Genomic DNA, 54,374 nt, shown 5'->3' with positions numbered 1-54,374 from the left:
GAAGTCGGCGACCGGTTCGTCGGAGAACCGGATCAACCCGAGCCGGGCCAGGTTCACCAGGTAGTGGTGATCGCGGTCGGGCAGCGCGCACCCGGCCATGGCCGCGATCAAGTTGATGCCCTCGGCCAGCAGCTGCGAGCCGATGCCGAACGGGGCGCGGGTACGGATGTCGATGGCGGGCTGCTCCCCCGCCACCGCCAGGAACCGCAGGATCCGCGCCTCGTCGGGAGTCAGGTCGCGCAGGATGGCCACGAACGCCGGATGCAGTTCCCTGGGCTGCTGGGCGGTGTCCCAGCCCTCGGTGATCATCGCCTCGCCCAGCGACTTCAGGTCCGCGGCGCCGATGCTGAGGTCCGCGGGCAGCATCAGCCCGGCCGCCGAGGGCGCGATCCCCAGCGCCGACAGGGCCGCCCGGCGCACCGCGTCGACGCGCTCGTCGAGGATCTGGGACACCGGCTCGCCCGCGCGCAGGTCCTCGGCGAGGTCGAGGGCGGTGTGCAGGGCGCCGCGGGTCAGCGCGGAGGTGATGTGGCGGACCGAGAGGCCGGCCAGGCGGGCGATGCCGATCAGGTCGGTCGGCGAGAGGTCGTGGTGCGGCTCGGGTTCGGGCCGGGCGGGCAGCTTGTCGTCGTCGTTCACGCTCACACTCCGAACACCAGAAGATGGACCGCGCCGACGACCAGCCCGAGGACCCCGCCGTGCGCGTACAGCAGCCAGGCGTCCTGTTCGATGGCGGTGTAGAGCATCTCGACGAATTCCTCCGGCGGTAGTTCGCGCAGTTTCTCCGTCGCCAGGCGGTCGACGCTGGCCGCGGTCGACTGCGAGAATTCGACGTCCTCGACCAGCCAGGGTTTCATCTCCGTGGCGATCGAGACGCCCGCGGTGGCCTGGATGGCGTCGAATTCGCGTGCGCCGACGGCCAATCGGGTCACCGAACGCAACGGGCCGAGCACCCGGTCGATCTCGACCTTGAGGAAATGCGCGATCACCGCGCGGGTCTTGTCGCCGCTGGGGCCGTCGAGCAGCTGTTCGGCGACGACGTCGAGGGTGACGATCTGATAGCCGATGGCGTGCCCGAGATCGGCGGCGGCCTGATACTGGCGTTTGGCGAATTTCGCCACACCCCACGGGTATTTCCAGCGCGGCTGCGGCGAGGCCGGTTCGAACACGACCTTGATGGCGATGATGTTGACCAGGATGCCGACCACCGCGCCGCCGACCAGCACCACCGCCCAGCCCGGGATCAGGTGGACCAGGGTGTAGAGCCAGCCGGGCAGGTCGAGCACGGCGGGCTCGCCGTCGTGCGGCTCGCTGTAGTGCAGCAGCGACAGCCACAGCGCCACGATCACGCCGAACGGGAATCCGATCACCCCGCTGCGGACCATGAACCGCAATTCCGGCGCGCCCAGGCCGTAGATGACGTCCTTGAGCAGTTCCGGGCGCCTGCGCAGGTAGCCGACGACCATGAGCTTGACGTCGAGGAGCTGATCGATGTTGGCGCCGATGAATTCGAAGGCCCGGTCGGTGATACGGGGCAGTTCGGCCTCGACGCGGCTGTAGATCGCCTCCCGCGCCCGCGGTGGCATGTCGGCCCACAATTGCGGGTGTTCCTTCTCCATGATCGTGTCGACCATGGCGCGGGCGTTGGGCAGCGCGGCGGCGGCGACCTGGGCCGAGATCTGCTGCGGATTCATCTGATCGAAGAAATCCTTGGCCGAGCCGATCTTGGCGACGGCGTTGTCGACCATGAGGCTGGCCATCTTCTCCGCGCGGGCGGGAATGAAACCCTGGAATCCGAGGACGCCGCCGGGGGCGAACGTCGGCAGGATCTGCACCTTGCGCGGCAGCAGCGGGAACAGCATCTTCAGGCCCGGCACGTAGAAACCGGTGAAACGCACGGGCGCGAACAGCATGATCACGCCCGTCCAGTTGGTGATCAATCCGGCCATCGCGCTGAAGATCGGGATGGAGATCATGTCGAGCCAGAAACGGTTGAGTCCCGTCATGGCTTCCCAGTCGAGGAGCCCGAAGAATCCGGCGGCTTCGATCCCAGCATTCATCCGGCGTCCACTCCGTCGTGTTCGTCACCACCGCGTTCGTGGACGTCATGATAAGCGAATCCGTGCACCGAATCGGGCAGGTCGGACCGGATCGTTGCGCACGGGGCAACCCGGGGGCAATCAGGCGGTGTCGACCAGCAGCAGGTTGGTGTCGATGTCGTGGGTGACCTTGTTGGCCACCGAACCGAGCAATCGCGCGGGACCGCTCATCCCCCGGTTGCCGATCACGAGCAGATCGTATTTCCAGGCGGCGTTGCACAGCGCCTCGGCGGCCGGCACCCCGGTCAGGACGTCGGTGCCGAAGTACTCGGGGTCCTCGACGTCGGCGGTGCCCTGCACGGTGAGCAGGGTGGCGGCGCCGTCGGCCTCGGTCTTGGCGGCGGTCACCAGGAACGGCCGCGCGCCGAGGGTGATGGCCAGGTCGTAGCCGCGGCGCACCGCGCGCAGGGAACTGGGCGAGCCGTCGGTGGCCAGGCCGACGGTCGTCCAGCGTTTGGGCACCTTGTGCACGAACAGCGCGTCGGAGGTGAGGTGGTGGGAGACGGTGTTGGCGGTGGAGCCGGTCCAGCGGGCCTTGGAGCGGCCCAGCCCGCGCGCGCGCCGAGCACCAGCACGGTGTCGGGCTGCTGGCCCGCGACGTCGAGCAGCATCGGCGCGGCGGCACCGGGCAGCTCCAGGCGGTCGACGGCGGTGACGTTCTCCGCGGCCAGGCGGGCCGCCGCCTGCAGGGTGGTCTCGAGGGCCCAGTCGCCGTCGTGGCCGGCGCGCAGGCTCGATTCCTTCCACGTGGTGACGACGGTGAGCGGGGCGAGGAGCCGGGTCGCGACCATCCCGGCGACGGTCACCGCGTCCTGGGCGGCCTCGGACCCGTCGGTACCGACCACGACACGCTGGTACTCGCCCATCCGGGCCCTCCGATCAGATCGGCAGCGACTGTGTCCGCACTGCGGGCAAGTATAGGACCCGAGCGCGGGCGGACCGTCCCGGCGGGTCAGGAGGCGGGGGTGCCCAGGTGCCGGTCGAAGAAGGTGAAGATGCGGACCCAGGCGTCCTCGGTGGCCTCGGCGTCGTGGCCGAGGCCGATGCGCTGCAGCACCGGATCGCCGGGGAAGACGTTGGCGAAGCCGTGGGTGGCGCCGGGATAGGTGCGCACGTCGTGGGGGACGTCGAGCGCGGTGAGGGTGCGCGCGAGCTTGTCGCCGCGGCCGCGCAGGCTCGGGTCGCGGGAGCCGAAGCTGGCCACGATCGGGCACGCGCCGGTGAGGATCTCGCGGTAGTCCAGCCACAGGCTCGGATAGAACGGCGCGGCCGCGTCGAAGCCGCGCGGCGCGGTCAGCAGGGCGAAGCCGCCGCCCAGGCAGAACCCGAGGACCGCGATCCGCCCCGAGCAGGCGGCGTCGGCGGCCAGATGGTCGCGCGCGGTCAGGATCTCGGTGATGCCGGGGCCCTCGCCGGTGAAGACCACGGCCCGGAACAGCTCGCGCAGGCAGCGGGCGCGGCCGCGGCTGAACAGGTCCGGCGCCAGCACCAGATAGCCGGCCGCGGTGAGCCGGTCGATCTGGTGGCGCAGGTCCTCGGTGATGCCGAGCGCGTCGTGGACGACGACCACGCCCGGCCAGGGGCCCGCGCCGTCGGGCCGGGCGAGGATCGCGTGCAACGGGCCTTCGGGCGAGTCGAGTTCGATGGTGTGCACCCGGTCACTGTAATGCGTAACAGGTATCACCGGCGGGCGCCGCGTCGAATCCGCGGTGCCCGCCGGGGCTCAGACGTCGATGCCGAGCAGCGCGGTGACCGCGGTGCGCAGCAGGGCGGGCGCGGTCGTGTCCGCGCCGCCGTAGGTGCGGGCCTGATGGACCCAGTTGTCCACGGCGTCGAGGGCCTTGGGGGTGTCCAGGTCGTCGGCCAGGTGCTGACGCAGCCGGGCCACGGTCGACTCGGCGTCGGGACCCGCGTCCAGGGTGAGCGCCTCGCGCCAGCGGGCCAGGCGCTGCTGGGCGTCGGCGAGCCCCTCGCCGGTCCACATGCGGTCGCTGCGGTAGTGGCCGGCGAGCAGGCCGAGCCGGATCGCCGCGGGATCGACGCCGTCGCGGCGCAGCTGGGAGACCTTGACCAGGTTGCCCTTGGACTTCGACATCTTCTCCCCGTCCAGGCCGATGAGCCCGGCGTGGACGTAGTGGCGGGCGAAGCGGCGGCTGCCGGTGACGGCCTCGGCGTGGGCCGCGGAGTACTCGTGGTGGGGGTAGATCAGGTCCGAGCCGCCGCCCTGGACGTCGAACTCGGTGCCGACGCGGTTGAGGGCGATCGCCGCGCACTCGATGTGCCAGCCGGGGCGTCCCGCGCCGAAGGGGGCGGGCCACGACGGTTCGCCCGGGCGCGCGGCGCGCCACAGCAGCGCGTCGATGGTGTCCTGCTTGCCGGGGCGGTCCGGGTCGCCGCCGCGCTCGGCGAAGAGGCGCTCCATGGTGGCGCGGTCGTAGCCGGATTCGTAACCGAACTGCTCGGTGGCGTCGGCGCGGAAGTAGATGTCGGGGAACTCGGCGTCCTCGACGGTGTAGGCGGCGCCGGAGGTGAGCAGCTTCTGCACCAGCTCGACGACCTCCTCGACCGACTCGATGGCGCCGACGTAGTCGCGCGGGGGCAGCACCCGCAGCGCGGTCATGTCCTCGCGGAACAGCTCGATCTCGCCGGTGCCCAGGTCCTGCCAGTCCACGCCGTCGCGGGCGGCGCGCTCGAAGAGCGGGTCGTCGACGTCGGTGACGTTCTGCACGTAGTGCACCTCGTGGCCCGCGTCGCGCCACAGGCGGTTGACCAGGTCGAAGGTCAGGTAGGTCGCGGCGTGCCCGAGGTGGGTGGCGTCGTAGGGGGTGATGCCGCAGACGTACATCTTCGCGGTCGCGCCGGGGGTCACCGGGCGCACCTGCCCGTCGGCAGTGTCGAACAACCGCAACGGCGGTCCGGTCCCGGGGACGGTCGGAAGGGCGATATCGGACCACGACTGCATGGTTTTCAGGGTAGTGGTGTGGCACACGTCATCGGCTCGCGGGCCGGGCTCGCGCCGGTGCGCGCAGGTGGGGGCGGTGCCGAAGACCTGGGCACGGACGACCGCGCCCACCGCGGTCAAGGGTTGCGTTCAGGCAGAACGCGCGGGACCGGGTGGGCGCGGTGGTGTGCGATCAGGCCGCGATCAGGGCTGCTCGTAGCACTTCACGTCGAGGCCGTTGACCTGCGGGCCGAACTCGGGCAGGGCGTAGGCCGAGGCGCCGACGGGATCGACGGCGCGCACGGTGACATCGGGCAGCGGGGCGCCGGAGTCCTTGTCGAAGGCCTTGCAGACGTAGGTCTTCTCGGTCCAGCCGCTGAACGGGAAGGCCTGCGCGGGGCCGGCGACGGTGGCACACACACCGGCGGCCAGCAGGGACGCGGCAACGATCGAACGTGTCGACAAGATGAAACCTCGTGATTCTCACTGCGGTGATGACGGATGGGTCTGCGGCAGACTAGCACCGACCTTCGCGGCGCAGAAGTAGCCTGTCGCCGTGGACAATTGAGGTGAACGTGTTTCAGAAAGCGGGCCAGGGGATGGGCCGCGAACTCACCGGCAACGGCATGACCGGGTCGTCGAGCAGGGCCTTGGTCCGCGCCAGCAGCGCGTCGATCTCGGCGTCGGTGATGTGGCCGGCCAGCGCGTCGGCGACCGGCCCCGGTAGCTTCGCCGCGAAGCCGGCGATGTCGGCCAGCAGGCCCGGCTGCACCGGCGTGCCCGCCCAGCCCCACAGCACCGTGCGCAGTTTGGGCTCGCTGTGCAGGCAGATGCCGTGGTCGACGCCGTAGACGTGCCCGTCGGTGCCCTCGAGCGCGTGCCCGCCCTTGCGGTCGGCGTTGTTGAGCAGCACGTCGAGCACCGCCATGCGCTGCAGCCGCGGGTCGTCGGCGTGGATCAGGCTGACCTCGTTGCCCTCGGGATCGTGGGCGCGCAGCACCTCGCAGAAGCCGTCGGGCACCGCCTGCGGCGGGCACAGGTCGACCAGGTCGAGCCGCTCCCCCGGCCCCTGATGGTCGACCGAGGTGATCCAGCGCTGCACCATGCCCGGACCCAGCGGTCCCTCGCGCAGCACGGTCTCGGGGATCACGCCCCAGCCCAGTTCCTCCGAGATCAGATAGGAGGCCACCTCGCGTCCGGCCAGCGTGCCGTCGGGGAAGTCCCACAGCGGGCGCTCCCCGCGCACCGGCTTGTACACCACACGCAGCGGCGCGCCGTCGGGGCCGGGCGGGGCGATCTCACAGACCAGGGTCAGATTCGATGCCACCCCGACCCGTCCGACGAGCTCGAGCTCGCCCGAGACCAGCGACGCGTCCTCGGCCACCGTGGCTCATTCCTCCAGATCGGTCGCGCCGAAGATCTCGCCGCGACGGTAACCATTGGTGCGCACGCACATGTGCCCGCGCGCGGACAGCGGTTCCCCGCACAGCGGACACGGCGGTCGCCCGGCCGCGATCACCCGCGCCGAGCGCAGCGCGAACTCGCGCGCCTGCACCGGGGTCAGGAACACCCGGACCGCGTCCGGGCCCTCCTCGGTGTCGTCGAGCACCACCGACTCGTCGACCTCGGTCTCGGTGATGGCCAGCAGCTCGACCACCACCGCGTTCGCGTCGGCGTCCCAGCCCAGACCCATGGTCCCGACCCGGAACTCGGCGTCGACGGGGGTCTGCAGGGGCGCGACGTCGGCCACGTTCTCGCTCTGCGGGGGCACCTCGGCGCCGAATCGGCGCGCCACCTCGTCCAGCAGCAGGCCCATCCGGTCGGCCAGCACCTTGACCTGCTGCTTCTCCAGCAGCACGCTGATCACCCTCGGCTCCTGCACCGCCTGCAGATAGAACGCGCGGTCACCCGGTTCGCCGACCGTCCCGGCGACGAACCGATCGGGGGTGCGGAATACATGGATTGCGCGTGACACGTGCACCTCCTGCTACATGACCCTGAGCGAACTTCACGACCCGCGGCGGCATCCCGGCCGCCCTCGTTCTCATCAAGGGGAATCGCGGCGTGCCGCATTCCCATTATCCGCGATCGCGCCCGGTCCGACCTCCCCGCCGGGAGTGGGCCGCTCGGGTCGGCCGGCCGCCAGACCGGACAGGTCCGCGCCCGTGTCGTTGTAGCGCCACACCGTGGGACCGTGCGTGCCGTAGCGCACGACGCTGATCGAGGCGGGCTCCACCGCGAGGCGCTGGAAATTGTCCAGGTGCATGCCGAACGCGTCGGCCAGCAGCGACTTGATGACGTCGCCGTGCGCGCACGCCACCCACAGCACGTCACGGGAGGCCCCGGCCGCCAGGCGGGCGTCGATCTCGCGGACGGCGGCCACCGCGCGCTGCTGCACCTGGGCAAGGCCCTCGCCGCCGGGGAAGACCGCGCCCGAGGCGTGGCGCTGCACCACCTGCCACAGCGGTTCGGTGAGCAGCTCGGCCAGCGGGCGCCCGGTCCAGTCGCCGTAGTCGACCTCGATGAGCCGTTCGTCGCACTCGGGCTCGAGGCCCAGCTTGTCGGCCAGGGGCGCGACGGTGCGCTGGCAGCGCAGCAGCGGCGAGGAGGCGATGTGCTCGATCGGCAGCACCGCGAGGCGGTCGGCGACGGCGGCGGCCTGTTCGGCGCCGCGTTCGGTGAGCTCGACACCGGGGCTGCGCCCGGCCAGGGTGCGCGCGGTGTTGGACGTCGACACACCGTGCCGCAGCAGGATCACGGTCATGGGATCAGCGTAGCGAGGCGCGCCGCGGCGGTCAGGTCGCCGAGATGGCGCCGGTGGCCAGCAGGCCCATCACGGCGAGGCCGAGGACGATCCGGTAGCCGACGAACCAGTTCAGCGAGTGCTTGCCGACGAACTTGAGCAGCCAGGCCACCGAGGCGTAGCCGACGACGAACGACACGAGCGTGGCGACCAGCAGCTGCGCGCCGCTGGCGGTGAGACCCTCCCCGGCCGGTTCGAAGGCGTCGGGGATGCTGAACAGGCCCGACGCGGTGACCGCGGGGATCGCCAGCAGGAACGAGAACCGCACCGCGGCCTCGCGCTGCAGGCCGAGGAACAGGCCCGCCGTCGAGGTTGCGCCCGAGCGCGACACGCCCGGGATCAGCGCCAGGCACTGGGCGAAGCCCATCACCAGGCCGTCGCGGGTGGTCAGCTGCTCGATCGGGCGGGTCTTGCTGCCGTAGTGCTCACCGGCGGCGATGACCAGCGCGAAGGCGATCAGCATGAACGACACCAGCCACAGGTTGCGCGCGCCGGTGCGGATCTCGTCCTTGAACAGGAAGCCGAGCACGCCGATCGGGATGGTGGCGATGATCACGTACCAGCCGATGCGGTAGTCCAGTTCGCGCTGGGCGTCGGTGTGCACCAGGGTGCCGACCCCGCCGCCGCCCACGGGCAGCTTGGTGGTGACCTGATCGGTGAGCGGCACCGCGGTCCCGCGACGTTCCCGCAACCGGATACCCAGGGTGGTGAACCAGGCGACGAGGATCCGCCAGATGTCCTTGGCGAAGTACACCAGCACCGCGGCCTCGGTCCCGAGCTGGGTCACCGCGGTGAAGGAGGCACCCGCGTCGTCGCCGAAGAAGACCTCCGACACGATGCGCATATGCGCCGAGGAGGAGACCGGCAGGAACTCCGTGAGACCTTGCACGAGCCCGAGTACCAATGCCTGGATCCAGGTCATCGACTCGCCCAACACATCCTCCTGCTGCTTCGTGCCCGAAAGAGCGCCTGGCGCCGGGCTTTTGACAACGTTCTCGCGGCAGCGCCGCCGCGATCCCGCAGCGACCCTACTCCTGCGGCCCGGCGCGCGCCGCCCGGTCCCGCCGCGGCGACCATTACGCTGGCTGCCGTGACGAAGACGCGGGCGTGCTGATGGAACAGCGGACGGTGGGGCGCAGCGGACTGCGGGTGTCGCGGTTCGGGCTGGCGACGCACACGTGGGGTACCCATACCGACGCCGAGGAAGCGGCGGTCCAGCTGGCGGCGTTCACCGAGGCGGGCGGCACGCTGGTCGACACCTGTCCCACCTACGGCGACGGCGCGGCCCAGCGCATCCTGGCCGAACTGCTCGGCGACCTGGTCTCCCGCGACGACCTCGTGCTCAGCGGCAGCGCGGGCCTGGTGCCCCAGCGGCCCTCGACCGGCCCGGGGCTGCCCGCGCCCGCCGCACCGCGCGCGGTGCCCGACACCTCGCGGCGCACGCTGCTGCGCCAGCTCGACCGCACCCTGCTCGAGCTCGGCACCGATCACCTCGACATCTGGAGCGTGGCCGCCTGGGACGCGCGCACGCCGGTCGAGGAACTCTCCGAGACCCTCGCCGACGCCGTGCGCGCGGGCAAGACCCGCTACGCCGGCGTGCGCGGGCACAGTGCCTGGCAGCTGGCGAGCCTGGCCGCGGTCGCGCCGGTCACCGCGGCCCAGACGCCGTACTCGCTGCTCACGCGCGGGGCCGAGCGTGACGTGATCCCGGCCGCCGCCCATCACGGTGTCGGCATCATCGCCTCCGCGCCGCTGGCCGGTGGCGTGCTGACCGGCAAGTACCGCGACGGCGTTCCCGCGGACTCCCGCGGCGCCGACGAGGCCACCGCCGCCGAGATCCGGCGCCGCCTCGGCGAGGAGAAGGCGACCCGGGTGGTGGAGGCGCTGGTCACGGCCGCCGACGGGCTGGGCACCTCGCCGCTGGCGGTGGCGCTGGCCTGGATCAGGGACCGGCCGGGCGTGGCGTCGATGATCGTCGGGGCCCGCGACATCGGTCAGCTCACCGGCGTCCTGGCCGCCGAGACTCTCGAGGTGCCGCGCGCGATCGCCGCGGCCCTGGACGACGTGAGCGCCCGATCGGAATGAAGGCTAGCCTCACCTTTATGAAGAATGGTCGATTCCGGGTCCGTGGCGCGCTGACGGCGCTCGTGGTGACGGCGCTGCTCACCGGCGCCGCGTGCAGTGCCGGCGAACCGGCCTCGACCGCCGGTACCGGCGGCCCCGTCACGGCCACCCTCGCCTCCGCCGACCCCGTGCCGATCTCCCCCGCGCCCGTCCCGGCGCTGCCGGTCACCGTCAAGACCTTCGACGGCGGCGAGGTCACCGTCACCGACGCCTCGCGCATCATCGCCGTCGACCGCTACGGCACCCTGGCCCAGACCGTGTACGCCCTCGGACTCGGCCCCAACCTGGTCGGGCGCAGCACCGCGGCCGCGTTCCCGGCCGTGGCGAACGTGCCCAACGTGGCCGGGGGCAACGGCATGCTCAACGTCGAATCGGTCCTGGCGCTGCGGCCGACGGTGTTCCTGACCGACACCACCACCGCCACCCCCGCCCTGCGCGACCAGCTGCGCGCGGCCGGGGTCACCGTGGTCTACACCGACCCCAAGCGGACCATGGACGGCGTCGTCCCGCAGATCGAGACCGTCGCCGCCGCGCTGGGCGTGCCCGAGGCGGGCGCGAGACTGGCCCAGCGCACCCGCGACGAGATCGCCGCCGCGAGCGCGCGTGTCCCCGCCCAGGCCACCAAGCCCAAGATCGCCTTCCTCTACCTGCGCAGCACCGCGATCACCATGATGGCCGGGCCCGATTCCGGCGCCGACGCGCTCATCGCCGCGGTCGGCGGCACCGACGCGGGCACCGCCGCCGGGCTGACCGAGCCGTTCACCGGCATCACCTCCGAGGCCATGATCGCCGCCTCCCCCGCCGCCTTCCTGGTCATGTCCGACGGCCTGAAGTCCATCGGCGGCGCCGACGGGCTCGCCAAGATCCCCGGCGTCGCCCAGACCCCGGCCGGCCGCAACAAGCGCGTGATCGACATGGCGGACTCGGTGCTGCTCAGCTTCGGGCCCAACACCGGCCGCGTGGTCGACGCCCTGGTCACCGCCCTCTACGGCGGGACGGCGTGAGCGAGCCGCGACCCGGCGGCGCGATCGAGAAGACCACCGGGGTCACCGCGATCACCGACGCCACACCGGACCCGCTGCCGGAACTCACCCCGGCGCGCAGGCGCACCCGCGTGAGCCTGGTCTTCGCCGCCGCGATCGCCGCGCTCCTCGCGCTGGCCCTGGTCTCGGCGGTGCTCGGTCAGGTGCCGACCTCGGCGGCCGAGGTGTTCGGCAGCATCACCCACCGCGTCGGCCTCGACCTCGGCCCGCTGCCGGCCCATCCCGCCGGTGACGTGACGCTGTGGGAGGTGCGTTTCCCCCGGGTGCTGCTGGCGATCCTGGTCGGCGCTTCGCTTGCGACAGCGGGTGCGTTGTTGCAGGGCGTGTTCGCCAACCCGCTCGCCGAACCCGGCGTCATCGGCGTCTCGGCCGGCGCCGCGGTCGGCGCGGGCACGGTCATCGTGATCGGCGGCGCGTTCGTGGCGAGCTGGTCGGTGGCGGCGGCCGCGTTCGCCGCGGGCCTGTTCACCACCGCGCTGGTCTATCTGCTGTCGCGGTCCAACGGCCGCACCGAGGTGGTGACCCTTATCCTGACCGGCGTGGCCGTCAACGCCTTCGCCGGCGGGCTGATCGCCTTCCTGCTGTTCGTCGCCTCCCCGGCCGCGCGCGACCAGATCGTGTTCTGGCAGCTGGGCAGCCTCAACGGCGCCACCTGGTCCTCGGTGGCCGTGGTCGCCGCCCTCGGCGCGGTCGGCGTGGCGGCCGCGGTCGCGGTGGCCTCGCGCCTGGACCTGCTCGCGCTCGGGGAGGCGCCCGCCCGCCACCTCGGACTCGACGTCGAACGGCTGCGCAGGCAGGTGATCGTCATCGTGGCCGTGCTCACCGCGGCCGGGGTCGCCTTCACCGGCATCATCCTGTTCGTCGGGCTGATCGTGCCGCATCTGGTGCGCATGCTCGTCGGTCCCGGACACCGGGTGCTGGTGCCGCTGAGCGCGATCCTGGGCGCGGTCGTGCTGCTGGGCGCCGACGTGTGCGCGCGGACCCTGGTCGACAACGCCGACCTGCCCCTGGGCATGCTGACCTCGCTCATCGGCGGCCCGTTCTTCTTCTGGTTGCTGCGGCGCACCCGTGCCCGCGCGGGAGGCTGGGCGTGAACCCGGCAGGAGGACCCCCGATGACCGAGGACCGCACACGCAGACGTAATCCGCTGGCCGCCCTCGGCGGCGTCTTCGCCCACCGCCCCGACCTGCCCGAACGTCCGGCCCCGGGCACGGTCACGCTGCGCGCCGCCGGGCTCGGGGTGCGCCGCGGCGAGCGCACGGTGCTCGACGGGGTCGACTTCCAGGTCGCCGCGGGCGAGATCGTGGCGCTGGTCGGTCCCAACGGCGCGGGCAAGTCGACCCTGCTCGCGGCGCTGGCAGGCGATCTGGACATCAGCGCGGGCACGGTCAAGCTCGAGGGTCACGCGCTGACACATTGGACCCCCGGCGACATGGCGCGCCGCCGCGCGGTGCTGCCCCAGTCCCACACGGTCGGGTTCCCGTTCACCGCGCGCGAGGTCGTGGCGATGGGCCGCTCCCCTTGGCTGCGCACCCCCGCCGCCGACCGCGACGACGAGCTCATCGCCGCCGCGCTGGCCGCCACCGACGTCACCCATCTGGCCGGGCGTCCGTTCCCGTCGCTGTCGGGCGGCGAGCGCGCCCGGGTCGCCCTGGCGCGGGTGCTGGCCCAGGACACCGCGACCCTGCTGCTCGACGAACCGACCGCCGCGCTGGATCTCGGACACCAGGAGGCGGTGCTGCGCCTGGCCGCCCAGCGCGCCCGGGGCGGGGCGGCCGTGGTGGTGGTCGTGCACGATCTCGGCGTGGCCGCCGCCTATGCCGACCGGGTCACCGTCCTGGACGCCGGGCGGGTCGCCGCCGACGGACCGCCCCGCCAGGTGCTGACGCCCGCGCTGCTGAGCCGGGTCTACCGGCACCCGGTCGACGTGTTCGACCACCCGGTCACCGGCGCCCAGCTGGTACTGCCCGGCCGGGACTGACCGCTCAGTCCTTGCGCCCGGTCAGCGCGAGCCCCGCGCCGAGCCCGATCATGGTCAGTCCGCCCGCGCCGCCGACGGCCGCGAGCCTGCGCGGCGAACGGGTCAGCCAGCCGCGCGCCGCGCCCGCGGTGAGCGCCCACGCGGAGTCGAAGATCAGGCCGAACACCGGGATGCACAGGCCGAGCAGCAGCATCTGGCCCGGCACCCAGCCGTGGTCGAGGGTGACGAACTGCGGCAGCAGCGCGGCCAGGAACACGATCGACTTCGGGTTGGCGAAGCCGACGACCACGCCGTCGCGGATCATCGCGACCGGTCCGCGCGTGCGCGCGGTGCGGTCGGTGGCGAGGGCGCCCGCGAGCTCGCCGCGGTGCCGGATCGCGGCGATGCCGAGGTGGACCAGGTAGAGGGCGCCGAGCAGTTTCACGGCGGTGAACACGGTGGCCGAGGTGGCGACCACCGTGCCGAGCCCGAACGCCACGGCCACGACCTGGGCGTAGATGCCGAGCGCGTTGCCCGCCACGGTCTGCAGGGCGGCGCGGCGGCCGAGGGTGAGCGCGCGGGTCATGGTGAACACGACGCTTGGGCCGGGCACCACCACCAGCAGCAGGCACAGTCCGGCGAAGGGCAACAGCTGGTCCGGTGACACCATGCCTCGACGATAACCGCGCGGCGTCCGGTCCGCGCGGGTCGCGGCTGGGTAGGCTGCTCGGCGAGAGTCACGGTCTTTCGCCCATCGCGGTGCCCGCGCCGCGCGGTCGGCCCGTCTCGGCGGCGGTCGCGGTCGTGCCGCCGTTTCGAGAGGAACAGCCGATGAGTCACAGTGTCGCCAGCGTCGTCATCCCGGTATCGGATCTGGGTGCCGCCAAAGCCATCTACACCGCCCTCTACGGTCCCCCGCACACCGACGAGCCCTATTACGTGGGATACGCGGCCGGGGACGTGCAGATCGGTCTCGATCCCAACGGCGACGTCTCCGGCGGGCCGATCGCCTACGCCGGGGTCGACGACGTCGACAGCGCGCGGGAGGCGGCGCTGGCCGCCGGGGCGACCGAGCGGGTCGCGCCGCGCGAGGTGAGCCCGGGCACCCGCATCGCGGTGCTGGCCGACGCGGACGGGAACCCGTTCGGACTCATCGGGAAGTAGGCAGCGTCGCCTCGACGAGGCGGCGCAGCGCGAGTCGCACGTCGTCCAGGGGCCGCACCGAGCGCGCGGAGCGGCTCTGCGCGATGGCGCCCTCGACGCAGCTCACCGTGGTGCCCGCGACGGAGCGGGCCGGTGACGGTTCGGCGCCCGCGGCGACGAGCGCGGTCGCGATGCGCTCGACCCAGCCCGCGAACACCGCGGCCGAGGCGGCCTGGACCGCGGGTTCGGTGGGGCCTGCCTGGGCGGCGGCCAGGATCGGGCAGCCGCGCACGTAGTCGCTGTCGGCGAGGACCCGCTGCCAGTGGTCGATGAGCCCGTCGATCGCGGCGGCGACCTCGCCCTCGGCGAGCAGCCGGTCGATCAGGGCGTCCATGTAGCGGCCCGCGCTGACGGTGGCCTCGGTCATGAGTTCGGATTTGCCGCCGGGGAAGTGCTGGTAGATCGAGCCGCGGGCGGTGCGGCTGTGGGCGAGCAGGTCGGCGACGCCGGTGGCGTGGACGCCGCGTTCGCACATGAGCGCGATCGCGCTGCGCAGCAGGCGTTCGCGGGGTCCGTCGGTCGTCACATCGCTCCTCTCCGGCTCCCGATCATAGACCGATCGGTTCATCGTGGTGTACGGTCCGACGACATAGACCGTTCGGTCTATCCGGGTCGCCGCGGCCCGGCACCCCGCCACCGAGAGGCCCGACCGTGACCGACACCGCCCTCGACCCCTCCGCCCTCAGCGGGCTCGAGCTGCTGCGCGCCCTGACCGCCGCGGGCGAGCAGCGCCCCAACATCGGCGCCCTGCTCGGCATGACCGTCGAGCGACTCGACCCCGGCGAGGTCGTCTTCGCCCTGCGCACCCGCCCCGACTTCGCCAATCCGCTGGGCATCACCCACGGCGGCATCTGCGCCACCATCCTCGACTCGGTCATGGGCTGCGCCGTGCACACCACGCTCGAGGCCGGGATCGGTTACACGACACTGGAATTGAAGGTCAACTACATTCGCGCGGTCAGCGTCGACGACCGGGCGCTGACCGCCACCGGCACCGTCGTGCACGCCGGGCGGCGCACCGCGACCGCCGAGGGCAAGGTCGTCGACGAGCAGGGCAGGCTCGTCGCCCACGCCACCACGACCTGCCTGATCCTGCGATGAGCGACACCCGCGCCGCGCGCAAGTTCCGCGTCGAGCGCGCCCTCGGTCGCTACGTCGCCAACCCGGCGGTACGCGTCCTGGACCGGCTCGGCGTCCGCACCACCCTGGCCACCGAACTCGAGACCACCGGCCGCCGCAGCGGCACCGCGCGCCGGGTCCCGGTGGCGGCCGCATTCGACGCCGACGGGGCCTGGGTCATCTCCCAGCACGGCAGGCGATCCGGCTGGGGCGCCAATATCAGCGCCGACCCGCGTGTCCGCATCCGCCAGGGCGAGCGCTGGCGGACCGGCACCGCGCGCTGGGTGCCCGAGGACGACGTCGACGCCCGCGCCCGCACCTTCGCCGCGCACCCCGCCTTCGCCGCGGTCACGGCCGCGACCTTCCGCGCGTTGCAGAGCGCCCCGGTCTCGGTGCGCATCATCTTCGACCACTGAGCGGCACGCCCGCCGCCGGGCGGCGCGGAGCCGCGCCGCCCGCGCTATTTCCAGATGATCTTGAGCAGCGCCGGGGTGAGGACCATCCGGATGACGGTGGCGTCGATGAGCAGGGCCACGATCATGCCGTAGGCGATGTATTTCATCAGCACCAGATCCGAGAAGCCGAACGCGCCGGTGACCACGATCAGGATGGCGGCCGCGGAGGTGATCACGCTGCCGGTGTGCGCGACGCCGTAGCGGATGGACTCCTCGGCGTCGGCGCCGTCGGCGCGTTTCTCGGCGATGCGCGAGAGCAGGAACACCTCGTAGTCGGTGGACAGGCCGAAGATCACGGTGACGATCAGCGCCACCACCGCGAACATCAGCGGGCCCGGCGTGAACTGCAGGACCCCGGCGCCGTGTCCCTCGACGAAGATCCAGGTCAGCACGCCCAACGTCGAGACCAGGCTCAGCGCGCTCATGGCCACGGCCTTCACCGCGAGCACCACCGACCGGAACGCCACCATCATCAGCAGCAGCGCCGCGACGACCAGGATCGCCAGCAGCAGCGGCAGCCCGTCGATGAGGCCGTTGATCGAGTCACGTTCCAGGGCCGGGATCCCGGCGACCATCACCACGACCCCGGGGGGATGGTCCAGGGAGCGCAGCGCGTCGATGACGGCGTCGGCCTCGCGCTTGTCGGCCAGGCCGGCGCTGAGCACGTTCACCCCGTCCTTGGTCGGCGCGGCGGGTTCGAAGCGCCCGGTCAGGCCGGGCACCTGGTTGGCCTGGTAGCGGATGTCGCCGAGCTGCGCGGCGTCGGCGCCGACGACGACGAGTTTGAGCGGTTCGGTGCGGAATCCGGGGAATGTGCGGTCGAAGTCCTCCTGGGCGACCCGGGCCGGGTTGTCGGCGGCCAGGTATTTCTCGCTGATGCCGCCGAACTCGATGTGGCGCAGCGGGATGCTCAGCGCCAGCAGCGCCAGCACGATCGGCACGACCACGGCCCAGGGCCGCCGCATCGACCACTGCGCGAGGCGGGAGAAGAATCCGGCGTCGATCTGGGCCTCGGTCTTGGTGCGGGAGAACCGCTTCCAGCCCAGCCAGTCGATGCGGCGCCCGACGATGCTCAGGGCGGCGGGCAGCGCGGTCACCGACAGCAGCGCGGCCAGCATGACCGCGGAGATGCCGCCGTAGGGCACCGAGCGCAGTACGCCGTTGGGGAAGATGAACAGCGCGCCCAGGCTCAGCGCGATGATCGCCGCCGAGAACAGCACGGTCCGGCCCGCGGTGGCCACGGTCCGCGCGGTGGCCTCCTCCACGGTGTGCCCGGCGGCCAGTTCCTCGCGGAACCGGGTCACGGTGAACAGCCCGTAGTCGATGGCCAGGCCCAGGCTCACCAGCGTCATCACCGCGCTGGCGAAGACGTTGACGTCGATGTGGTCGGTGAGCACCCGCAGGATGCCCGAGGTGCCGAGGATGGTCATGCCGCCGATGAACACCGGCAGCAGCGCCCCGACCACGCCGCCGAACACGAAGTACAGCAGGATCGCCACGATCGGCAGCGCGATCAGTTCGGCGCGGTGGATGTCGTGCTGCATACCGATGTTGATGCCCTCGACCACCGGTTGCAGGCCGGCCAGCTGGACGGTGGTCCCACCGGGGCCCGTCCCGTCGCCGTCCGCGCCGAGGTGCGGTTTGAGCGCCAGATAGTTCTCGACCGTGGCCGTGCCGCCGCCACCGGCGAGCCCGATGCTGGCGAAGGCGTGGCGCTTGCTCGGGTCGGAGGCGTTGGCGCTGAACGGGGAGTCCCAGTAGCTGTCGATCTTGTGGATGCGTTCGCCGTAGCGTTCGCGCAGCTGCGCCAGCGCCGTGGTGACCGGGCCGCGCACGGCCGCGTCGTCCACGGTCGCGCCCTCGGGGGCGGTGTAGATCAGGATCAGGTCGCCGTCGGTGTCACGGCCGAAGATGTCGTCGGCCAGCTTCGAGGCGGCGACCGACTCGCTGCTCTCGTCGAACCAGCCCTCCTGGGTGTAGCGACCGGCCAGGTCGCGGCCGTAGAAGCCGGAGATCAGGACGGTCAGGACGAACAGACCGAGGACGATGTAGCGGTGGCGGTGGACGAACCGGCCCCACCGGAGAGCGCGCGAATCCTGCATGGGGGCGAACTCGGCGCTCAGCCGCAGGCGGAGGTGCGGTAGTCGGCCGAGCGCAGGATGCCGCACAGATCGGTGCGCGAGATCTTCCACTTCCCGTCGATCAGCACGAAGTGCACGATCGTGGTGCGCACGTTGGTGCCCGAGCCGTCCTTGTCCAGCCGCATGGTCGCGGTCAGGGTGCCGTCACGGTTGTCGAACACCGGATCGACCACGCCGTAGACGGCGTGCGGGTTGTCGCGCAGCGCCTTGTACATGTCCGGGATGGCGTCCTTGAACGCCGCCCCGTCCTCGATCAGGTCCGTGCGCTCGGAGTCGGGCAGGTTCGGATCCAGCGCGCGTTTGATCTGGGTATCGAGTTCGGCCGCCGTCGGCAGCGGCGCGTGCGCCTTGCTCGACGAAGCCGCCACCGAACTCGACAGGGAGGCGTTGGCGCGCGAGCGGGCGGCGTCGACCGCGGCCTCGTCGGTGCCCGATCCGCACGCGGTCAGTGCGATCAGCGCCGAGAAGCAGGTGACGGCCGTGGCGGCCCTGGCGGCAAGTGTGTACGACATCACTATCTACATACCATCAATGACGGCGCTGATCCGCCCCAGGATGCCCCGCAGGACGGTCATCTCGCGTCCGCCGGTGCCCGCGACCGGCGTCGCGGTCGGGATGAGGTCGTGCACGAACGCGGCGATGCTGCGTTCGTCGCCGAGATCGATGTCGTTGACCCCGGCCTGCGCGATCGCGACCACGTCCCCGGGTTCGGGGACCCGCTCGCCGAGATCGGCGCGGTAGATCTCGAGGGTCAGGACGGCGCGTCGCGTGCGGAACGCGAAGGTCCGGCCGTCGTCGGTGGTGCCGTAGCCGTGGGCGAAAGGTCCGGCTGTCACGTCATCGACACCGAAACCCGCTGCTCCGCGGTCGCTCATGGTGTGCTCTCCTGGCCGGCTGCCCGTCGCCTCTTCCGTCGGGTCAACAGTATCCGGTGTCGCCGCGGTCACCACGCCCACCACCCGGTCGGGCGCGCCGCGCACCGGTCATGATCAACTGGATTCCGTCATCTCGTGGAAGAAGGAGTTCGGTGCATGCGCGCTCGCGGCTGGCTCATCCCGGCGCTGGCCGGACCGACGGCGCTGATCGTGCTGAGCGGTTGCTCCGGTGACCGACTCGGCCCCGACGTGCCCACCCGCGAACCCGCGACCGCGGCGGTCTCCCCCGCCACCACGGGCACCCCGGCCGGGACGGTCTCGCCGCTGAGCGGCACGCGGGCGCTGCTCGCCGAGACCGGCACCGGGCGCCTGGCCGCCCTCGACACCGCGGGCACCACGCTGTCGCTGCTCGACCCCACCCGCCCCGACGCCGTGCGGGCGGTGCCGCTGCCGGTCGCGGGCGCCGCGCTCGGCCAGGGTCGCGCCGGCGAGGTGCTCGTCGCCGCCCCCGAGCGCGTGCTGCGGGTCGACGCGGGCACCGGCGCGGTCACCGAACTTCCCGTCGACGGGGACGTGCACAGTGTGCAGACACGCACCGACGGCACGCTTTTCGCCGGTACCGGCGACGGCAAGCTCTACGAATTCGACCCGACCGGCACCCTGGTGCGCACCGTGGACGGCCTGGTCTCCACCGACGCCATCGCCCTGACCGGCGACGACGTCACGGTGCTCGACCGCCGCCAGACCACCGTCACCGCCATCGCGGGCGACGAACCCGGGCTCATGCTGCGCGCGGGCGACGGCGCGACCAACGCCCTGGCCGACACGCGCGGGCGCATCCTGGTCACCGACACCGCGGGCGGGGAGCTGCAGGTCTACACCGCCGATCCGCTCGTGCTGCGTCAGCGTTTCCCGGTAGGATCATCGCCTTACGCGATCGCCTACGATCCGGCCGCCGACGTCGTCTGGGTGACGTGCACGCAGAGCAACGAGATCCTCGGTTTCGACCTGTCGACCGGTATCCCGGTGCAGGTGGGCCGGTTCGCCACCGTCCGCCAGCCCGACGCGGTGACCGTCGACACCCGCACCGGCGACCTGCTGGTGGCCTCGGCCACCGGCGACGGTCTGCAGCGGATCGGGGCGGATCAGCGGAAGAGAGGACAGTGATGGCCCGCAGACCGCACGGATCCCGCGCACCCCTGCCCAGCAGCTGGGAGACCAGCAACGACGACTACGAGTACGTCCCGCTGCGCCTGCCGCCGGAGGTCACCCGGGTGACCGCCTCGATGCGGCTGGCGATCCAGGCCGAGTTCGGCGGCTGGGAACTGTCGCGGGTGCGCGCCTACACCGACGGCAGCCGCCGGGTCCTGCTGCGCCGCCGCAAGAACACCGTCCTCCCCGTGCCCGAACCCGGAATGTGAGCGAGAAATGTACGCCCTGCTGCTACGCGTGTTGTTCCTGATCCCGCCGGAGAAGGTGCATCACCTGGTCTTCGCCGCGCTGCGCGCCGCCGCGTGGTTCCCGCCGTCGCGGTGGGCGATGAACAAGCTGCTCGTGGTGGACGACCCGATCCTGGCCACCCGGGCGTTCGGCGTCGACTTCCCCGCCCCGCTGGGGCTTGCCGCCGGCTTCGACAAGAACGCCGACGGCGCGAACACCTGGGGACCCCTGGGTTTCGGTTTCGCCGAGATCGGCACCGTGACCGCCCAGGCCCAGCCGGGCAACCCGGCGCCGCGGCTGTTCCGGCTGCCCGCCGACCACGCGCTGATCAACCGCATGGGCTTCAACAACCACGGCGCCGCCGCGGCGGCCGCGCGCCTGCACGGTGCGCGTCCGAGCGTGCCGATCGGCGCCAACATCGGCAAGACCAAGGTCGTCGAGCCCGAGGCGGCCGCGGCCGACTACGCGACCAGCGCCCGCCTGCTCGGTCCGCTGGCCGACTTCGTGGTGGTCAACGTCTCCTCCCCCAACACCCCGGGCCTGCGTGACCTGCAGGCGGTGGAGTCGCTGCGCCCGATCCTGGCCGCCGTGCTCGACGTCGTCCGGGTTCCGGTGCTGGTCAAGATCGCGCCGGACCTGTCCGACGAGGACGTCGACGCCGTGGCCGACCTGGCCGTGGAGCTGGGCCTGGCCGGCATCGTGGCCACCAACACCACCATCCGCCGCGACGGCCTGCGGACCCCGGCCGCGGAGGTCGAGGCGATGGGCGCGGGCGGCCTGTCGGGCGCGCCGGTGGCCGACCGGTCCCTGGAGGTCCTGCGCAGGCTCCACCGCCGGGTCGGGGACCGGCTGGTGCTGATCTCGGTCGGCGGCATCGAGACCCCCGAGCAGGCCTGGGAGCGGATCCTGGCAGGCGCGACCCTGCTGCAGGGCTACACCGGCTTCATCTACGGCGGCGCGTTCTGGACCCGCCGCATCCACCGCGGCCTAGCCGCCAAGTTGCGCGCGGGCGGCTACGCCTCGATCGCCGAGGCGGTCGGTGCCGAGCACAGCCGCGACAGCGCCGCGTCCTGATCAGCCGTAGTAGGCCGGTCCCGAACTGAGGTGACCGCCGAGCCGGTGCGCGCTGCGCGGCCGGCTCGGCGGCGGGTCCCGGCGCGGGGGTTCGCCGGTGACCGCGAGGTCGCGGTCGACCATCCGCTTGAACAGGATGATCGCCACCTGTTCCCAGATCATGCCGAGCGCGTCGGCGCAGGCGTGGATGCGGGCGTGGGTCAGCCGGTCGTGCACGCCGTCGGGGCACGAGAGCAGTTCGTCGAGTTCCATGCCGGTCCTGGCCTGTTCGACGGTGAGGTCGCGTCCGGCCAGCCAGCTCAGTCGCCACCCGCCGCCGGGCTGTCGTTCGGCGTATTCGGGGGTGCGGTCGCTGGTGATGCGGTCGGGGGTCACGTGCAGGGTCATCGCACACCAGCCTTCCGGATCGGATGGTCGGAGAGGCGATCCTCCCCGAAATCGGTGTGGCATTTGCCAATCGGTGCGGACAATTGCCATTCTACTTGGATAATTGCCCGGACAGAACCGGTGTCAAACCTGCCACGCACCCCTTCCCGGAGAGGCGGACCACGCCGATGGCTACGCACGACGACCGCACGGTCGCCCTGCGCGACATTCTGACCCGTTTGTGCAAGTACACGGGCCTGAGCCCGGAACGCTTGCGGCACACCGAGATCGACGTCACTCCCCTGCTGGCCCTGCCCGCCATCGCCCGGCACGCCCAGCGCACGGGCGTCGCCCGCGAGGAAGCGGTGCCCGCGGTCCTGCGTGACGTGGCACGGCAATTGCCGCCCTCCGATCTGCTCATCGCCGACGCCGCCCTGTCGCTCGGCCTGCTCCGCGACGACCTGCCGCCGGGGCTGGAGGCGGACCGGCTCTACGCGGAGAACCTCGGCGACCGGCGCCTGTACCTGGCCACGCACTGGAACGCACTGCACGAGGTGATCGACGCCGGCCCGGCGCCCGGCGCGCCCACGGTCAAGCGGCTGCGCACGGTCGTCGAGCACCAGACCTTCACCGCCCTGGCGGGCCTGCTGGCCGTGGCCAACGGCTACCCGCCGCCCCCGGCGCGGCCCCTCGGCGCGGGCGCGACGGTCACCGTCGTCGGCGACGCGGTGATCGACCACCTCTACACGGTGGACGCCTTCGCCACCGAGAACCTGCCCGCCTCGGGCACATTCACCGGTCATCCCGGCGGCAAGGGCCTCAACCGCGCGGTCGCCGCGGCCCGGCTCGGCCTGGACGCGCAACTGGTGGCCGCCATCGGCGGCGACGAGAACGGCCGGGCCATCCTGTCGCTGCTGTCGGAGGAGGGCGTGCACCGCGACCTGGTCAAGCTGGTGCCCTTCGCCCCCACACTGATCACCGCGGTCGTGCAGACCGCCACCGGCGCCGCCCAGCTCATCGGCTGCCACGACGAACGCGTGCAGCTCACCGGCGAGGACCTGCGCAGCGGGGCGCTGCGCGCGGCCCTGGCCGGCTCGGCGGTGGTGGTGGCGACCTTCGAGCCGCCCGCCCGGGTGATCGAGCAACTCCTCGGCGCGGTGGCCGAACTCGACCCGCGCCCCCAGGTCGTCCTGTGCCCGACGCCGCGCACCCCGGTGCCCCAGAGCCTCTACACCCACCTGGGCGCGGTGGACTTCCTGGCGGGCACCACCGCCGAGCTGCGCGCCATGCTGCCCGAGGCCGACGCGGGCGACACCGCCGACGTGGCGCGGCTGCTGCGCGGCCTCGGCGTCGGCACGGTGTGCGCGCTGTCCGACTTCCACTGCCGGGTCTTCGCCGACGGCGGCGAACTGCTGATCGACGACTTCCCGCCGGTGCTGCGCTCGGCACCGGGCGCGGCCGCGGCGTTCGCGGCCGCGCTGGCCCGCCGCCTGGTCGACGCCCATGGCCCGCTCGACGCCGAGGACTACCGCTGGGCGACCGCGGCCATGTTCACCACCCAGCAGCTGGGTGCGGTCACCGCGGCGCTGCCGACGGTGGCCGAGGTGGACCGGGTGGTCGCCCTGTTCGCCGGTCTCCCGCGCGGTGACTGACCTCACTGCGCGGTGACCGGACGCCGCGCCGTCGCCGGGCGTGCCGGGCCTCGGCGTGGCGAGTAGTCTCTCGCGCGTTGCTCGTTCACCTGCTTGCGCTGTCAATCCCTTCGTCGTCGAGGAGCGCTGTGACCATCACCCTGCCGACCGTGCCGGACGCGGGCCCCGAGCCCGACGAGGACGAGGTCGAGCACCTGTTCAGCCGGGGCGGTGCCGAGATCAGGGTGCGGGTGCGGCAGCTACCGGACGCGGCCGACGGCGGGCATCTGCTGATCTTCGGCGAACTGGGTGACAATCCGCTGGTGCGCTTGCACTCCCGCTGCCTCTACGGCGACGCGCTGGGTTCCGACGACTGCGACTGCGGCCCGGAGCTGGCCCGCTCGATGGACATGATGCAGGCCGAGGGCGGCGGGGTCCTGGTGTATCTGGAGCAGGAGGGCCGTGGCGCGGGGCTGCTGTGGAAGGCGCGCGGCTACCGCGAGTGCGAACGCCACGATCTGGACACCTTCACCGGCTACGACCGGCTCGGCCTGCCGCCCGATGCGCGCTCCTACGCGCCCGCGGCGGCCGAACTGGCCCGCCTCGGCCTGACCCGGATCCGGTTGCTCACCAACAATCCCGACAAGCTGGCGGCCGTGCAGCAGGCGGGCATCGCGGTCGAGGTGCTGCCGCTGGCGGTGCCGCTGCGCACCGATCGCGGCCGACGCTACCTGGAGGCCAAGCGGACCCGGCGCGGGCACATGATCCCGGGCGAGTCCGCGCCGTGGGCACCGGCGCCGTAACCCCCACCACAATCCCGTTTGTCTGGTTACCATGAGTGAGTTGCGCCACACGACGCGCTACGTTTGAGTCGATGAGACAGATTTGCCTCCAATCTGTCAGCGGCACCAGTGGGAACAGGGATTATGACGACAGAAATCGGTTTGGTTCACACGTCCGGCGCAACGGTGCACACCGTCGTGGCCGCCTTCCAGGAGACGGTCGCCCTGCGGCCCGACGGGGTGGCACTGCGCACCGTCGGCGGCACGACCGAGATCACCTGGGCCGAATACGACCGCCGGGTGCGGGCGCTGGCCGCGGGCCTGGCCGAACTCGGCGTCGGCCACGGCGACACCGTCGGCCTCATGCTGACCAACCGGCCCGAGTTCAACCTCGTCGACACCGCCGCCCTGCACCTGGGCGCGGCCCCGTTCTCGGTCTACAACACCAGCTCCCCCGAGCAGATCGCGCACGTGTTCACCAACGCGGGCAACAAGGTCGTGGTCACCGAACAGGCCTTCCTGGACGCCGTCCGGGCCGCGGGCACCGAGATCGAGCACCTGATCGTGGTCGACGGACCCGTCTCCGGCGCGCTGACCCTCGACGACGTGGAGTCCAACCCCAAGGACGGCTTCGACTTCGAGGCCGCCTGGAAGGCCGTGCGCCCCGGCGACCTGGCCACCCTGATCTACACCTCGGGCACCACCGGCCCGTCCAAGGGCGTGGAGATCTCCCACACCAACGTGCTGGCCCAGGTCAAGGGCCTTGTCGCCGGCGCCCTGCCGGTCGGCCCCGACGACCGCGCGGTCTCGTATCTGCCCGCCGCCCATGTCGCCGACCGCATCTCGGCGCACGCGATGAACCAGATCACCGGCATCCAGCTGACCACCGTGCCCGACCCGCGCGAGATCGCCGCCGCGCTGCCCGACGCGCGCCCGACCGCGTTCTTCGGCGTGCCCCGGGTGTGGCAGAAGATCAAGACCGGCATCGAGAACAAGATCGCCGGCGAGTCCGGGGTGAAGAAGGCCCTGGCGCAGTGGGCGATCGGCACCGGCGTCGCCCGGGCACGCGCCCAGCTCGCGGGCGGCGGCGGTTCCCCGCTGCTGGGCGTCCAGCACACCCTGGCCGAGGCGCTGGTGCTGTCGAAGCTGCGTGGCGCGCTGGGCCTGGACGAGCTCAAGGTCGCCGCCTCCGGCGCCGCGCCCGTGCCGCCGGAGACCCTCGAGTTCTTCCTCGGCCTCGGCTTCACGGTCTCGGAGGTGTGGGGCATGTCCGAGACCACCGGCGTCGGCACCTACACCGAGCTGGACAAGCCGCGCCCCGGTTCGGTCGGTCGCCCGCTCGACGGGCTGGAGCTGCGCCTGGACGCCGACGGCGAGGTCCTGGTCCGCGGCCCCATCGTCACCGCCGGCTACCGCAACATGCCCGAGAAGACCGCCGAGGCGTTCGACGCCGACGGCTGGCTGCGCACCGGCGACATCGGCACCCTCGACGCCGACGGCTACCTGCGCATCGTGGACCGCAAGAAGGAACTCATCATCACCGAGGCGGGCAAGAACATCGCCCCCTCCAACATCGAGAACGCGCTCAAGGCCGCCTCCTCGATCGTCGGGCAGGCCGTGGCCATCGGCGAGGCGCGCCCGTATATCACCGCCCTGATCATGCTCGACCCGGACGTGGTCGCCCTGCGCGCCAAGGAACTCGGCGCCACCGACGCCACCTTCGCCGAACTGGTGCGCCGCCCCGAGATCGTCGCCGAGGTCACCGCGGCCGTCGCCGCGGGCAACACCAAGCTCTCGCGGGTGGAGCAGGTCAAGCGCTTCGCCGTCGCCGACAGCGTCTGGGAGCCCGGCGGTGACGAGCTCACCCCGAAGATGTCGCTCAAGCGCGTGCCGATCAACCAGAAGTACGCCACCACCATCGCCGACCTCTACGCGGAGAACCCGCCCGAGCACATCGTCAACGTCAAGTAGCGTCCGCGAAAAGCGAAGGCCCCCGGAGATTTTTCCCGGGGGCCTTCGCGCCGTCACGGCTCAGTGCTGCTCGTAGGTGCCGATCAGGGTCGCGCGAGCGAGGGTGTGGGAGAACAGGTTGAAACCGAGGAAGGCCGGGCTGGCGTCGGGGCCGACCTCCAGAGCGGGCACGTCCACCGCGTGCACGACGACGAAGTAGCGGTGCGGGCCGTGCCCGGGCGGCGGGGCGGCGCCGACGAAACCGGGGAAGCCGCCGTCGTTGCGCAGGGTCACCGCGCCCTCGGGCAGCGTGCCGCCCTCGCTGCCCGCGCCGCTGTCGAGCGAGGTCACCGAGGCGGGGATGTTCGCCACGGCCCAGTGCCAGAAGCCGGAGGCGGTGGGGGCGTCGGGGTCGTAGACGGTGACCGCGAAACTCTCGGTGCCCTCCGGGAACCCGGACCAGCTCAGCTGGGGGGAGATGTCTTTGCCACCCGCGCCGAACACGCCCGAGACCTGGTCGTTGGCCAGTGGCGCGCCGTCGGTGACATCGGCCGAGGTCAGGGTGAAGGTGGGCACCTCGGGCAGGGCGGCATAGGGGTTGTAGCTCATGGCGACTCCGATTCGCGGGGTTCGGGTTCAGCTGTGCAGCAGGAAGTGTTCCAGGACCTGGGTGCCGAATTCCAGTGACCGCACCGGAACCCGTTCGTCCACCCCGTGGAACAGCGCGGTGAAGTCCAGCTCGGGCGGCAGCTGCAGCGGGGCGAACCCGAAGCAGCGGATACCGAGGCGGGCGAAGGCCTTGGCGTCGGTGCCGCCGGAGAGCATGTAGGGCACCGTGCGGCCCTGCGGGTCGTTGGCAAGCACCGCCTCGTTCATGGCGTCGACGAGCCTGCCGTCGAAGGTGGTCTCGTAGGAGTCGAGCTTGGTGATCCACTCGCGTTCGACGTCGGGGCCGATGAGTTCGTCGACCTCGCGCTCGAAGGCGGCCTGGCGGCCCGGCACGACGCGGCAGTCCACGACGGCCTCCGCGGTCTGCGGGATGACGTTGGCCTTGTAGCCGGCGCTGAGCATGGTCGGGTTGGCGGTGTCGCGCAGGGTGGCCCCGATGATGCGCGAGATCGTACCCAGCTTCGCCAGCTGGCCCTCGATGTCGGGCGAGTCCGGGTCGAAGGTCAGCCCGGTCTCCTCCGAGACCGCGGCGAGGAACTCGGCCACCGAGTCCGAGAGCACCAGCGGGAAGGTGTGGCGGCCCAGCCGGGCCACCGCCTCGGCCAGGATGGTGACCGCGTTGTCCTCGTGCAGGAACGAGCCGTGCCCGGCGCGGGCCTTGGCCCGCAGGCGCATCCAGCCCAGGCCCTTCTCGGCGGTCTCCACCAGGTACAGGCGCCGTTCGGTGCCGTCGGGGCGCGGCACGGTCAGCGAGAATCCGCCGACCTCGCCGACCGCCTCGCTCACCCCGGCGAACAGGTCGGGCCGGTTGTCCACCAGCCAGTGCGACCCCCACTTGCCGCCGTTCTCCTCGTCGGCCAGGAACGCGAACACCAGATCGCGCGGCGGGACGGTGCCCTCGGCCTTGAACTGGCGGGCCACCGCCAGGGTCATGCCGACCATGTCCTTCATGTCGACCGCGCCGCGGCCCCAGACGTAGCCGTCCTGCACCGCGCCGGAGAACGGGTGCACGCTCCAGTCCGACGCCTGGGCGGGCACCACGTCCAGGTGCCCGTGGATCATCAGCGCCCCGCGCGAGGAATCCGCGCCGGGCAGGCGGGCGAAGACGTTGCCGCGGCCGGGCGCGCCCGATTCCACGTACTCGGTCTCGTATCCCACCTCCGCGAGCTGACCGGCCACCCACTGGGCGCATTCGCGTTCGCCCTTGGTGGTGGCCAGCTCGCCGGTGTTGGAGGTGTCGAAGCGGATCAGCGTGCTGACCAGCTCCACGACCTCGTCCACTGCGCGCGAACGCGCGACCGAACCAGACTTTCCGTCAGTTGCCGACACGTCCCTTTCCTACCACCTGCGCGCGGTGTCCGGCCGCCGCCCCGGCGAGATGCGCACGGCGGGTGCGCAGCTCGCCCCGCCGCGGCTGCCCGGAATCAGGGTGAGCGCAACCCCGGCGTGGGTCCGCCGGATCGCCGCCGCGGCGGCGTAGCGTGACCGCACAGCCGACGAAGGGAGCTTGCCCGTGCGTGTCATGGTCGTCCCGGTTCTGGCCACCACCGCCCTGGCCTGCACGGTGATCGCGGCGGGTCAGGCCCGCCCGGCATCGCTGCCGGTCGTCTACGACTGCGCCGACGTCGCGGTCACCCAGCCCGCCTCCCTCACCCCCACCTGCGCCGATCTCGGCGAACACCTCTCGGGCCTGACCTGGACCCGCTGGGACGAGGAGGCGGCCGAGGCCACCGGCACCGAACACCGCAAGACCTGCGTCCCGGACTGCGCCACCGGACCGGTCGCCCAGCGCCCGGTCACGGTGCGGCTCTCGGGCCCGCACGGCAGCCCCGCGGTGTTCACCCGACTGCGCGTCACCGACGCCGCGGGCGACACCGCGGACTTCCTGCTGCCGGTCGGCCCCGGCTGACGGTATCGCTCGCAGTCACCCCGGAAGACGGTGTCCCGTCGCGCCTTCCGGGGTTTCGGCGTGCGCGAGCTGGTCCTCGACGCGGGCGGCCGGCGCGTGCCGCGGCTCGGCCGACCGCAGGGTGCGGCCGAGGACGAACGCGCCGTCGAGGCCGACCAGGATCGCCATCATCAGCTCGCGCGCGGTGTCGGGTCGGGGCCCGCCCGGATAGTCGGTGCCGCGCTCGATCCAGTCGGTGACGACCTCGGTGGCGGGGTGAACGGTGATCCCGCCGAACGGTTTTCGACCGGGCACCGGGCCGTATACCGTGGACAGGTGGATCCTGTGAGTCTGGCGGTCGGGGCGGGGTTGCTCGCGCTCGGCTGGGTGGCGGGCCGATTCGTACCCTCGCGCGGCGGTGCCCCCGGACGCGGCAGGGCACTCGCGCGCTGCGGATGCGGGCACGATCTGGCGCTGCACGACCGCGAGAGCGGCCGGTGCAACGCCGAGACCTCCCGGCGCGGCATGCACGGTATGCGCGAATGGGTGGGCTGCCGGTGCCGCCGCTACACCGGCCCGATACCCCTGGAAGAGGTCTTCACCCCGCCGATCCTGCCGCCTTCGCAGGACTGAGCGCTCAGCCTTCGCCGCGACCGGCGTCCCGCTCGGCCCGCTGCGCCTCCTCGAGCTCGCGGCGCAGGCGCGCGGCGGTGTCGTGGTCGCCGGTGTCCTCGGCGGTGGTGATGTCCTGATGCAGCTGGGCGATGGTGTCACGCAGGCTCATGGCGGTCCTTTCTCGTCGGTGTGGCACGACGGGACATACCCGCGCGGCGGCCGCTCGAACAGGGTCGGTGCGCGCCGCGTCCCGCCCGCTAATCGGAGGTCATTCCTCCGCTACTATGGACGGCGTCCGGGGCAGCGAGTTCCGGCCCTGCCCCCGAGGACCCGTCACGTGAAGATCGCTCTGCGCCTGCTCATCGCCCTCACCGTCGCCGCGTTGCTGTTCGCGGCACCGTGGTGGACCCTCGTCGCCGCGCCCGCCGGCTCGGGCGGGCCCTGGTTCTGGACCGGGACCGCCCTGTGGGTCGGGCTGACGCTGCTGCTGCCGGTGACCATGATCCTCGGGCACGGCCCCGCCCAGTCCGACGCCGCCGTGCTCGTCGGCGACACCCTGCTCGGGGTGGCCTGGATCCTGTTCACCTGGTCGATCGCCGGGGCGGTCGTCGGCGGCGTGCTGAGCCTGGCCGGCGTGGCGGACACGGCCGCGGCGGTGGCCGTCGCGGTGGCCGCGCTCACGGCCGCCCTCGTCGCCTGGGCGATGTACGAGGCGCGGCGGCTGCCGCGCGTGCGCACCGTCGAGGTGCCGATCACCGGGCTCGGCGCCGCGCTGGACGGCGTGCGGGTCGTCGTGGTGACCGACACCCACTTCGCCGCCACCGACCGCGAACGCTGGTCGCGGCGGGTCGTCGAACTGGTCAACGCCCAGCACCCCGACATCGCCTGCCACGCGGGCGATCTCGCCGACGGCCCGTTCGAGCGCCGCAAGGCCCAGGTCGATCCGCTCGCCGGGGTCCAGGCCCCGCTCGGCAAGTTCTACATCACCGGTAACCACGAGTACTTCGGCGACGCGCTCGCCTGGATCGAGCACATGCGCGCCCTCGGCTGGCAGCCGTTGCGCAACGAGCACCGCGTGCTGACCCGCGGCGACGACCAGCTCGTGCTGGCCGGCATCGACGACCCCACCGGCATCGCCCTGCCCGGGCACGGCCCCGACCTGCCCGCCGCGCTCGCCGGCGCGCCGAAGGCGCCGGTGGTGCTGCTGGCCCACCAGCCCAAGCAGATCGTCGAGGCGGTCGCGGGCAACGTCGACCTGCAGATCTCCGGGCACACCCACGGCGGCCAGATCTGGCCCTTCCACTACCTGGTGCGCCTCGACCAGCCGGTCGTGGCGGGGCTGAGCCGCCACGGGCACAACACCCAGCTCTACACCAGCCGGGGCACGGGATTCTGGGGTCCTCCGCTGCGGCTGTTCGCCCCCAGCGAGGTCAGCGTGCTCGTGTTGCGCGCCGCCTGAGGGCACCTGGCGTTCACCGGCCGGTCGGATTCGGTCGTTAACGTCGCGGAATGACCGACTTCGCCACCCCGCCGCTGCTGCGCGACCTGAGCGAGATCGCCGATCTCGCGACCGCGATCGATCTGACCGACACCACCGGCTTCACCGTCGACGATCTCGACGACGACGACCCGCTGCTGCTCACCGCCGACGGCGGCTACGTCGTCGACACCTGGCGCGAGGACTACCCCTACCCCGCGCGCCTCGAGCGCCCGGTCTACGAGGCCGACAAGCGGCTGCTGCAGATCGAGCTGCTCAAGCTGCAGAACTGGGTCAAGGCCAACGGCAGACGGCTGGTCATCGTGTTCGAGGGCCGCGACGCGGCGGGCAAGGGCGGCACGATCAAACGGTTCATGGAACATCTCAATCCGCGCGGGGCGCGCGTGGTGGCGCTGGAGAAGCCGACCACCCGCGAGCAGACCCAGTGGTACTTCCAGCGGTATGTGGAGCACCTACCCGCGGCCGGGGAAATCGTGCTGTTCGACCGCTCCTGGTACAACCGGGCGGGCGTCGAGCGGGTGATGGGTTTCTGCACCCCCGAACAGCATCGGCGCTTCCTGGCTCAGGTGCCGTTGTTCGAGCGCATGCTCGTCGACGACGGGATCGACCTGGTGAAGTTCTGGTTCTCGGTCTCGCCGCTGGAGCAGCGCACCCGCTTCGCCATCCGCCAGGTCGACCCCGTCCGCCAGTGGAAGCTGTCCCCGATGGACCTGGCCTCCCTGGACAAGTGGGACGACTACACCGCGGCCAAGGAGGAGAACTTCGCCCACACCGACACCGATATCGCCCCCTGGACGGTGGTCAAGAGCAACGACAAGAAGCGGGCCCGCCTCAACGCCATGCGCCACGTCCTCGGCCTGTTCGACTACGACAACAAGGATCCCGAGGTCGTCGCCCCCGCCGACCCGCTCATCGTCGGGCGCGCCCGCAACGTCGTCGGTTCCTGATCAGCGCGTCAGCCGCTCCGCGGCCAGGTGGGTCAGCGCCAGCGAGGCGGGCACCAGCGCGGCCGCGCCGAGCCACGTGCCCGCGTCGGCGCGCCGCACCCCGGCACGGCCCAGCTCCCGCCATGCCCACAGCGCGTACGGGATGACGACGGTGGGCGCGGTCGCCACGCCCGGGGTGTAACCCCGGTGCGCGGCGCTCAGGGCCAGGTGCCCGAACCCGTGGGCGCCGAAGCCGACCAGGGCGGCCTGGAAGAACCGCGACCGCCCGCCGGTCGCCGCCCCGGCCGCGGCGGCCGCGGTGACCAGGCCACCCATCAGCGCGATCGCGGTGTGCGCGTGCTCGTCGGAGACGGGCCTGCGCAGCCACGCCGGGCCCGTCGCCGCGCGATCCGGGTCGGCGGCCACGCGCCGCGACCACGGCGCCATGGTGAACCACTCCTCGGTGTCGTTGGCCAGCCAGGCCAGCAGCAGGCCCCAGGCCACGGTCGTCGTGCGCATGTCTCGTCCTGTCGTCGATCGGGAGCGGTTCGGCACCGCCGCTTTGCAACGCAACGTTGCGTTGCAAACGGTAATCCGGCGCGGTTCGCAACGCAACGTCGCGTTGTATATTGATCGCCGTGGATGTGGCGACACCGAACGGGCAGGGTCCCCGCAAAGCGGCCGAGATCTTCGCGGCGACGCTGGCCCTGGTGACCGACAAGGGCTACGACGGGCTGACCGTGGAGGCGGTGGCGGCGCGGGCGGGGGTCAACAAGACGACGCTCTACCGGTGGTGGCCGTCCAAGGACGCGCTGCTGGCCGCCGCGCTGGTTCGCTCGCCGCTGCTGGCGTTCACCCTGCCCGACACCGGTTCCCTGCGCGGCGATCTGCGCGCGCTCGCCGAGGGCATCGTCGGCCTGCTGACCGGCCCCGACAGCGCCGCCGTCATCGGCCCGGTGCTGGCGGCCGCGCCGCGCAGGCCCGAGCTCGCCGAACTCGGGCGCGCCTTCTTCGCCGACCGCCTGGCCAGGGAGCGGCCGATCTTCGACCGGGCCGTCGAGCGCGGCGAACTCGCCGCGGGCACGGACCCGGAGACGGTCATGGACCTGCTCGCCGGCGCGATCTGGCTGCGGCTGCTGTTGCGGGGACGCGAGCTCGGCGCCGGTGATCTCGAACGGATCCTCGACACCCTGCTCCACGGGGCACTCGCCTCCCGGGGCTGACGGCCCGCTCCCCCGGCCCCCCGGTCACGACGGGCCGAATCCGGTGATCTCGCAGGCGATCACCATCGCCGCCAGCAGCGCGCCGGCGCCGAGCGCGGCCCCGGCGTAGGCGCTCGCGGCCGCGCGGACACGGGGAAGCAGCGCGGCCACGCCCGCGGGGGCGGCGAGCACGCCGAGCGCGCCCGCCCACGACAGCCAGTAGGTCAGCGGGACCTCCCGCAGCGGCTGACCGCCGGTCGGGATCCCCGGCAGGTGCAGGCTCTGGCGCAGGTAGAAACTGGCGGGGAGGAACACGAACACCGCCGTCACCAATCCGGCGCCGGTCCCCCAGCCGCCCCGCCGCCGCGCGGGTGGATACGGATACGCGCTCATCCGCGGTGTCCTCCCGGATTCGCTGATCGAGGGCCGCCGTTGCGGCGGCATGCCGAGGGTCACGGTAGCGACCGCGGGCCACGCATCGCCGTCACCGGCGTTCGCCTCGCGTGTCCCCGGGGCGAGCGCTCCGGTGGCGGTCGCGGCGAGACCGTCCCCGGACAGGACGAAGCCCCGTCGTCCGGCGGGACGACGGGGCTTCGCGGGGCCGAGGGGTCAGCTCTTGGTGAGCACCGGGGTCTCGGCCGCGTCCTGCGGCGCGGGATCGGCGGCCGGGACCTCGGCGGGCCCGGCGTGGGGGTCGGCGGCGGCCCGGTTGGGCAGCAGCACCGCCATGGCGATGACCAGCAGCGACAGCGCCGCCGAGACGAGGAAGGCCAGCTTCATCCCGTCCAGGTGGGCGACGACCGGTTCCACGCCCTCGGCGATGAGGTCCTTGGAACGCGCCGACATCAGCGTGATGACCAGCGCGGTGCCGAACGCCGCGGCCACCTGCTGCAGGGTGCCGAGCATGGAACTGCCGTGCGAGTACAGGTTCATCGGCAGCGCGCCGAGGCCCAGCGTGAAGACCGGGGTGAAGGTGGCGGCCAGCGCGACCATGAGCAGCACGTGCAGCGCCAGCAGCACCCAGTACGGGGTCGTCAGGGTGATGGTGGTGAAGCCGGCCAGTGCCGCGGTGATGGCGATCGATCCGGGGATGACCAGGACGCGGCCGCCGAAGCGGTCGAACAGCTTGCCCACGGTCGGGCCGAGCAGACCCATCGCCAGCCCGCCCGGCATGACCAGCAGGCCGGTCTCCAGCGGGGACAGGTGGCGCAGGTTCTGCAGGTACAGCGGCAGCAGGATCATCGAGCCGAGCATCGCCAGGAACGCGACCGACATCAGAATCAGTGCCTTGGTGTAGGTGCCCGCCAGCAGGACCCGCAGGTCGAGCAGCGGGGTGCCCGACCGCTGCAGCGACAGCTGACGCCAGGCGAACACCGCGATCAGCGCGACGCCCGCGGCCACGATGCCCGAGGGCAGGCCGAGCGCGCCGGATTCGAAGCGGCTCAGGCCGTACACCAGTCCGCCGAAGCCCAGCGCCGCCAGCACCACCGAGAACCAGTCGATCGCGCCCGCCTGCGGCTCCCCGATGTTCTCGAGCCGGCCGAGACCCAGCCAGGTCACCACGCCGGCGATCGGCAGCATCAGCGCGAACAGCCAGCGCCACGACCCGACCTGCAGGACCAGGCCGGAGATGACCGGGCCCATCGCCGGGGCGACCGAGATCGCCAGGGTCACGTTGCCCATGACCTTGCCGCGATCCTGTTCGGGGACCACCGTCATCAGCGTGGTCATCAGCAGCGGCATCATGACCGCGGTGCCGCCCGCCTGGATGATGCGTCCGGCCAGCAGGACCGCGAAGGTCGGGGCCAGCGCCGAGAGCAGGGTGCCCGCGATGAACACACCCATGGCGGTGGTGTAGGCGGTGCGGGTCGGCACGCGCTGCAGGAACCAGCCGGTGGTCGGGATGACCGCGGCCATGGTGAGCATGAACGCGGTGGAGACCCACTGGGCGGCGCTCTCGGTGACCTCCAGATCGGTCATCAGCCGCGGGATGGCGTTGATCATGATGGTCTCGTTGAGGATGACCACGAAGGTGGCCAGCACCAGGACCCGGATGACGGTCGGGGTACGCCCGCCCGTGGGTGGAGCGTGTTGGTCGATCGTCATGGGGGTACCTCCAGGGGAAGACTGTGGGGCGGGAAAAGGCTGGGGCCCGGCGCTCGGCCGTGTGCGGGCGCTGCAACAGTGCAGACGGAGCCGCTGGGTCGAACTCATCGAGCGCGGGCCAGTATTCCGCGCACCACCGACACGAATCACGCGATTTTCCGGCGCCGGGCGCGCGCGGTCCGGACGAACGACCAGCTCAGCGCACCCGTCGCCGCGCGAGGATTCGACGCGGTGAGCCTGGTCACACCGCGCCCGGTCCCGGCCGGTCGGAGCGGTGTGGGATACCCCACCCCGGCTTGTTAACCGCCGGTAACTGTGACAGCCTGTCCAACATAGTTAGGTGGGTTCGGGAACGCGGAGGATGTTGTGGTCGCTCTGGATGTCGCGCTGCGCAATGCGGGCGCCCTCTTCGGCAGCGGAATCGAGCCCTACTCCCCGACACCGTCGGACGTGGTGTCCGATGCACCGCATCGCCGGCTGCTGCGCTACCGCCGCGACACCCCCGCCACCGGCAACCCGGTGCTGCTGGTGCCGCCGCTGGCCGTCACCATCACCTGCTACGACATCCGGCCCAGCCAGAGCCTGGTCCGGTTCCTGCTCGACCTGGGCCGCGAGGTCTACGTCGTCGACTACGGCGAGATCACCTACGCCGACCGTGACCTGGGATTCGAGGAATGGGTCGACGACATCGTGCCCACCGCCATCGGCCAGGTCAGCGCCGCCAACGACGACGCCGAGGTCGACCTCATCGGCTGGTCCTTCGGCGGCACCATGAGCCTGCTGACCGCCGCCGCCCACCCCGAGCGGCCGATCGCCTCGGTCACCGCCGTCGGCAGCCCCTTCGACCAGCGCCGCAACGGCCAGATCAGCCTGGCCCGGCAGCTGGGCAGGATCACCGGCGGCCGCGAGGTCACCGTGCCGGTTCGCCTGATCGGCGGCGTGCCCAAGTACGCGGTGCGCGCCGGTTTCCGCATCCAGGCCTTCGACCGCGAACTGACCAAGCCCTGGTACATCCTGCGCAACATCACCGACACCGAGACCCTGGCCCGCATGCAGTCGGTGGACCGGTTCATGGACGAGATGCCCGGCTACCCCGGCCGCTTCTACCGTCAGGCCCACCGCCAGTTCATCGTGCGCAACGAGATGTGGAAGGGCACGGTGCATCTGGGCCCGCACAACGCCATCGACCTGAGCAAGCTGACCGTGCCGGTCCTGCTGGTCGGCGGCACCCGCGACAAGCTGGCCTCGGCGGCCTCGGTGCGCGCGGGCACCGAGGTGCTCACCGGCGCCGCCGAGGTGCGGTTCGTGCAGGTCGAGGGCAGCCACCTCGGCATCATCGCCGGGCCGGAGGCGCCCTCGACGACCTGGGCGGCGATTGCGGACTTCCTCGGCGCGTCGCGCCTGGTCGGGGCCTGAGCCGGAACCTGTTCACCCACCCCACCCACACCTCCGCGCTCGCGGCCCTGTGGAATAGCGTGCGTCAGTCGATGACGAACACGAGCTATTGGAGTGATGTCAGTGGAGTTGATCGGTGTGATCGGTGGCGGCACGATGGGTGCCGGTATCGCCGAGGTGTGCGCGAAGGCCGGGAGCTCGGTGCTCGTGCTCGAGACCAAGCAGGAGTTCGCCGACGCCGCCCAGGCGCGCATCGCCACCTCCATCAGCCGCGGCGTGGCCCGGGGCAAGATCAGCCAGGAGGACGCCGACGCGGCGATCGCCCGCGTGCGGGTCACCCTCGACATCGACGAGTTCGCCGACCGTGACCTGGTCATCGAGGCGGCCCCGGAGATCGAGTCGCTGAAGTACGAGATCTTCGGCAAGCTGGACTCGATCGTCAAGCCCGAGGGCATCCTGGCCACCAACACCTCCTCGATCCCGGTGATCAAGGTCGCCGGGGCCACCCAGCGTCCCGAGCGGGTCGTCGGCGTGCACTTCTTCAACCCGGTGCCGGTGATGCCGCTGGTGGAGATCATCTCCACCCTGGTGACCGCGCCGGAGACCGCCGCCGCGGTCACCGACTACGCCAAGAACACCCTGGGCAAGACCACCGTGCAGGCCGGTGACCGCTCGGGCTTCATCGTCAACGCGCTGCTCATCCCGTACCTGTGTTCGGCGGTGCGCATGCTCGAGTCCGGATACGCCACCGCCGAGGACATCGACGCGGCGATGAAGGGCGGCTGCGGGTACCCGATGGGCCCGCTGACCCTGCTCGACACCGTGGGTCTCGACATCGCGCTGGCCGCCTCGGAGTCGCTCTACGCGGAGTTCGCCGAGCCGCACCTGGCCCCGCCGGCGCTGCTGCGCCGCATGGTCGACGCGGGCCGTCTCGGCCGCAAGACCGGCCGCGGTTTCTACGACTACAGCGCCTGAGCACAGTCGTCGGGCCCCGTCGCGCGTACTGCGCGGCGGGGCCCGACGGGTGTGTGGGGGCACATCAGGCGGCCGGCGGGTGCCCGCGTCCGGTCGCCGACTCGGCGACGCCGAGCAGCACGATCGCGGCCACGACCGCGATGAGGAAGCCCCAGAAGTTCAGCTCGGTGATCGAGCCGACCCCGATGAGGCTGGCGATGATGCCGGCGATGAGCGCGGCGGCCATGCCGATACCCAGCGTCATGCCCAGGCTGATGTTCTGCGCGCCGGGCTTGAGCACCCGGGCGAGCACGCCGATCACGGCCCCGATGAGCAGGAAACCGCAGATTTGCACGATGGCATTGATCATCGCTCGAACCTCCCGGTGATCGCCGCGACGGAATGCCGCGGGTCGTCCCTTCGATCATCGACCTCGCGCGGTCCCCGGACCAGCCTCCGTGATTCCGGCGTTGCCGAAACGTTGCCCGCCGGAACGCGGGCGGGGCGCCCCCTGGTGAGGGGGCGCCCCGGTGGTCACGCCGTTCACTGACGGAAGGCGTCCTTGACCTTCTCGCCGGCGTCCTTCAGGTTCGACTTCACCTGATCGCCACGGCCCTCGTTCTCGAGGTCGCGATCGTCGCTCGCCTTGCCCGCGGCCTCCTTGGCCTTGCCGGCGAGCTCGTCGGCCTTGTTCTTCACCTTGTCGGAGATGCTCATGGCTTCCCTTCCAGACGTTCTCTTCGGCCATCGGTCGGCCGATGGGCCGTCGGTTGGACCCGTTGGGGGCCATACCCGGGTCCCCGGACCGCAAACAGCGGCCGGGGTCATCGGTTGGTGTTCGCCTCGACGCGTTCCTTGACCGACTCGCCCAGCTGGGTCGCGCCGCCGCGCAGGACCGAGGCCAGGTGCTTGCCCTCCTCGCGGGCCGCCTCGGCCAGGCGCGGACCGTCCTCGCGGGCGCGTTCGAACAGGTCACGGCCGTGGCTGCGGACCGCCCCGGCCAGTTCGGCGCCCTCCTCGCGGGCCCGCCCGACCAGTTCGCCGCCGCGATCGGCGGCGTGACCGACGAACGTCTCGCCGCGGTCGGCCAGTTCGTAGGCCTCGGCACGGGCGCGGATGCCCGGCGCGGGCTTGCCGTCGGTGTCGACGACGGTGATGAGCAGCCCGCCCAGCACGGCCAGGTCCTGGAAGAACGCCGACCGTTTCACCGAGCGGACGACGGGATCCTTCTCGGCCCAGAAGTCCTTCTCCACGACCGCGCGCGGCGGCACGGTCGCCGACAGGGCGAGGGCCGAGAGCCGGGGGAAGCGGCCGGTGGCCAGCGTGAGCCCGCCGACGACCTGGACGACCGAGCTGACCGTCAGCAGCACGCTGGGGTCCGCGGGGACCCGCTGGGCGGCGGTGTCGGGCAGGGTTTCGCGGGCCTTGTCGGCCAGCGTCTCGGCCGCGAGGACCCGCGAGCGCGGTGCCAGCAGCCCTGCGACTCCGTTGGCGACGAAGGTTCCTGCGAGCAGGGTGCGTGCGACTCGCCTGATCATGATGCTCCTTCCGGTCTCCGGGATGGCCGGTACCGGCCACACGGGGGCGCATACCCGGCTGCGGGACCGGTACGCAGCCCGGATCGGTCACATCGGCAGCCGGTACGGGCTTGTGATCGGCGCCGAATGACCGAACCCAGCGGCACGGACCGGCCGGCTATGAGCTGTCGCAGGGTCCGCCCGAGCGCCGGACCGGCGCGGGCGCGCTGCCGCATCGTTGCGCCGAGACGGTCCGCTCCGGACCGGTCCCGGCTCGAGGAGGCGACGGGGTATGCGTGCATGGGTTCGAACGATCGGGGTGGCGGCCGCGGTGGTGGCGATCTGCTGGCCCGCGGCGTCCACGGCGGGCGCCGACGGTCCGCTCCCGGCGCTGCCCTTCGGCACCCATCAGGGCGTGCCGCCGCTGGATTTCACCACCCTGCCTTCGACCTACGGTCCCGACACCGCGGTGGTGATCCTCGGCTACGGCCTGACCCCGGAGGGCACCCTGCGCGAGGAGCTGGTGCGCCGGTTGCGGGCGGGGCTGATGCAGGCGGTGTTCGCGCCGCTGTCGCCGGTGATCGTGACCGGCGGCAATCCGCAGTCGGGGGTGCGCGAGGCCGACGCGATGGCGGACTGGCTGGTGGCCAACGGCCTGCCCGAGGCCCGGATCCTGCGCGAGCCCGAGGCGGCGTCGACCGTCGAGAACGCCCGCCGCACCGCGGATCTGCTGCGCGAGCACGGGCTGCGCGACGCGGTCCTTGTCACCTCGGGCGACCATCTGGCCCGTGCCCGCGCCGCCTTCCTGGACGCGGGCGTCACCGTGGCGGGCGCGCGGACCCCCGAGCAGACCGTGTGGCCCTTCGGCCCGCTCGGGGACCGCTGATCACTTCGCCGGGGAGGGGGCGTTGATCGTGCTGAAGTACTGGATGGCCGCGCCCACCGCGACGGGCGCGGTCACCAGGATTTGACCCGCGAGGGTGCCCAGCGCGCCCACGGCGAGGATGCCTCCCAGGCAGCCCACCGCGGCGGCGGGGATGAAGGGGCCGAAGAGCCCGATGATGGTCGCCGAGGCCACGGTGGCCCCGGCGATGCCGCCGAGCACGCAGCCGACGGCGCCGCCGGTGAGCCCGCCCAGCAGGGTGCCCAGGGTCGCGCCCATGCTGATGGTGCTGGTCATGCGGGACCAGGCGGCCTGCTCGCGGTCGTATTCGTTCTTCCACGGCGCCTTGTCCTCGTAGGGCAGCGCGACCGGGGCGTAGACGGCGCGTTCCATGCTCAGCTGCGGGGTGAGGGTGGCGGTGCGGCCGTTGATCTCGGCGGCGATGGGGAAGCGGAAGTCCTCGACGGTGAAGGTCAGCGGGGTCGCGGCGATCACGGTGCCCTCGGGCGAGCGGACCTGCAGCGCGCCGTCGGCGACGGTGAAGGCGCCCGAGTCGATGTCGATGATCGCGGCGGTATCGGTGGCGTGGGCGGTGAAGGAGACCGGCGCTTCGGGGGCGGCGGTGGCGGGGGCGGCGGTGACGCTCAGCGCGGCGATCGCGAGCGCGGGCAGGGCCAGGGTCCTCATCGACATGGTGTTCCTCGGGGTCGGGCGGTGCCGAGCGGTGCGTCGGCCGCCCTACTATTGATAATGATTATCATTAATGCAAATCGTCCGGCGAAACCCGTTGCCGCCCAAGGGGGTGGAACAGGCGGGCGCTTGCGCTGAAAACGATAATGGTTATCATTAGCGCCTGCTCGAGGTTTGGAGGATTGCGTGGGACACCTGCTGATGGTGGAGAGCTGGGTCGGATCGATGAGCACACTGCTGCCCGCCGGGATCGGCGACGCCGGGCACAGGTTCAGCTTCCTGACCCGCGATCTGGGGCACTACCTGCACGGAAGGCCCGGACCCCATCCTCTGCTCGGGGCCGCGAACGTGCTCACCGCCGAGACCAACGACGAGGCGACCCTGCTGCCCTACGTGCGCCGCCTGCACGAGGCCCTCGGCTTCGACGGCGTGCTCTCCTCGTGCGACTACTACCTGCCCACCGTCGCGGCCATCGCCGCCGACCTCGGCCTGCCCGGACCCGGCCGCGAGGCCGTGGCCGCGGCGTGCGCCAAACACCGCACCCGGCAGGTGTGTTCGGCCGCGGGCGTGCCCGGCCCTGCGTTCGCCGTGGTCACCGACGCCGCCGACGCGCTGGCCGCGGCCCGCCGCATCGGCTACCCGGTCGTGGTCAAACCCGTCGACCTGTGCGGCGGGATGCTGGTCACCCGCGTCGAGGACGACGACGCGCTGCGCGCCGCCCTGGACGGCATCGGCGCCGTCCCGGTCAACGCGCGCGGGCAGGCCCGCGCCACCGAGGTCCTCGTCGAGGAATGCGTGCGCGGACCGGAATTCAGCGTCGAGACCGTCACCGCGCGCGGCGTCACCACCGTCGTCGGCGTGACCGACAAGACCCTCACCGGCGCGCCGGCGTTCATCGAGGCGGGCCACCAGTTCCCCGCCGTGCTCGGCCCCGCCGAGCACGAGGCGCTCACCACGACCGCGCGCGCCGCGATCACCGCCCTCGGCCTCGACGACACCGTCGCCCACACCGAGATCGTGCTCACCGCAGCGGGACCGCGCCTCATCGAGGTCAACCCGCGCCCGGCGGGCAACCGCATCACCGAGCTGATCCGCCGCGTCACCGGCATCGACCTCGCCGCCGTCCACGCCGACGTCGCCGCGGGCCGGACCCCGGACCTGACGCCGCGCGACACCGGAATCGGGTCGGCCGCCATCGCTTTCGCCGTCCCCGACACCGCGGGCACCCTCGCCGCGATCGCGGGCACCGAGGGCTGGGACGAGGACCCGCGCGTCGTCGAACACCGCTTCGCCGATCCCGGCACCGGCGTCCGGCCTGCCACGAACAACAACACCTACCTCGGCCACGCCATGGTCGCCGTCGCGGCCGAGGGCGCCGCAGGCCCGATCGCCCGGTCCCTGATCGAGGGCCTCACCATCGAGGTCGCCCGATGAGCACCCCGCCCGCGGTGGGTCCCCGCACCGTCGCCGACCTGCTCGCCCACGCCCTCTCCGGCGCGCTCGGCCCGGACCCGGCGACCCTGACCGCCGACAACGCCTTCCTCACCCGCTACGACACCCGCCATCCCGGCCGCGCCCGCGGCTACCGCAACGCGGTGCTGTGCCTGCGCACCGGCGCGGCCGTCGGCTCCTGCGCGATCGAGCCCGGCACCGACGCCGACGACGTGCTGGCGGGCTGCGCGGGAGCCCGCCTCGCCGAGCTGCTGACCCACCCGCTGCTGCCGGTGCGCGTCGCGGCCCTCGACACCTATCTGCTGCACGTCCAGCCGCATCCGCGCGCCGGTGGCCGTGCGGGCGCGCCGGTCGTCCTCGGCGCGGGCGACACGCTCACCAAGTCCCGCGCGCGGGCACGCGCCGTCGCGGACCTGCTGCCGGGCACGGCGCGCCACGTCCTGGTGGTCGGGGTGGTCGGCTCGCTGCTGGCAGCCCTGCGCGAGCGCGGCATGACCTACACGCCCTGCGATTTCGCCGGTGGCACCACCGAATGGGGCGAGCCGGTCCACCGGGACCCCTCTACCGCGCCCGACGTCCACGACGCCCTGCTGGTGACCGGCATGACCCTGGGCAACGGCACCTTCGACGCGCTGGCCCGCGCGGCGCGCGCACGCGACCTGCCGCTGGTGGCCTACGCCCAGACCGGCAGCGGGATCCTGCCCTGGTTCCTCGGTGCCGGAGTCACGGCCGTCTCGGCCGAACCGTATCCGTTCTTCTCCCTCGACGGCGGCCCCTCGACCCTGCACCACTATCGCGACGAGGTGTCCGCGTGAACGCGCTGCCCGGACTGCTGGCCCTGATCGGCAACACCCCCGTGGTCCCGGTCCCCGCGGGTGCCGTCCACTACCTGGCCAAGCTCGAGGCCGCGAGCATCGCGGGGATGAAGGCCAGGGCGGCGGTGTCCATGCTGACCGCCGCCCGCGCCCGCGGCGATCTCGCCCCCGGGGCGCCGGTCGTCGAATCCACCAGCGGCACGCTGGGTCTGGGCCTGGCGCTGGCGGGCAAGGCCCTCGGCCACCCGGTGACCCTGGTCGTCGACAGCGGCCTGGAACCGGAGATGCGGGCCCTGTTCGCCGCCTTCGGCGTCGGCCTCGAGATCGTGTCCACCCCGCACCCGGTCGGCGGCTGGCAACAGGCCCGCCTCGACCGCCTCGCCGCCCTGCGCGCCGCCGACCCGCGCGCCTACTGGCCCGACCAGTACGACAACCCCGACAACGCCGCCGGGTACGCGGCGATGGGCGCGGAGATCCTCGACCAGGTGGAGCGGGCCGACATCCTCGTCGCCGCCATCGGCTCGGGCGGGCACTGCGCCGGGCTGACCCGGGTGCTGCGCGATCGGTGGCCGGGCCTGCGGGTGGTCGGCGTCGACGCGACCGGGTCGCGGATCTTCGGCCAGCCCGACCGCCCGCGGCTCATGCGCGGCCTCGGCAGCAGCATCCTGCCCCGCAATGTCGCCTACGCCGATTTCGAGGAGGTGCACTGGGTCGGGGCGACCGAGGCCGTGGCCTCCTGCCGTCGCCTGGCCGCCGCGACCGGGCTGGCCGGCGGCTGGAGCACCGGGGCGGTGGCGCTGGTCGCGGACTGGCTGGCCCGGCGCGAGCCCGCCGCGCGGGTGCTCACCGTGTTCCCCGACGGACCCCACCGCTACCTGCGCTCGATCTACGACGACGCCTGGTGCGCGCGCCACGGCCTGACCGCCGCACCCGCCACCGCGCCCGAGGACCTGCCCCGGCCCGACGCGAGCGAGGTCCACGGCTGGGCCCGCTGCACGGTGGTCCGCGCGCCGCGCCGCGAGCAGGTGGGCGCGTGAGGATCACCTGGCAGACCGCCCGGCTGGAACTCGCCCGCCCACTGCGGATCTCGCGCGCGAGCATGTCCGGCCGCGACGCGGTGTGGGTCCGGATACGCGACGGCGACGAGTCCGGGTGGGGCGAGGTCGTCACCAGCCCCCGCCTCGGCCTGGACACCCCCGCGATCCTGTCCGCCCTCGCAGGCTGGATCGCGCGTGGCCTGCCCCCGGATCCGGAGGCGCTGCGCGCGAGCCTGCCGCGAGTCCGGCAGACCCTGCCGCCGCCGGTCGCGTGCGCGGTCGACGCCGCCGTGCACGACCTGCTCGCCCGCCGCGCCGGGGTGGCGGTCGCCGCCGCGCTCGGCGTGCCGCCCCGGCACCGGATGCCCACCGCCTGCACCATCGGCCTCACCGGACCCCGCGCGGCGGCCGAACGCGCCGACGCGCTCGTCGCAGCCGGATTCTCGGTGATCAAGATCAAACTCGGCGACCCCGACCCCGCCGCCGACATCGCCGCCGTGCGCGCCGTGCGCCACGCCGCCCCCGGGGCCGCGCTGCTGCTCGACCCCAACGGCGCCTGGGACGTCGCGACCGCCGTCCACGTCCTGCGGACACTGGCCGAGCTCGACATCGCCGCCGTCGAACAGCCCGTCCCGGCGGGACGGCGGCCGTGGCTGGCGCAGGTGTGCGCCGCGGTACCCGTGCCGATCGTGGCCGACGAGGACGCCGCGACCCCCGCCGACCTCGACGAGCTGCCCGCCGGAATCGGCGGCGTCAACATCAAGCTCGCCGAATGCGGCGGCCTCGACGCGGGCCTGACGATGGCCGCGCGCGCCGCCGACCGCGGCTGGCAGGTCCTGCTCGGCTGCCAGGCGGCCAGTTCCCTGGGCATCGCCCCCGCCGCGCACCTGCTCGGCCGCGCCCGCTGGGCCGACCTCGACGGGCACCTGCTGCTGGCCGACGACCCGTGGACGGGCCTGGGCGGCGCCGACGGCCTGCTCGACACCCCCGCAGGCCCCGGCCTCGGCGTCACCCGAGCGACGGAGGCCCGGTGACCGCGTTCGCCGACCTGCGGGCCCTGCCGCGCGGGGTGCGGCTGCTGCTGGTCAACCAGTGCCTCGGCAACGTCGGCTTCTTCATGCTGGTGCCGTTCCTCGCCGACTATCTGCGCGCCGACCTGGCGCTGTCGGTGACCGTGGTCGGCGTCGTGCTCGGCGTGCGCAACCTCAGCCAGCAGGGCCTGTTCCTCGTCGGCGGCACCGCCGCCGACCGGCTCGGCGCGCGCGGGGTGATCATCGTCGGCGCCGGTATCCGCGCGGCCGGGTTCGCCCTGTTCGCCGTCGGCGGGTCGCTGCCGGTGGTACTGGCCGCCTCGGTGCTCACCGGGTTCGCCGGGGCGCTGTTCAATCCCGCCGTGCGGGCCTACATCGCCCGCGACAGCGCCGAGCGCGCCGCGCAGGCCTTCGCCTGGTTCAACGTGTTCGGCAACGCCGGGTGCGCGCTCGGACCCGTCCTCGGCACGGTCCTGGCCGGCCTGGGATTCCGGGTCACCGCGCTCGCGGCGGCGGCGGTCTTCGCCGCGCTCACCCTCGCCCAGCTCCTGCTGCTGCCCCGACGCCGCGTGCCCGCCACGGCCACCACGCTGCGCGGCGATGTCGCCACGGTCTTCGCCGACCGCCGCTTCCGGGCGTTCGCGCTGGCCATGGCGGGCCTGTTCGTGCTGCAGAGCCAGCTGTATCTGCTGTTCACCCTGCAGGCCAGGGACCTGGCCGGTCCCGAGGCAGGCCCGGCCGCGGTCGCGGCGCTGTTCGTGGTCGAGACCATCGCCGTGGTCGTGCTGCAGGTGCCGGTCACCCGCGCGCTGGGTCCGCGCGAGGAGCGCGGACCGCTCATGGCGGCGGGGATGGTCCTGATGGGCGCGGCGTTCCTGCCGGTGCCCGCCGCGGCGGCGCTGGGCCTGCCCGACGGGACCGGCGCGGGCGCGGTGACGCTGCGGCTGATCCCCGTGCTGGTCGGCGCGGTCGTGCTGGCCCTCGGGGTGAGCGTGGCCCAGCCCTTCGTCAACGAGGCCGTGCCCCGCTTCTCCGGCCCCGCCCTGACCGGAACCTATTACGGCGCTTTCTATCTCGCCTCGGGGCTGGCGACCCTGGGCGCGGGCGCGCTGGTCGGCGCGGTCGCCGACCACGGCGGCGGCGCCCTGTCCTGGCCCCCCGCGCTGCTGTGCGCCTGCCTCGGCTTCGGCTCGGCCGCCGCGGTGTTCGCCGCGCACCGCGCCCGCCTGCTGCCCGGCCCACCGGCCCCGACTCCCCCGGCGCGCGCACCGCGCCCCGCGAAAGGCATCCGATGACCCCCGCAGACCCGGTCCGCTTCAGCGAGAACCTGCTCACCGACAACCCCGCCCTCTACGAACGCGCCTTCCCCGGCACCGACAACGCCCGCTTCGTCGCCGACCTCGTCGCCCGTTTCGGCAGCGGCCCCGCCCACACCCTGCTCGACGCCGGATCGGGCACCGGCCGCGACGCCGCCCGCCTGGCCGAACTCGGCATGACGGTGCGCGGCGTCGACATCTCCGAACAGATGGTCGCCTACGCCACCACCCGGCACCCCGGGGTGCGGTTCGACGTCGGTGACCTGCGCACTCTCGACACCGCGCACCCCGTGGACGTGCTGACCTGCCTGGGCAGCACCCTGCTGCACCTGCACGACACCGCCGACATCCTCACCGCCCTGCGCCGGTTCGCGCGGTGCCTGCGCCCCGACGGGCTGCTCGTGCTCGAGATGCGCAACGGCGCCTTCCTGCTCACCGACCGCGGCCGCCGCGAACTGCTCGACCACCGGGCACTGCGCCGCGTCGACTGGGAAGGCGTCACCTACACCTCCGAGACCCGGCTCACCCTCGACGCCCCCGCCCAGCTGCTGCGCCGGGAACGACGCTGGAGCTGGCTCGGGAACACCGAACCGGTGTGCCAGCACACCGCCTGGCGGCTGCTGTTCCCCCAGGAACTGCGCTTCCTGCTGTCCTGCGCCGGATTCAGCGTCGTCGCGCTGTTCGACGAACCCGGCCCGCTGACCGAGCCGGCCTGGCCCGGCGACGGCGTGCTGGGCGAGCGGCTCACCGGCGACCGGCTGCACGTGGTCGCCCGACGCGAGCGGGACCCGCGATGAGCGCGCGCGTCGGCGTGGGCGCCGCGTTCGGCAGCTGCGGGGAACTGCTGCAAGGCGTCACCGCCGGGGCGGGCCGCCACTTCCTGGTCACCCTGCCCATCCGCCGCGGCGCGGTCGCGGTGTTCGAACCCGACCCCACCCGCGACGAGGTCACCGTCCTGCCCGCCCACAAGACCAAGTCCCGCGCGGTCGCCACCGCCGTGCTCGCCGCCACGGCACGACCGGGCGGCGGCACGCTGACCGTGCACGGCGACCTGCCCGAGGGCAAGGGCCTGGCCAGCTCGACCGCCGACCTCGTCGCGACCGCACGCGCGGTCGCCGACGCGGCGGGCACCCGCCTGAGCGCCGCCGGGATCGAAGCCGTGCTGCGCGCGGTCGAACCCTCCGACGGCGTCATGTATCCCGGCGCGGTCGCCTTCTACCACCGCGAGGTCCGGCTGCTGGCCGCACTCGGCGACCTGCCGCCGCTGACGGTGGTCACCGGCGACGAGGGCGGCAGCGTCGACACCGTCGCCTTCGACCGGCACCGCCCGCCCGTGTCCGCCGCCACCGCCGACGAATACAGCGCGCTGCTGGCCGCCCTGAGCACCGCCGTGGCCCGCCGCGACACCGCCACCATCGGCGCCGTCGCCACCCGCAGCGCCCGGCTGAGCACCCCGCTGCGCGCCCGCCCGCACCTCGAGGACACCATCGCCGCCGCCGAACGGCTCGGCGCGCTCGGGGTCGTCGTCGCCCACAGCGGTACGACCACCGGCATCCTGCTCGACGAGCGCGACCCCGACCTCGCCGCGAAAACCGCCGCCGCCCAGCGTGTCTGCGCCCGCTTCGCGGTCTCGGTCGACATCCACCGCTCCTGGCGGCCCGCGCCACCGGAGGCGGCGCGCCGTCCCGGCGCCACGACCACGCCGCGCCCGAGCGATCGAGGGCGCGGGCACCGGCACGGCGCCCGCGCCGCGCTGCCGGAGGTCGGCGTCCTGTGATCACCGTGCGCGACATCGGTTTCTCCTACGGCGGCACCGTCGTCCTCGACGGTGCCGGCCTGCTCGCCGGGCCCGGCGACACCGTCGGGCTCATCGGCCCCAACGGGTCGGGCAAGTCGACCCTGCTGCGCCTGATCTACCGGGCCCTGCGCCCCACGGGCGGCACCATCACCATCGACGACACCCCCGTGGCCGCGCTGCGCGGGCGCGCGCTGGCCGAGCGGCTGGCGGTCGTGACCCAGGAATCCCCCGCCGACTCCCCGATGACGGTCACCGAATCGGTGCTGCTCGGCCGGGCGCCGTGGGCGCACGCGCTGCACGGCATCTCCCGCGCCGACCGTGTCCTCGCCGCCGCCGCGCTCGACCGGGTCGGCGCCCGCCACCTCGCCGGGCGGGCCTTCGCCCAGCTCTCCGGCGGCGAACGCCAGCGGGTGCTCATCGCCCGCGCGCTGGCCCAGCAGGCCGATCACCTGCTGCTCGACGAACCCACCAACCACCTCGACATCGGCTACCAGCACGAACTGCTCGGCCTGGTCGCCGCGCTGCCCGCCACCACGACCGTGGTCGTGCTGCACGACCTGAACCTGGCCGCGCGCTACTGCGATCGGCTCGTGCTGCTGCGCGCGGGCCGGGTCGTGGCGGCGGGCCCGGTCGCCGACGTGCTCACCGCGCCGGTGCTCGAACCGGTCTACGGGGTGGCGGTGCGCCGCGCCGAGGCCTTCGGCGCCCCCCAGCTGCTGTTCGGGCCACGCGCCGCGGCCGCCGACGAGGTGGCGGCCCGGTGAGCGTCGACGACCTCGATCACGCCCGTCACCGCCGCCACACCCTGCTGTGGCTGAGCGGCCTGACGGTGCTGCTGACGGCGACACTGATCGTGGCCACCGGCCTCGGCCCGGTCGCGGTGCCGCCGGGCACGGTCGCGCGGATCATCGGTCACCACACGCTCGGCGTGCCCGCGAGCCCCGACTGGAGCCCGGCCCAGGACTCGATCGTGTGGCTGGTGCGCGTGCCTCGCGTGCTGCTGGGCGCCCTCGTCGGCGCGGCGCTGGCGGTCACCGGCGCGGTCCTGCAGACCCTGGTCCGCAACGTGCTGGCCGACCCGCACATCCTCGGCGTCACCTCCGGCGCCTCGACGGGCGCCGCGGTGTCGCTGCTGTTCGGGGTGTCGGTGGGCGCGCTGGCGGCCAGCGCCTTCGCCGGGGCGCTGGCCGCGACGGTGCTGCTGTTCGCCGTCGCCCGGATCAACGGGGCGATGACCTCGCTGCGGCTGCTGCTGGGCGGGGTGACCATCGGCTACCTGTTCTCCGCCGCCACCAGCTTCCTCATCTTCGCCTCCGACAACCAGGAGGGCGCCCGCACGGTCCTGTTCTGGCTGCTGGGCTCCCTCGGCTCGGCGTCCTGGCCCGGGGTGGCCACCACCGGCGCGGTCACACTCGCCGCGCTGGCGGTCCTGCTGCTGCTGGCACCCCGCCTCGACGTGCTCGCCGCGGGCGACGACACCGCCCGCGCGCTCGGCCTGTCGCCGGTCCGGTCCCGGATGGCCACGCTGAGCGTGGTCGCCCTCGCGGTGGGCGCGGTGGTGGCCGTGGCCGGGGCGATCGGCTTCGTCGGCCTGATCGTGCCCCACGTCGCCCGCCTGTGCGTCGGCGCCGCGCACCGGCGGCTGCTGCCGGTCTCCGCGCTGCTCGGCGCGCTGTTCCTGGTGCTGGCCGACGTGGTGGCGCGCACCGCGTTCGCGCCCCGCGAACTGCCCCTCGGCATCGTCACCGCCGTCGTCGGCGCCCCGCTGCTGCTGATCCTCATCCGGCGATTCCGCCAGTCCTCCACCTGAATCCCCCTGCCCGAAAGGAACCCCGCTGTGTTCACCCTCCCGCCGCGCCGCCGCGCCGCCCTGCCCGCGGCCGCGCTCGCGCTCGCCGTCCTCACCGGGTGCGGCGGCCCCGCCCCCGCCGCGTCCGGCCCGGCGGCCGGATTCCCGCTGACCGTGTCCAGCTGCGGCCGCGAGGTCACCTTCCCCGCCCCGCCGCGGCGGGTGGTGACGGTCGGTTCGATCGCGGCCCCCATGCTCGCCGCCGCCGGCGCCGCCGACAGGGTCGTCACCCGCACCTTCGAGACCGCGCCCTTCCCCGGCCAGTACGGCCCCGCGCTCCAGCACGCCGAGGTCGTCGCGTCCACCGGCGAACTGGCCCGCGAGGAGATCATCAACCGCAACCCGGACCTGGTGGTCAGCTTCGAAGGAGCCGCGGTCACCCCCGACGACCTCGCCGCGGTGCGCATCCCGCTGCTGGTCACCCGCGGCTACTGCAAGGACGCCGCGGGCAGCTTCGACGACGTGTTCGCCGACATCGAGCTCTACGGCCGCCTCTTCGGCACCGAAGCCGCCGCCACGGCGTCGGTGCACGAACTGCGCGCCCGGGTCGACGCGGTGGCGCGCCGCCACCCCGCAGGCGCCGCGACCACGCCCGCCGCGGCCCTGATCATCTCCCGCGACGGCGCCAAGATCAGCGCCTACGGCTCGACCTCGACCGTGGCGACCCAGATGCGGATCCTGGGGCTGGACAACATCTTCGGCGACGTCGCCAAACGCAACTTCGACGCCGCCACCGAGACCCTCGTCCAGCGCGATCCCGCCGTCATCGTCCTGCTGACCCAGGGCTCCCAGACCCCCGAATCGGCGACCGCGGCGCTGCGCGCCCGACCCGAACTGGCGAGCCTGCGCGCCATCCGCGACAACCGGATCGTGGCCGTGCCCTTCGGCTACACCGGACCCGGCCCGGTCGCCGTCGAGGGTCTCGAGGTGCTCGACCGCGCCCTGGGAACCGGACGATGAGCGATCACTACACCCTGCGCGTGGCCGGGCCCGCCGACCTCGCCGGGGCGCGCAGCGTCATGCTCGACACCTTCTACCACGTGTTCGGCATCGGCTACCTGCCCGAACACCACCAGGACGTGATCGACCCGGAAACGGCGTACCTGCGTCACCCGCGCAACCGGCTGTGGGTGGCCGAACACGAGGGCGCCGTCGTGGCCACCACCGCGATCCGCGCCCAGGGCCCGCGCCACCCCCCGCACCCGGCGTGGCTGTGCGAACGCTATCCCGATCCGCGCACCGCCCAGCTGTTCCGCGTCTACGTGCGCCCCGAACACCGGCGCCGGGGCCTGGCCCGCCGCCTGGTCGCGCTGGCCGTCGACTACGTCGACACCACACCCGACTTCGACGCGCTGTACCTGCACACCGACGCCCGCACCCCCGGCGCGGTGGAATTCTGGCGCAGCTGCGCGCGGCTGGTGCACGACGCCGGAACCACCGACGCCGGCTTCCGCACCGTCCACTTCGACATCCCCCTGCCCCGCCACGCCGCCGCACCGGCGACGACCCGGCCGTGAGGACGGCGACCCACCGGCAACCACCGCGGTGGGTCGCCACCGAAAGTGAGCACTCGCACCGGAACTCACCGCATTCCCGCGCGCCCGCCCCGCACCTTCCGGCATCAGCGCAGGTCAGCATGGGTGAGCATCGAAAAACGACGCTGGTCGAAACAAAGTAGAAGGTGAGCGATCACTCCGATTAGCCTTCAGCGCAATCGAACTCGCCGTGCACCGGCCAGGGGTCAAGGAGGACCGTCATGACAACGCCGTTCGCGCCGACACCGCTCACCGACCCGGCCCCTCGCCGCGCCCGCCCCGACACCGGCGCGGTCGACGCCGTCACCGCGCTGACGCGCATCTGCACCGAACTCGCCCGCCGCACCCTCGACGGGGACACCGTCGCCCCCACCATGGCCCGCCTCGAACACACCACCGGCGCCTGCGCCCGCGACGGCATCCCCATCGACACCGTCCTGCACGCGGTGCACCAGGGCTGTCGCAGCGGCATGAGCACCACCCGCACCAGCTCGCTCTCGGCACACCACGACCCGGTCCGCACCGGCGAACGGCTCATCCAGCTGCTCGACCTGATGACCACTACCGTCGGCACGACCTACGTCCGCGAACGCACCCTCGGCACGGCAGGCGACACCGCCGCGCCCGCCCTCGCCGCCGCCCTGCTCGCCGGCCACGCCGGCTCCCCCACCGCCCGCGAACACGGGCACACCTTCGCCGACGCCTACCACGTGCTGGCCGTCACCTTCCCGCCGCACCGCGACGAAACCGCCCCCGGCATCGAGGGAATCAAGGCCGCCCGCGCCAAACTCGGCCGCATCCAGGCCGTGCTCTCCGTCCACGACGAACCGGTACCCGCCCAGCTCTCGGTCACCGGCGGCACCGTGCTCGTGCCCGGCACCGCCCGCGACACCGACGTCGACATCCTCGTCTCCCGCATGAGCGAACGCTCCGGCGTCGCGGTCACCGCCGCCGTCGTCTCCGCCGAACTCGACCGCGTCCCCGACGCCGCCCGCCGCGCCCACGACCTGCTCGACATCGTCGACCGCCTCGACGGCCCCGCCCGGGTCTACCGCTTCGACGAACTCGCCCTCGAATACCAGCTCACCCGGCCCGGCACCGCCCGCGACCAGCTCGGCGCCCTGCTCACCCCGCTCGACGAACACCCCGAACTGCTGCACACCCTGCGCGTGCACATCGGCACCGACCTCAACCGCCAGCAGACCGCGCGCCTGCTACACATCCACACCAACACCGTCGACTACCGGCTGCGCCGCATCGGCCGCCTCACACGCCTCGACCCCTCCCACGCCGCGGGCCTGTGGCAACTGCGCTCGGCCCTGATCGCCTACAGCTACCGCTCGGCGGCGACCGCCTCGGTGTAGAGCCAGCTGCCCATCATCCGCGCCGTCATCGCCAGCGCCGAATCCCGCATCTGCGGCGACACCCCCACCGCGGTCGCCCGCAGCACCGCGGCGAACCCGGTGTTGATGAGCACGAACGCCATCTCGTCGTAGCGGCCGTCGTCACCGGGACCGAGCCCCTGGATCAGGATGACCTTCACGATCAGCCGCAACCGCGGCTCCAGCTCGGGCAGCCCGCTGCTGTAGAACTGCACACCGCCGACCAGCGCCTTGATCAGGGCCGCGTTGGCCACCAGCACCTCGGTGAACACGCTCAGGATCTCCGAGACCAGGTCGATATAGCCCTCCATCGAGCCCGCGGCACCCACACCGGGGATGTCGAAGGCGCGCTCGGTGAAACTGCGCTCCACCTCGGTGATCACCTGATCGAGCAGCTCGTCCACGATCTCGGAGCGGTCGCTGAAATACCGGTACAACGTGCCGATGCTGACCCCCGACGCCGCCGCGATCCGGTTGGTGGAGGTATCGGCGATACCCCGCTCGCCGAACAGCTTGCCCGCGGTCGCCAGGATGTGCTCGCGGGTGGCCCTCGCCCGGTCCTGGGTCGGACGTTTCCGCCGGTCCACGGACTTCTGCGCCACGCACGACTCCTCGTCTCGCACCCCTGGGTGAGCGATCGCTCACCGACGCCCCGAGGCTACCGCGACGACCCCGCCCCGCCCGACGGTTCATCCACCGGGACTGGACAAGTCACAACCCGGCCCGCGCCGGGTGCGCGGCGCGCCACGCCGCGATCCCCCGCGCGATCTCGGTGGTCGGCGGCTCGTCGTAGAGCCATTCCCGCGCCAGCCGATGCCAATTCGCGGTCGCCCCGAGCTGCCCGAGCGCGGTGAAGGTGAACAGGTCCGCCCGCCGGGAGAACACGTGCTCGGCGGGCAACAACTGTCTGCGCGCACCCCGATGATCGGCCGAGCGCGGATCCACCGCCAGCACCACCGCGCTGGTGGCCAGCTCCGGGGTGATCGTGATCGCCTCGTCGACCAGATGCCAGCCCGCCGCCGACCACACATACCCCAGGCAGTCCTCCGGCGTCACCCCCGTCGCCGCGTCGATGATCCCGCGCTCCTCCCACATCCGGAACAGATCCTCGGCCCGGTCGTCGGCCGCCGCCAACAGCACCTGCCGCTCGAGCTCGAGATGCTCGGGCGCGATCCGGTTGTAGAGCCCGAAATCGACGAACGCCACCCGCCCGTCCGCCGCCAGCAGGATATTGCCCGGATGCGGATCGGCGCAGAACTCCTGATCCAGGAACAACGCGCTGATGTAGAAGTGATAGACCAGCTCACCGATCCGGTCCCGCTCGGCCGCGGGCAGCTGCCGGATCCGCCCGAAATCCAGGCCGTCGACGAACTCGGTCACCAGCACGTGATCACCGCAGAACTCGCCCACGCTGTCGGGCACGAAGATGTAGGGATGGTCGCGATAGCGGGTCGCCACCCGGTGCTGGGTCCGCGCCTCGCGCCGATAGTCCAGCTCGGCGTGCATGTTGCGCTCGATCTCGCCGAGCACATCGGTGTCGGCGGCGCTGGGCAGGAACGACTTGAGCAGCTTGGCGAAGAACTGCAGATTGCGCATGTCGGCCAGCACGGCCTTGTCCACGCCCGGATACTTCACCTTCACCGCCACCGCACGCCCGTCGTGCAGCCGCGCCCGGTACACCTGCCCGATCGAGGCCGCCGCCACCGGCTGCTCGTCGAACTCGGCGAACACCCGCGCCAACGGCCCCAGATCGTTCTCGATCACCGCGCGCATGTCCGCGAAGTCCAGCACCGGCGCACTGTCGCGCAAC

The 54,374-nt window shown here is 72.7% G+C and carries 63 protein-coding genes (2 of these 63 cut by a window edge); 33 read left to right on the top strand and 30 right to left on the bottom strand.

What is annotated here, in order from left to right; translation table 11 throughout:
• The 11 genes from ON36_RS32725 to ON36_RS14165 all read right to left on the bottom strand — a co-directional run.
• On the bottom strand, nucleotides 1-639 hold the 5' portion of the coding sequence (locus ON36_RS32725; RefSeq protein ID WP_052313972.1) for a DUF4393 domain-containing protein. 216 nt of this gene lie to the left of the window's left edge; the window shows 639 of its 855 coding nt (coding positions 1-639); it begins with the start codon at nucleotides 637-639; its stop codon lies off the left edge, out of view.
• Nucleotides 640-641: 2 nt separating this feature from the next.
• Entirely contained in the window at nucleotides 642-2,060 is a 1,419-nt protein-coding gene (locus ON36_RS14205) for a DUF445 domain-containing protein (protein WP_043652493.1), read from the bottom strand.
• Between the two features lie 120 nt (nucleotides 2,061-2,180).
• On the bottom strand, nucleotides 2,181-2,561 hold the full coding sequence (locus ON36_RS34715; protein ID WP_157224872.1) for a universal stress protein: 381 nt from the start codon (nucleotides 2,559-2,561) through the stop codon (nucleotides 2,181-2,183).
• Complete coding sequence (locus ON36_RS36920; RefSeq protein ID WP_157224871.1) at nucleotides 2,444-2,965, bottom strand: universal stress protein; 522 nt, start codon at nucleotides 2,963-2,965, stop codon at nucleotides 2,444-2,446. Before ON36_RS36920 ends, ON36_RS34715 begins: the two co-directional genes overlap by 118 nt.
• An 86-nt stretch (nucleotides 2,966-3,051) precedes the next feature.
• Nucleotides 3,052-3,753, bottom strand: coding sequence for a dienelactone hydrolase family protein (locus tag ON36_RS14195; protein WP_043652487.1), 702 nt, complete (start codon nucleotides 3,751-3,753; stop codon nucleotides 3,052-3,054).
• Between the two features lie 69 nt (nucleotides 3,754-3,822).
• Nucleotides 3,823-5,061, bottom strand: coding sequence for a cysteine--1-D-myo-inosityl 2-amino-2-deoxy-alpha-D-glucopyranoside ligase (mshC, locus tag ON36_RS14190; protein ID WP_043652667.1), 1,239 nt, complete (start codon nucleotides 5,059-5,061; stop codon nucleotides 3,823-3,825).
• Between the two features lie 183 nt (nucleotides 5,062-5,244).
• Nucleotides 5,245-5,505: a hypothetical protein gene (locus tag ON36_RS14185; RefSeq protein WP_157224870.1), complete on the bottom strand. Its 261-nt coding sequence runs from the start codon at nucleotides 5,503-5,505 to the stop codon at nucleotides 5,245-5,247.
• 115 nt (nucleotides 5,506-5,620) lie between these two features.
• Entirely contained in the window at nucleotides 5,621-6,424 is an 804-nt protein-coding gene (locus ON36_RS14180) for an SCO1664 family protein (RefSeq protein ID WP_043652480.1), read from the bottom strand.
• A 6-nt stretch (nucleotides 6,425-6,430) separates the two neighbouring features.
• A complete protein-coding gene (locus tag ON36_RS14175; protein ID WP_043652662.1) occupies nucleotides 6,431-7,015 on the bottom strand; it encodes a DUF3090 domain-containing protein in 585 nt (194 codons plus the stop codon).
• A 72-nt stretch (nucleotides 7,016-7,087) separates the two neighbouring features.
• Entirely contained in the window at nucleotides 7,088-7,804 is a 717-nt protein-coding gene (locus ON36_RS14170) for a histidine phosphatase family protein (protein WP_043652478.1), read from the bottom strand.
• A gap of 31 nt (nucleotides 7,805-7,835) precedes the next feature.
• Nucleotides 7,836-8,765: an undecaprenyl-diphosphate phosphatase gene (locus ON36_RS14165; RefSeq protein ID WP_043652658.1), complete on the bottom strand. Its 930-nt coding sequence runs from the start codon at nucleotides 8,763-8,765 to the stop codon at nucleotides 7,836-7,838.
• Between the two features lie 191 nt (nucleotides 8,766-8,956).
• On the opposite strand from ON36_RS14165, the gene ON36_RS14160 reads away from it, so the two are divergent.
• From ON36_RS14160 to ON36_RS14145, 4 genes are all read left to right on the top strand, one after another.
• Nucleotides 8,957-9,928: an aldo/keto reductase gene (locus ON36_RS14160; protein ID WP_043652475.1), complete on the top strand. Its 972-nt coding sequence runs from the start codon at nucleotides 8,957-8,959 to the stop codon at nucleotides 9,926-9,928.
• 17 nt (nucleotides 9,929-9,945) lie between these two features.
• Nucleotides 9,946-10,971, top strand: a complete 1,026-nt coding sequence (locus ON36_RS14155) for a heme/hemin ABC transporter substrate-binding protein (RefSeq protein WP_043652472.1) — start codon at nucleotides 9,946-9,948, stop codon at nucleotides 10,969-10,971.
• Between the two features lie 110 nt (nucleotides 10,972-11,081).
• Nucleotides 11,082-12,104, top strand: a complete 1,023-nt coding sequence (locus ON36_RS14150) for a FecCD family ABC transporter permease (protein ID WP_052313980.1) — start codon at nucleotides 11,082-11,084, stop codon at nucleotides 12,102-12,104.
• A 20-nt stretch (nucleotides 12,105-12,124) separates the two neighbouring features.
• Nucleotides 12,125-12,991, top strand: coding sequence for a heme ABC transporter ATP-binding protein (locus tag ON36_RS14145; RefSeq protein WP_043652469.1), 867 nt, complete (start codon nucleotides 12,125-12,127; stop codon nucleotides 12,989-12,991).
• A gap of 4 nt (nucleotides 12,992-12,995) precedes the next feature.
• Here the strand turns inward: ON36_RS14145 and ON36_RS14140 are convergent, their stop codons facing one another.
• Complete coding sequence (locus ON36_RS14140) at nucleotides 12,996-13,640, bottom strand: LysE family translocator (protein WP_043652466.1); 645 nt, start codon at nucleotides 13,638-13,640, stop codon at nucleotides 12,996-12,998.
• A gap of 161 nt (nucleotides 13,641-13,801) precedes the next feature.
• On the opposite strand from ON36_RS14140, the gene ON36_RS14135 reads away from it, so the two are divergent.
• The gene (locus ON36_RS14135) at nucleotides 13,802-14,134 is read left to right on the top strand and encodes a VOC family protein (RefSeq protein WP_043652464.1); all 333 of its coding nucleotides are present in this window, start codon (nucleotides 13,802-13,804) and stop codon (nucleotides 14,132-14,134) included.
• Here the strand turns inward: ON36_RS14135 and ON36_RS14130 are convergent.
• Nucleotides 14,121-14,699, bottom strand: coding sequence for a TetR/AcrR family transcriptional regulator (locus ON36_RS14130; RefSeq protein WP_052313971.1), 579 nt, complete (start codon nucleotides 14,697-14,699; stop codon nucleotides 14,121-14,123). The genes ON36_RS14135 and ON36_RS14130 overlap by 14 nt on opposite strands.
• Before the next feature lie 125 nt (nucleotides 14,700-14,824).
• On the opposite strand from ON36_RS14130, the gene ON36_RS14125 reads away from it, so the two are divergent.
• Both ON36_RS14125 and ON36_RS14120 read left to right on the top strand, forming a co-directional pair.
• Complete coding sequence (locus ON36_RS14125) at nucleotides 14,825-15,274, top strand: PaaI family thioesterase (RefSeq protein ID WP_043652459.1); 450 nt, start codon at nucleotides 14,825-14,827, stop codon at nucleotides 15,272-15,274.
• Entirely contained in the window at nucleotides 15,271-15,708 is a 438-nt protein-coding gene (locus tag ON36_RS14120) for a nitroreductase family deazaflavin-dependent oxidoreductase (RefSeq protein WP_043652456.1), read from the top strand. The genes ON36_RS14125 and ON36_RS14120 overlap by 4 nt, the downstream gene beginning before the upstream one ends.
• Before the next feature lie 44 nt (nucleotides 15,709-15,752).
• Here ON36_RS14120 and ON36_RS14115 read toward each other — a convergent pair whose 3' ends face one another.
• Genes ON36_RS14115 through ON36_RS14105 form a run of 3 tightly spaced genes read right to left on the bottom strand, consistent with a single transcriptional unit; the run spans nucleotide 15,753 to nucleotide 18,724 of the window.
• Nucleotides 15,753-17,849: an MMPL family transporter gene (locus ON36_RS14115; protein ID WP_043652653.1), complete on the bottom strand. Its 2,097-nt coding sequence runs from the start codon at nucleotides 17,847-17,849 to the stop codon at nucleotides 15,753-15,755.
• A 17-nt stretch (nucleotides 17,850-17,866) separates the two neighbouring features.
• On the bottom strand, nucleotides 17,867-18,400 hold the full coding sequence (locus ON36_RS14110; protein ID WP_052313970.1) for a WKL family lipoprotein: 534 nt from the start codon (nucleotides 18,398-18,400) through the stop codon (nucleotides 17,867-17,869).
• Between the two features lie 6 nt (nucleotides 18,401-18,406).
• Nucleotides 18,407-18,724: a hypothetical protein gene (locus ON36_RS14105; protein ID WP_245558074.1), complete on the bottom strand. Its 318-nt coding sequence runs from the start codon at nucleotides 18,722-18,724 to the stop codon at nucleotides 18,407-18,409.
• Between the two features lie 195 nt (nucleotides 18,725-18,919).
• Between ON36_RS14105 and ON36_RS14100 the strand changes: the two genes are divergently transcribed.
• From ON36_RS14100 to ON36_RS14090, 3 genes are read left to right on the top strand one after another with little or no spacing between them, the layout of a single operon-like run.
• A complete protein-coding gene (locus tag ON36_RS14100; protein WP_043652449.1) occupies nucleotides 18,920-19,930 on the top strand; it encodes a lipoprotein in 1,011 nt (336 codons plus the stop codon).
• On the top strand, nucleotides 19,930-20,184 hold the full coding sequence (locus ON36_RS14095) for a DUF5703 family protein (RefSeq protein ID WP_043652446.1): 255 nt from the start codon (nucleotides 19,930-19,932) through the stop codon (nucleotides 20,182-20,184). The genes ON36_RS14100 and ON36_RS14095 overlap by 1 nt, the downstream gene beginning before the upstream one ends.
• A 7-nt stretch (nucleotides 20,185-20,191) precedes the next feature.
• Entirely contained in the window at nucleotides 20,192-21,277 is a 1,086-nt protein-coding gene (locus ON36_RS14090; protein WP_043652443.1) for a quinone-dependent dihydroorotate dehydrogenase, read from the top strand.
• On the opposite strand, the gene ON36_RS14085 is transcribed toward ON36_RS14090, so the two are convergent.
• Complete coding sequence (locus ON36_RS14085; protein WP_174377570.1) at nucleotides 21,278-21,664, bottom strand: hypothetical protein; 387 nt, start codon at nucleotides 21,662-21,664, stop codon at nucleotides 21,278-21,280.
• 167 nt (nucleotides 21,665-21,831) lie between these two features.
• Here ON36_RS14085 and ON36_RS14080 point away from each other — a divergent pair, with 167 nt between their 5' ends.
• The 3 genes from ON36_RS14080 to ON36_RS14070 all read left to right on the top strand — a co-directional run bounded on the left by ON36_RS14080 (nucleotide 21,832) and on the right by ON36_RS14070 (nucleotide 26,027).
• Nucleotides 21,832-23,295, top strand: a complete 1,464-nt coding sequence (locus tag ON36_RS14080) for a PfkB family carbohydrate kinase (RefSeq protein WP_043652440.1) — start codon at nucleotides 21,832-21,834, stop codon at nucleotides 23,293-23,295.
• Nucleotides 23,296-23,423: 128 nt separating this feature from the next.
• Nucleotides 23,424-24,077 (top strand): GTP cyclohydrolase II, encoded by a 654-nt coding sequence (locus tag ON36_RS14075; protein WP_245558073.1) that lies wholly within the window; start codon nucleotides 23,424-23,426, stop codon nucleotides 24,075-24,077.
• Nucleotides 24,078-24,200: 123 nt separating this feature from the next.
• Nucleotides 24,201-26,027, top strand: a complete 1,827-nt coding sequence (locus tag ON36_RS14070; protein WP_043652437.1) for an AMP-dependent synthetase/ligase — start codon at nucleotides 24,201-24,203, stop codon at nucleotides 26,025-26,027.
• 60 nt (nucleotides 26,028-26,087) lie between these two features.
• Here the strand turns inward: ON36_RS14070 and ON36_RS14065 are convergent, their stop codons facing one another.
• Nucleotides 26,088-26,615 (bottom strand): YbhB/YbcL family Raf kinase inhibitor-like protein, encoded by a 528-nt coding sequence (locus tag ON36_RS14065; RefSeq protein WP_043652434.1) that lies wholly within the window; start codon nucleotides 26,613-26,615, stop codon nucleotides 26,088-26,090.
• A gap of 27 nt (nucleotides 26,616-26,642) precedes the next feature.
• Nucleotides 26,643-28,004 (bottom strand): M20/M25/M40 family metallo-hydrolase, encoded by a 1,362-nt coding sequence (locus ON36_RS14060; protein ID WP_281004859.1) that lies wholly within the window; start codon nucleotides 28,002-28,004, stop codon nucleotides 26,643-26,645.
• 184 nt (nucleotides 28,005-28,188) lie between these two features.
• Here ON36_RS14060 and ON36_RS14055 point away from each other — a divergent pair, with 184 nt between their 5' ends.
• The gene (locus ON36_RS14055; protein WP_157224869.1) at nucleotides 28,189-28,584 is read left to right on the top strand and encodes a hypothetical protein; all 396 of its coding nucleotides are present in this window, start codon (nucleotides 28,189-28,191) and stop codon (nucleotides 28,582-28,584) included.
• Between the two features lie 15 nt (nucleotides 28,585-28,599).
• On the opposite strand, the gene ON36_RS14050 is transcribed toward ON36_RS14055, so the two are convergent.
• On the bottom strand, nucleotides 28,600-28,878 hold the full coding sequence (locus ON36_RS14050) for a hypothetical protein (protein ID WP_052313969.1): 279 nt from the start codon (nucleotides 28,876-28,878) through the stop codon (nucleotides 28,600-28,602).
• A 21-nt stretch (nucleotides 28,879-28,899) separates the two neighbouring features.
• Here ON36_RS14050 and ON36_RS14045 point away from each other — a divergent pair, with 21 nt between their 5' ends.
• Nucleotides 28,900-29,196 carry a hypothetical protein gene (locus ON36_RS14045; protein ID WP_043652426.1) on the top strand — a complete coding sequence of 99 codons (297 nt, stop codon included), beginning with the start codon at nucleotides 28,900-28,902 and terminating at the stop codon, nucleotides 29,194-29,196.
• A gap of 4 nt (nucleotides 29,197-29,200) precedes the next feature.
• Here the strand turns inward: ON36_RS14045 and ON36_RS34705 are convergent, their stop codons facing one another.
• Entirely contained in the window at nucleotides 29,201-29,347 is a 147-nt protein-coding gene (locus tag ON36_RS34705; RefSeq protein WP_157224868.1) for a hypothetical protein, read from the bottom strand.
• Nucleotides 29,348-29,515: 168 nt separating this feature from the next.
• Here ON36_RS34705 and ON36_RS14040 point away from each other — a divergent pair, with 168 nt between their 5' ends.
• Both ON36_RS14040 and ppk2 read left to right on the top strand, forming a co-directional pair.
• Complete coding sequence (locus ON36_RS14040; RefSeq protein ID WP_043652423.1) at nucleotides 29,516-30,637, top strand: metallophosphoesterase; 1,122 nt, start codon at nucleotides 29,516-29,518, stop codon at nucleotides 30,635-30,637.
• A gap of 50 nt (nucleotides 30,638-30,687) precedes the next feature.
• Entirely contained in the window at nucleotides 30,688-31,623 is a 936-nt protein-coding gene (gene ppk2 / locus ON36_RS14035) for a polyphosphate kinase 2 (RefSeq protein ID WP_174377569.1), read from the top strand.
• Here ppk2 and ON36_RS14030 read toward each other — a convergent pair whose 3' ends face one another.
• Entirely contained in the window at nucleotides 31,624-32,121 is a 498-nt protein-coding gene (locus ON36_RS14030) for an HXXEE domain-containing protein (RefSeq protein WP_218001200.1), read from the bottom strand.
• Nucleotides 32,122-32,240: 119 nt separating this feature from the next.
• On the opposite strand from ON36_RS14030, the gene ON36_RS14025 reads away from it, so the two are divergent.
• Nucleotides 32,241-32,825 carry a TetR/AcrR family transcriptional regulator gene (locus ON36_RS14025; protein WP_218001199.1) on the top strand — a complete coding sequence of 195 codons (585 nt, stop codon included), beginning with the start codon at nucleotides 32,241-32,243 and terminating at the stop codon, nucleotides 32,823-32,825.
• A gap of 24 nt (nucleotides 32,826-32,849) precedes the next feature.
• On the opposite strand, the gene ON36_RS14020 is transcribed toward ON36_RS14025, so the two are convergent.
• Both ON36_RS14020 and ON36_RS14015 read right to left on the bottom strand, forming a co-directional pair.
• Nucleotides 32,850-33,197, bottom strand: coding sequence for a hypothetical protein (locus tag ON36_RS14020; protein WP_043652418.1), 348 nt, complete (start codon nucleotides 33,195-33,197; stop codon nucleotides 32,850-32,852).
• 216 nt (nucleotides 33,198-33,413) lie between these two features.
• Nucleotides 33,414-34,910, bottom strand: a complete 1,497-nt coding sequence (locus ON36_RS14015; protein ID WP_052313968.1) for an MDR family MFS transporter — start codon at nucleotides 34,908-34,910, stop codon at nucleotides 33,414-33,416.
• Nucleotides 34,911-35,276: 366 nt separating this feature from the next.
• On the opposite strand from ON36_RS14015, the gene ON36_RS14010 reads away from it, so the two are divergent.
• Nucleotides 35,277-36,326 carry an alpha/beta fold hydrolase gene (locus ON36_RS14010; protein ID WP_043652416.1) on the top strand — a complete coding sequence of 350 codons (1,050 nt, stop codon included), beginning with the start codon at nucleotides 35,277-35,279 and terminating at the stop codon, nucleotides 36,324-36,326.
• A gap of 102 nt (nucleotides 36,327-36,428) precedes the next feature.
• Complete coding sequence (locus ON36_RS14005; RefSeq protein ID WP_043652413.1) at nucleotides 36,429-37,280, top strand: 3-hydroxybutyryl-CoA dehydrogenase; 852 nt, start codon at nucleotides 36,429-36,431, stop codon at nucleotides 37,278-37,280.
• 64 nt (nucleotides 37,281-37,344) lie between these two features.
• Here the strand turns inward: ON36_RS14005 and ON36_RS14000 are convergent, their stop codons facing one another.
• The 3 genes from ON36_RS14000 to ON36_RS13990 form a co-directional block, all read right to left on the bottom strand.
• The gene (locus tag ON36_RS14000; protein WP_218001198.1) at nucleotides 37,345-37,629 is read right to left on the bottom strand and encodes a GlsB/YeaQ/YmgE family stress response membrane protein; all 285 of its coding nucleotides are present in this window, start codon (nucleotides 37,627-37,629) and stop codon (nucleotides 37,345-37,347) included.
• Nucleotides 37,630-37,802: 173 nt separating this feature from the next.
• Nucleotides 37,803-37,976, bottom strand: coding sequence for a CsbD family protein (locus tag ON36_RS13995; protein ID WP_043652409.1), 174 nt, complete (start codon nucleotides 37,974-37,976; stop codon nucleotides 37,803-37,805).
• Between the two features lie 107 nt (nucleotides 37,977-38,083).
• Nucleotides 38,084-38,797 (bottom strand): DoxX family membrane protein, encoded by a 714-nt coding sequence (locus ON36_RS13990; protein WP_052313967.1) that lies wholly within the window; start codon nucleotides 38,795-38,797, stop codon nucleotides 38,084-38,086.
• A 271-nt stretch (nucleotides 38,798-39,068) separates the two neighbouring features.
• Here ON36_RS13990 and ON36_RS13985 point away from each other — a divergent pair, with 271 nt between their 5' ends.
• Nucleotides 39,069-39,662: a YdcF family protein gene (locus tag ON36_RS13985; RefSeq protein ID WP_083885128.1), complete on the top strand. Its 594-nt coding sequence runs from the start codon at nucleotides 39,069-39,071 to the stop codon at nucleotides 39,660-39,662.
• Here the strand turns inward: ON36_RS13985 and ON36_RS13980 are convergent, their stop codons facing one another.
• Nucleotides 39,663-40,352, bottom strand: a complete 690-nt coding sequence (locus tag ON36_RS13980; RefSeq protein WP_043652406.1) for a DUF8020 domain-containing protein — start codon at nucleotides 40,350-40,352, stop codon at nucleotides 39,663-39,665. It lies immediately after the preceding gene.
• A 183-nt stretch (nucleotides 40,353-40,535) separates the two neighbouring features.
• Between ON36_RS13980 and ON36_RS13975 the strand changes: the two genes are divergently transcribed.
• The 12 genes from ON36_RS13975 (at nucleotide 40,536) to ON36_RS13920 (ending at nucleotide 52,546) form a co-directional block, all read left to right on the top strand.
• The gene (locus ON36_RS13975; protein WP_174377567.1) at nucleotides 40,536-41,783 is read left to right on the top strand and encodes an ATP-grasp domain-containing protein; all 1,248 of its coding nucleotides are present in this window, start codon (nucleotides 40,536-40,538) and stop codon (nucleotides 41,781-41,783) included.
• A complete protein-coding gene (locus ON36_RS35835) occupies nucleotides 41,780-42,616 on the top strand; it encodes a Rossmann-like domain-containing protein (protein ID WP_052313965.1) in 837 nt (278 codons plus the stop codon). Before ON36_RS13975 ends, ON36_RS35835 begins: the two co-directional genes overlap by 4 nt.
• Nucleotides 42,613-43,653: a PLP-dependent cysteine synthase family protein gene (locus ON36_RS13965; protein WP_043652403.1), complete on the top strand. Its 1,041-nt coding sequence runs from the start codon at nucleotides 42,613-42,615 to the stop codon at nucleotides 43,651-43,653. The genes ON36_RS35835 and ON36_RS13965 overlap by 4 nt, the downstream gene beginning before the upstream one ends.
• Nucleotides 43,650-44,687, top strand: a complete 1,038-nt coding sequence (locus ON36_RS13960; RefSeq protein ID WP_043652400.1) for an enolase C-terminal domain-like protein — start codon at nucleotides 43,650-43,652, stop codon at nucleotides 44,685-44,687. Before ON36_RS13965 ends, ON36_RS13960 begins: the two co-directional genes overlap by 4 nt.
• Nucleotides 44,684-45,979, top strand: a complete 1,296-nt coding sequence (locus ON36_RS13955; RefSeq protein WP_043652397.1) for an MFS transporter — start codon at nucleotides 44,684-44,686, stop codon at nucleotides 45,977-45,979. Before ON36_RS13960 ends, ON36_RS13955 begins: the two co-directional genes overlap by 4 nt.
• Complete coding sequence (locus ON36_RS13950) at nucleotides 45,976-46,797, top strand: class I SAM-dependent methyltransferase (RefSeq protein ID WP_043652394.1); 822 nt, start codon at nucleotides 45,976-45,978, stop codon at nucleotides 46,795-46,797. Before ON36_RS13955 ends, ON36_RS13950 begins: the two co-directional genes overlap by 4 nt.
• On the top strand, nucleotides 46,794-47,777 hold the full coding sequence (locus ON36_RS13945) for a GHMP family kinase ATP-binding protein (RefSeq protein ID WP_083885126.1): 984 nt from the start codon (nucleotides 46,794-46,796) through the stop codon (nucleotides 47,775-47,777). The genes ON36_RS13950 and ON36_RS13945 overlap by 4 nt, the downstream gene beginning before the upstream one ends.
• Nucleotides 47,774-48,562 carry an ABC transporter ATP-binding protein gene (locus tag ON36_RS13940; protein ID WP_043652391.1) on the top strand — a complete coding sequence of 263 codons (789 nt, stop codon included), beginning with the start codon at nucleotides 47,774-47,776 and terminating at the stop codon, nucleotides 48,560-48,562. Before ON36_RS13945 ends, ON36_RS13940 begins: the two co-directional genes overlap by 4 nt.
• Complete coding sequence (locus ON36_RS13935) at nucleotides 48,559-49,608, top strand: FecCD family ABC transporter permease (protein WP_043652388.1); 1,050 nt, start codon at nucleotides 48,559-48,561, stop codon at nucleotides 49,606-49,608. Before ON36_RS13940 ends, ON36_RS13935 begins: the two co-directional genes overlap by 4 nt.
• Nucleotides 49,609-49,635: 27 nt before the next feature.
• Nucleotides 49,636-50,607, top strand: a complete 972-nt coding sequence (locus ON36_RS13930) for an ABC transporter substrate-binding protein (RefSeq protein WP_043652386.1) — start codon at nucleotides 49,636-49,638, stop codon at nucleotides 50,605-50,607.
• On the top strand, nucleotides 50,604-51,164 hold the full coding sequence (locus tag ON36_RS13925) for a GNAT family N-acetyltransferase (protein ID WP_043652384.1): 561 nt from the start codon (nucleotides 50,604-50,606) through the stop codon (nucleotides 51,162-51,164). Before ON36_RS13930 ends, ON36_RS13925 begins: the two co-directional genes overlap by 4 nt.
• Nucleotides 51,165-51,403: 239 nt before the next feature.
• Entirely contained in the window at nucleotides 51,404-52,546 is a 1,143-nt protein-coding gene (locus ON36_RS13920; protein WP_052313964.1) for a PucR family transcriptional regulator, read from the top strand.
• On the opposite strand, the gene ON36_RS13915 is transcribed toward ON36_RS13920, so the two are convergent.
• The gene (locus tag ON36_RS13915) at nucleotides 52,516-53,166 is read right to left on the bottom strand and encodes a TetR/AcrR family transcriptional regulator (RefSeq protein ID WP_043652381.1); all 651 of its coding nucleotides are present in this window, start codon (nucleotides 53,164-53,166) and stop codon (nucleotides 52,516-52,518) included. The genes ON36_RS13920 and ON36_RS13915 overlap by 31 nt on opposite strands.
• Nucleotides 53,167-53,275: 109 nt before the next feature.
• Nucleotides 53,276-54,374 carry the 3' portion of an ABC1 kinase family protein gene (locus tag ON36_RS13910; RefSeq protein ID WP_043652378.1) on the bottom strand. Its footprint extends 290 nt past the window's final position, so 1,099 of the gene's 1,389 nt are visible here — the last part of the coding sequence; the start codon falls outside the window, past its right edge; its stop codon occupies nucleotides 53,276-53,278.

Source organism: Nocardia thailandica NBRC 100428 (assembly GCF_000308795.1).
Classification (GTDB): Bacteria; Actinomycetota; Actinomycetes; order Mycobacteriales; family Mycobacteriaceae; genus Nocardia; species Nocardia thailandica.
Note: the sequence above shows the minus strand (reverse complement) of the source record. Positions and strands in the feature narration are given on the sequence as shown.

What these genes read in the sequence shown, in the direction of transcription:
- ON36_RS14090 (WP_043652443.1), top strand. Translation starts at nt 20,192, where the DNA reads ATGTACGCCCTGCTGCTACGCGTGTTGTTCCTGATCCCGCCGGAGAAG.
- ON36_RS36920 (WP_157224871.1), bottom strand. Translation starts at nt 2,965, where the DNA reads ATGGGCGAGTACCAGCGTGTCGTGGTCGGTACCGACGGGTCCGAGGCC.
- ON36_RS13950 (WP_043652394.1), top strand. Translation starts at nt 45,976, where the DNA reads ATGACCCCCGCAGACCCGGTCCGCTTCAGCGAGAACCTGCTCACCGAC.
- ON36_RS14155 (WP_043652472.1), top strand. Translation starts at nt 9,946, where the DNA reads ATGAAGAATGGTCGATTCCGGGTCCGTGGCGCGCTGACGGCGCTCGTG.
- ON36_RS14100 (WP_043652449.1), top strand. Translation starts at nt 18,920, where the DNA reads ATGCGCGCTCGCGGCTGGCTCATCCCGGCGCTGGCCGGACCGACGGCG.
- ON36_RS14115 (WP_043652653.1), bottom strand. Translation starts at nt 17,849, where the DNA reads ATGCAGGATTCGCGCGCTCTCCGGTGGGGCCGGTTCGTCCACCGCCAC.
- ON36_RS14170 (WP_043652478.1), bottom strand. Translation starts at nt 7,804, where the DNA reads ATGACCGTGATCCTGCTGCGGCACGGTGTGTCGACGTCCAACACCGCG.
- ON36_RS13985 (WP_083885128.1), top strand. Translation starts at nt 39,069, where the DNA reads ATGCGTGCATGGGTTCGAACGATCGGGGTGGCGGCCGCGGTGGTGGCG.
- ON36_RS13945 (WP_083885126.1), top strand. Translation starts at nt 46,794, where the DNA reads ATGAGCGCGCGCGTCGGCGTGGGCGCCGCGTTCGGCAGCTGCGGGGAA.
- ON36_RS14015 (WP_052313968.1), bottom strand. Translation starts at nt 34,910, where the DNA reads ATGACGATCGACCAACACGCTCCACCCACGGGCGGGCGTACCCCGACC.
- ON36_RS14120 (WP_043652456.1), top strand. Translation starts at nt 15,271, where the DNA reads ATGAGCGACACCCGCGCCGCGCGCAAGTTCCGCGTCGAGCGCGCCCTC.
- ON36_RS14070 (WP_043652437.1), top strand. Translation starts at nt 24,201, where the DNA reads ATGACGACAGAAATCGGTTTGGTTCACACGTCCGGCGCAACGGTGCAC.
- ON36_RS14085 (WP_174377570.1), bottom strand. Translation starts at nt 21,664, where the DNA reads ATGACCCTGCACGTGACCCCCGACCGCATCACCAGCGACCGCACCCCC.
- ON36_RS14000 (WP_218001198.1), bottom strand. Translation starts at nt 37,629, where the DNA reads ATGATCAATGCCATCGTGCAAATCTGCGGTTTCCTGCTCATCGGGGCC.
- mshC (WP_043652667.1), bottom strand. Translation starts at nt 5,061, where the DNA reads ATGCAGTCGTGGTCCGATATCGCCCTTCCGACCGTCCCCGGGACCGGA.
- ON36_RS14065 (WP_043652434.1), bottom strand. Translation starts at nt 26,615, where the DNA reads ATGAGCTACAACCCCTATGCCGCCCTGCCCGAGGTGCCCACCTTCACC.
- ON36_RS14030 (WP_218001200.1), bottom strand. Translation starts at nt 32,121, where the DNA reads ATGCGCACGACGACCGTGGCCTGGGGCCTGCTGCTGGCCTGGCTGGCC.
- ON36_RS13995 (WP_043652409.1), bottom strand. Translation starts at nt 37,976, where the DNA reads ATGAGCATCTCCGACAAGGTGAAGAACAAGGCCGACGAGCTCGCCGGC.
- ON36_RS14165 (WP_043652658.1), bottom strand. Translation starts at nt 8,765, where the DNA reads ATGACCTGGATCCAGGCATTGGTACTCGGGCTCGTGCAAGGTCTCACG.
- ON36_RS14160 (WP_043652475.1), top strand. Translation starts at nt 8,957, where the DNA reads ATGGAACAGCGGACGGTGGGGCGCAGCGGACTGCGGGTGTCGCGGTTC.
- ON36_RS14135 (WP_043652464.1), top strand. Translation starts at nt 13,802, where the DNA reads ATGAGTCACAGTGTCGCCAGCGTCGTCATCCCGGTATCGGATCTGGGT.
- ON36_RS14020 (WP_043652418.1), bottom strand. Translation starts at nt 33,197, where the DNA reads ATGAGCGCGTATCCGTATCCACCCGCGCGGCGGCGGGGCGGCTGGGGG.
- ON36_RS14140 (WP_043652466.1), bottom strand. Translation starts at nt 13,640, where the DNA reads ATGGTGTCACCGGACCAGCTGTTGCCCTTCGCCGGACTGTGCCTGCTG.
- ON36_RS13920 (WP_052313964.1), top strand. Translation starts at nt 51,404, where the DNA reads ATGACAACGCCGTTCGCGCCGACACCGCTCACCGACCCGGCCCCTCGC.
- ON36_RS34705 (WP_157224868.1), bottom strand. Translation starts at nt 29,347, where the DNA reads ATGAGCCTGCGTGACACCATCGCCCAGCTGCATCAGGACATCACCACC.
- ON36_RS13990 (WP_052313967.1), bottom strand. Translation starts at nt 38,797, where the DNA reads ATGATCAGGCGAGTCGCACGCACCCTGCTCGCAGGAACCTTCGTCGCC.
- ON36_RS14145 (WP_043652469.1), top strand. Translation starts at nt 12,125, where the DNA reads ATGACCGAGGACCGCACACGCAGACGTAATCCGCTGGCCGCCCTCGGC.
- ON36_RS14080 (WP_043652440.1), top strand. Translation starts at nt 21,832, where the DNA reads ATGGCTACGCACGACGACCGCACGGTCGCCCTGCGCGACATTCTGACC.
- ON36_RS13980 (WP_043652406.1), bottom strand. Translation starts at nt 40,352, where the DNA reads ATGTCGATGAGGACCCTGGCCCTGCCCGCGCTCGCGATCGCCGCGCTG.
- ON36_RS14110 (WP_052313970.1), bottom strand. Translation starts at nt 18,400, where the DNA reads ATGTCGTACACACTTGCCGCCAGGGCCGCCACGGCCGTCACCTGCTTC.
- ppk2 (WP_174377569.1), top strand. Translation starts at nt 30,688, where the DNA reads ATGACCGACTTCGCCACCCCGCCGCTGCTGCGCGACCTGAGCGAGATC.
- ON36_RS13925 (WP_043652384.1), top strand. Translation starts at nt 50,604, where the DNA reads ATGAGCGATCACTACACCCTGCGCGTGGCCGGGCCCGCCGACCTCGCC.
- ON36_RS14095 (WP_043652446.1), top strand. Translation starts at nt 19,930, where the DNA reads ATGGCCCGCAGACCGCACGGATCCCGCGCACCCCTGCCCAGCAGCTGG.
- ON36_RS35835 (WP_052313965.1), top strand. Translation starts at nt 41,780, where the DNA reads ATGAGCACCCCGCCCGCGGTGGGTCCCCGCACCGTCGCCGACCTGCTC.
- ON36_RS14205 (WP_043652493.1), bottom strand. Translation starts at nt 2,060, where the DNA reads ATGAATGCTGGGATCGAAGCCGCCGGATTCTTCGGGCTCCTCGACTGG.